A 44387-nucleotide genomic window follows, 5' to 3' on the forward strand; every position below is an offset into this window, starting at 1 on the left:
TTTATGAGTCTACGCTCTAGTGCTTGATCTCTACAAGCAGATCCCGCCCACGCGCATCACCGATCTCTTGTTGGAAACGGATGCAGCGACTGGCTTCACGGAAGCGTTCACGCATCTGCGCACCGGAGCGCCTTGCGCTGACCGGATCGGGCTGATGAACGTCATCCTTGCGGAGGGGGTCAATCTCGGCCTGCGCAAGATGGCCGACGCGACGAACACCCACACTTTCTGGGAGTTGATCCGCATAGGGCGATGGTATGTCGAAGGCGAAGCCTACGACCGGGCGCTGGCCAAGGTTGTCGAAGCGCAAGCGGCGTTACCCATGGCCCGGTTTTGGGGCATGGGTACGTCGGCTTCGAGCGATGGTCAGTTCTTTGTCACCACAGAGCAAGGTGAGGCCATGAATATGGTCAACGCTAAATATGGCAATACCCCGGGCCTGAAAGCCTACAGTCATGTCTCGGATCAGTATGCGCCGTTCGCAACCCAGGTGATTCCTGCAACGGCGAGCGAAGCTCCATACATCCTCGATGGTCTGCTTATGAACGATGCCGGTCGCAATATCCGCGAGCATTTCACCGACACGGGTGGCTTTACCGATCACGTATTTGCCGCATGTGCCATTCTCGGCTACCGCTTCGCCCCGCGGATCCGCGATCTTCCGTCCAAGCGGCTATATGCATTCAATCCTTCGTCCGCGCCGACGCATTTGAAGACCTTGATTGGCGGAAAGATCAATCAGGCCATAATCGAGCGGAATTGGCCTGATATCTTGCGCATCGCCGCTACGATTGCCGCTGGAAGCATCGCGCCCAGCCAAATCTTGCGTAAGCTCGCTTCCTATCCGCGGCAGAACGAACTGGCCACGGCCTTGCGCGAGGTCGGCCGCATCGAACGCACCCTGTTCATGATCGACTGGATTCTGGATGCCGATCTGCAACGCCGCGCCCAGATAGGGCTCAACAAGGGCGAGGCACATCACGCGCTGAAGCGGGCCATCAGCTTCCATCGCCGGGGCGAAATCCGCGATCGTTCCGCCGAAGGCCAGCACTACCGAATCGCTGGCATGAACCTGCTCGCGGCAATTATCATCTTCTGGAACACCATGAAGCTGGGTGAAGTCGTCGCTAACCAGAAACGCGATGGAAAACTGATATCGCCCGATGTTCTGGCTCACGTCTCACCTCTCGGATGGGAGCACATCAATCTCACCGGAGAATATCGCTGGCCAAAGTCTTAGCGTAGGATTCCGCCCCCTCCTGCAAACGACCCCTTGCGCCCTCTCTGCCATCTTCAGCCGTTTGACCGAGGCCTGTCGTCCATTTGCCATTTTCGTAATCCCTGTTTGTTTCCTTGACCGGACAATGACGGAACGCCTCGTGCTCCGCAATGAGGGAATACGCGCTTCAGATGTCACCTTCCACTCAGCTCAATCGCTCCTTTACTTCATCGAAGTTGAACAATATCGAAGCATTTGTATGGCTCTATTGCGCCAAATGGCGCAGAAACATAGAGAAAAATTTGTGTTTTCAGAAGGTTACGAGATGCTTGCGGTGCTCACCGTGTTCCGGTGCTGAGGTACTCCCCTGTTCTCCCGCTGCTCCTGGGATTATCAAGGGGTGTAATAGGAGAGCTTTCACGCGAGAAATTAAACTTTACGAGCCAACAATTCTGTTGCCGATCGGGAGTGTCCGGTCTTTTGTGTATTTGTGAAATGGTCCATGCTTCATTGAAAGCATCGAAGAGGCTCAGGAATTCGCTACACAATGGCTCTGGACGTATAACAACGAACGGCCCAATATGGGTATCGGCGGCATAACCCCTACACAGAAACTGAAAATGGCTGCGTAAATTCTACTGTCGCACCCCGCTAAAAATGGGGGGATTACCCTCCCATGGAACTTTAATACGTCAAGCTAAGAAACATGTGCAACGCAGCGAACGCTTACGGATCTCCTCCGCCCGTTCCCAACTCACATAACCTTCATGTGCATCCGGGATCAGTGCCAGCCATTCATCACGTGTTTTGCGACGAATTCCAGACTGACCATCGTATCGGGGCACCGATCGACTCTTACCATACGCGTACGCGCCACCGTAGATCGGATTCGCAATCATTCTATGGATCGTTGCATAATTTGGCCTGCGCCAAATGACATCGCCATCAGTGCGCCTGACCGGCAGTTCCAAGCTCTGCTCAAGAAACCATAGCAGGGCTTGTCGTGCACTGCCAAGTTCGGCAACTTTATTAAACACAAGCGTGATGGCGTCCTGAGTACGCCGGTCGGGATCCTTCTCAATCCTGTCCCCGGCCTTTATGAAACCGACCGGAACGTTGACGACGAGTTCACCGCGGCGAGCCTTCTCATAGCGGGCTGAAAGGGAACGCTGACGCAATAGGTCGAGCTCATACTCGTTGAGACGTAAGCGTACGCTGATCCCCACCTTCCAATTACGGTTCTGATTGTCGCATTAGACTTTTGAGATGATCAGGACGGAGTTTCTCCATGGACACTTGTGTGGTTGCCGTCCGTGATGCAAGAAGTTTCTTCTGGTGGGAGGTGTGATCGAGTGCGGTCTTGTGTCAGGCCTCAGTGTGCGGCATTCTTCAAGCCGCGCGGCCGGTATGGTGATCAGCGGATCAGCTCCCAATCTACATTCCGAGCTCGATGGCTCTACGTATCCAACTGGTTTCGCCGTTCCGGATCAATCGATCATGCGCCCATTCAGGTCGTCGTCTTCTCGCACCTCCTAACCGAACTTGACTTTGAAGGTCAGCGAATCTTACACTGCCTCGGCCAAGGCCGGATCTCTATAGTCTTCCATTTTTGTGAGCATGGCCCAAATCCCTCGCGCCATCTTGTTTGCCAGAGCGATAGCAACAAGCATTCGTGGCTTTCTCGTCAGCATCCTCGAAAGCCAGCTACCCGCCTTGGGCGGTTTGCGGCTTGCCCAATTCACCCGTGCCATTGCGCCTATGATTAACAGCCGGCGGATGTCAGCTTGACCTGCCTTGGAGATCCGCCCAAGCCGCTCTTTGCCACCAGATGAGAACTGTCTCGGGACTAGACCTAACCACGAAGCGAAGTCGCGGCCGCGCCGGAAGCTCTTGTTTGGTCGGCGCAAAGGCTTCGATGGCCACCGCAATCATCGGCCCGACGCCGGGCATCGTTTGAAGCCGTCGTGCTGACCTGCTGTGTTTAGCAAGCTCCGTGAGCTTGTTTGTTTTCTCGGCAATACGGACCGTCTTCTCACTGATCTGAGCAATCAAGTCACGGCACTCCTCCCGCACAATCAGGGCAAGTCAATCTCTGGATTATCGAGGATGATATCAATGCGCTTAATGTTTTCGATGCCAGGCGGAACGACTTGGCCGAATTCGTAGAGAGTAGCCCGCAATGCGTTGATTAACTCAGTGCGTTGACGAACGACACGGTTCCGTGCCCTGAACAGTACTGCGTGCGCCTGTTGCTCGGGTGCCTTTGGTTCCACAAAGCGCATCTCGGGTTGGCGCGCCGCAATGACGATGGCTTCCGCATCAGTTGCGTCGTTTTTCTGTCGCTTCACGAACGGGCGGACATACTGTGGTGCAATCAACTTTACGTCGTGACCGATTTTTGCCAGTTCGCGTGCCCAGTAATTGGCACTTCCGCAAGCTTCTAATACCACCAAGGCGGGTGGTTGAGTCGACATGAAGCGGAGAAACTGTCCCCGCGACAATTTCCTTCTAAATGCGACCTCGCCAATTACCGACGCGCCGTGAACCTGGAAAACATTCTTTGCTAAATCAACCCCGATAATCGTATTCATTTTTCCTTCCTCTTCACTCGGTTGTAGGCATAGAACTCGTACATGTTACTATGCCGCAGGAGGAGGACGGCAACCACCCCATCTACATTGGAGGTTCTACGAGTTGGTGGCGGAAGCTGCGGGAACCGAAAGTGGCCGGATGAGGTGAAGGCGCGGATTGTGGCAGAAACGCTGCTGCCTGGCGCTACGGTGAGTTCTGTTGCGCGTCGGCACGGTTTGCTTGCAAATCATGTATCGACGTGGCGGACTCTTGCGAAAAAGGGGCAGCTTGTGTTGCCTGCGCCAGAGGATCCGGTGGAGTTTGCAACCTTAATGGTTGGGTCGACCACTAGAGCGAATCCGTTTTATGTTGGGTCATAACCGCAAGCTGCAAAGTAGTTAGCGCACTCGGTTGGTTCGAACAATGTTATGACTTGGCCGACGGCATCCCACAGCGCTTCGACAGTGCGTTCGGCTTTTGCACGCAGATGTGCTTTGAGTTTCGAGAACGCCATCTCTATTGGGTTGAAATCGGGACTATAGGGCGGCAGATACCGTAGTTGCGCACCTGCCTCCTCAATCGCTTCTCGTATTCCGACAACCTTATGAGCAGGCAAATTGTCCATGATTACGATGTCACCGGGGGTCAGTGTCGGCACGAGCACTTGTTCGATATAAGCACGAAAGGCGTCGGCATTCATTGCACCATCCAGCACCATGGGTGCTGTCATGCCTGAGAGGCGGAGCGCACCGGTAAACGTCGTTGTTTTCCAGTGACCATGTGGGATGCCTGCGTGGCATCTTTCGCCTCGCGGGCTGCGCCCACGCAACCGCGCCATCTTCGTATTCAGGCCCGTTTCGTCGATAAAAACGAGCCTTTCAGGATCAAGCTCAAGCTGGCTTTCAAACCACGCCTCACGCCTCCTCATTAGGTCTGGCTGTTCCTGCTCCAATGCATGTGCGGTCTTTTTTTGTAAGTAAAGCCACGAGCCCGTAACCAGGTATTCAAAGCACTCCGCACAATCTGGAGGCTGCGCTCTTGAGCCAGACGGGCAACCATTTCGTTGAGCGTGACGTCTTTGCGCTCTTCAATCATACCCACGATAAAATCTTCATGGGCATCAAGTCTTGAACCGCGTCGTCGACCCGGACGCCGTGCTTCCAACTCACCATCGCGCGCACGAGAAACCCAGCGGATCGCTGTCGCTGCGGACACCCCGAACCGTACACCCGCATTGCGTGCCGACAATCCTTCGTTTGCAGCCTTCAAAACGCGTGATCGCAAATCACTGCTTAATGCTCGTCCCATCAAAAGCCTCCATAACTGGAAACCTTGAATCAGACAGATCGCCGATTGTCACTTCAAAATCGATTCAGTGTTCAAAGGATATGCTCTAGGTTTCATCGACGTTCCATTTTCGAGAAACTTGGCGTTTCTTGCGGTTGAAGCGATCAAGCAACTTTGGACTGAAATATTGCGTCCAACGGTGGACTGTCGAATGGTCGAGATCAATACCGCGTTCAGCCATCATTTCCTTCAAATCGCGCAAGCTCAGATTGTAGGAAAGGTACCACCCACCGCACACAAAGTAAGATTACTGACTTATCGAAATGACGGCCCTTGAACATCACATAATCCCGGCTTGCTTGAAAACCGGATCATACATCAGCGATCGTTGACGAAAAGTTTGCAACAGATGGGGTATTCGGCTTGAGCCCATCCCCGGAGGTTGGATGCAGGGGTGCTGCGCTTCGAGCTGATGATAAAACGTGGTCTGTTTGGAACAGCCACAAGCATCAGGAAAGGAAGCGCAGCATGAAACATTATGCCGGATTGGACGTCTCGTTAAAAGAGATCTCGATATGCGTCCTGGACGAAGCGGGTACGATCTGCCGCGAGATCAAAGTCCCCAGCCACCCGGATGACCTCGTTCAAACCTTGAAGAATCCCGCGTGGCAATTCGTTCGGATCGGACTTGAAGCCGGGCCGTTGTCGCAATGGCTATTCAGCGGATTGGCGGCGGCGGGCTTGCCGGCGACTTGCATTGAGACCCGACATGCGAAGGCATTCCTGAAAGCGCAGGTGAACAAAACCGATCGTAACGATGCGCGCGGCATCGCGCAGATGATGCGGGTCAGCCTGTTCCGGCCCGTGCATGTCAAGACGTTGGCGAGCCAGCATCGCCGGGCGCTGCTGACAGCCCGCAAATTGCTGCAGGAAAAAGCCATCGCCATCGAGAACGACATCCGTGGCTTGCTGCGCAACTTTGGGCTCAAGGTTGGCATCGTTGGAACGGTAGGGTTCGACGATCGTATCCATGAGCTTGTTGACGATACACCGGACCTCGGCGAGATCATGGAGCCTTTGCTGGCGGCACGGCAAAAGCTGCGAGAAACATTCACGGCTCTTCACCGCAAGCTGCTGTCGATCGTCCGGGAAGACGAGACCTGCCGACGTTTGATGACGATTCCCGGTATCGGTCCGGTTACCTCGCTTGCGTTCACCAGCACTATCGATGTCCCGGCGCGCTTCAGCAACTCCCGTGCCGTCGGCCCGGCACTGGGATTGACGCCGGTGCTCAACCAATCTGGCGAGAGCCATCGCGTTGGTCGCGTTTCCCTGTGCGGTGATGGCATGATGCGGGCCCTGCTCTACGAAGCGGCCCAGGTCATGTTGAGCCGGGTGAAGAAATGGTCATGGCTGAAAGCCTGGGCGATGAACGTCGCCAAACGGCGCGGACGGCAAAAGGCCATCGTTGCACTCGCACGCCGGCTGGCGGTGATCATGCATCGCATGTGGAGCGATGGCACCGAATTTCGCTGGACAAGGGAAAGCATGTCCGCAGCTGTCTGAACAGACTGACGGGAAGGAGATGATAAAGTTCCGCCTGCCGGTGGAAAGACGTCCTTCGCGGGACGATGGATGAGGTGAGTTCGCTTGGGTTCTTGTATCGATCGCATCATCGCGGTCAGGACGCGCAACAGATTGGGCCGCCTCATTCTACTGATCCCATAATGGGAGGGCCAAAGAGCCGATCCCGAAGAGAAGCAAGGGCCCGCGAAAGACGTTAATCACCAGCCGAGCGGAAAGCTCGAAAGCGCTTGACCTCAACACGCCGAATAGAGAAGTTCCCTCCATCCTGGCTCCTTTTGACCTACAAGGTCCCACCCGAGCCGGCCGCCAAGCGCATCGCGTTATGGCGCCGGCTCAAGGGCATGGGCGCGGTCTATCTGCAGAACGGCGTGTGCCTCCTGCCGAAGACCGACGATCATGTCCGACGGCTCAAGATGCTGGAGAACGACGTGGCGGAGATGGGCGGTGAAGCCGTGATCCTGGAAACAGTCGCCCTCGACCGCGCCCAGGAAGACAAGGTGATCAACCGCTTCAAGGCCGATCGCGACGAGCAGTATCGTGAGTTCCTTGGCCGCTGCGCCGATTTCGAGGCCGAGATCGCCAAGGAGATCGCGATCAACAAGTTCACCTATGCCGAACTGGAGGAAGAGGACACAGACCTCAAGAAGCTTCAGGGATGGCTCGAGAAGATTAGCAAGCTCGACTTTTACGGCGCGACATTGGCCGAAGAGGCCTCAGAGCGGCTGCGCGCCTGCGAGGCGCTGCTCGACAGCTATGCCCAGCGCGTCTTCGACGCCCACGACGAGAACCGCTGAAATGAGCGACCAGGCCGGGAAGCCAACAATCACCGTCGAAAAAACGTCTTCTGCCGAAACCCGTCGCGGTATTCCGGCAGGCATCTGGGCGCTAGGCTTCGTCTCCCTGCTGATGGACACCTCCTCGGAAATGATTCATGCGCTGCTACCCGTCTATATGGTGGCGGTGCTCGGTACGTCGGCGCTGGCCGTCGGCATCATCGAGGGGATTGCCGAAGCAACCGCCTCGATCACCAAAGTGTTTTCAGGCGCGCTTAGCGATTGGCTTGGCAAACGTAAGTTCCTTGCAGTTCTCGGTTATGGCCTTGCCGCCTTCACCAAGCCGATCTTTCCTCTGGCTTCTTCGCTCGACTGGCTGATCGCAGCCCGCTTTATCGATCGGGTCGGAAAGGGCATTCGCGGCGCACCGCGTGACGCGCTCGTCGCCGATATCGCGCCGCCGGAGCTGCGCGGCGCGAGCTTCGGCCTGCGCCAGTCGCTCGATACGATCGGAGCTTTTGTCGGGCCGCTCCTCGCTATCGGTCTGATGTGGCTCACCGCGGATCACTTCCAAACGGTTTTCTGGATCGCTGTCATTCCGGCGTGTGTGTCCTTGGTGCTCATCATCGTCGCCGTCAGGGAGCCGGAGCGCCCGAAGGCATTGCGCAAGGTTCGGATGCCCTTGCGACGTGAGGAACTGCGCCGTTTGGATGCTGTTTACTGGTGGGTCGTGGTGATTGCCGCGGTCTTCAAGCTGGCTCGATTCAGCGAAGCGTTTCTCGTCCTCCGCGCGCAATCGATAGGCCTGCCGCTCGCGCTGATTCCGGTTGTGATGGTCGTCATGAGCCTCACCTATTCGCTCTCGGCCTATCCGATTGGCATCCTGTCTGATCGCATGGACAAGGTGATGATCCTGATCGTCGGACTGGTTCTGCTGGTTCTGGCAGATGTCGTGCTGGCGTTTGCGTCCAGCATTGTCGCGGTCGCAATTGGCGTCGTACTCTGGGGCCTTCACATGGGCTTCACCCAGGGCCTGCTTTCGACGCTTGTCGCCGAGACCGCGCCGTCGGAACTGCGCGGTACCGCCTTCGGCATGTTCAACCTGATCTGCGGTTTGGCCCTACTCGCCGCCAGCATCATCGCGGGAATCTTGTGGGATGCTGCCGGACCCCAGGGGACATTTCTGGCGGGCGCGGGCTTCGCGACGCTGACCGTACTGGGGTCTCTATGCTTTCGAGGACGACTAAAGTCAAAATATTGAATTGAACCCGATGATTCAGCCAAATAAAGTAAAAATGCGGAATTCCCTATGCGGATACCGAATCACAACATCGGAAACAAAATGAAGACAATTTCCGAACTCGGGAAATTTCAACAGAAACGCCGCATAGCAATCGGCGTTGTTATGATTCTTTTGATCATCGCTTTGCTTTTTGTTCGCTCATCCTCCACGGGGCGATTTCATGAGTATCTGGAGGCCGTTGGCCTGAGTCTGATCGTCGCGGCTATTATTGGGCGAATGTGGTGTACTCTTTATATCGGTGGGCGCAAAGGCGCCGAGATTGTACAAAGTGGTCCATACTCGGTATCACGCAATCCACTCTACGTTTTCAGTGCTATCGGCGCCGTGGGAATTGGAGCGCAAACGGGAAGTATAATCATTGCGGTTGGTTTCGGTGTCATATGCTACCTGGCCTTTATGATTGTTATCCGAACAGAGGAGAATTTTTTACGGACTAGTTTCGGAGAGGTATATGATACTTACTTCGCACAAGTTCCAAAGTTTTTCCCGGATTTCTCGTTGTTTCACGATGAGAACGAACTCGTTGTCAAACCGGAGCGGATATATCGAACATTTACAGACGGGCTCGTCTTTTTCGTAGCCTATCCGTTCTTCGAATTTATCGAATATCTTCAGTATTCCGGGACTTTGCCAATACTGATGCATATATATTGAGGCGATTGCATCAGATTATTCCGTTGGCAGGACATTATGAGGATATGGCATTGCAACTCTACGATCTCGATGCCGCCGCGACCCGCGCCGTCAACAGCCTTGTCGGAGCTAGCGCCTCGGTCGATTTCCTGATGATCTGGGTGTCCGCCATCGGTGTGCCGCTGCTCGTGCCGGCGGTCGCCGCGCAATGGTGGCGAGGATCGGATAGGCCGCACAACAGACACGTTCTCGTCGCGACGGGGCTCTCTTTCCTGCTCGGCCTTGCTATCAATCAGCTTATCCTGCTGTTTGTTCATCGCATGCGACCCTATGACAGCGGCATCTCCCATCTGCTGATCAGCCCCAGCGCCGATCCGTCATTCCCTTCCGATCATGCGACCGCGACCTTCGCCATTGCGGCGGCTTTTCTGTTACACGGGATGCGGCGCACGGGACGGTGGTTCCTCGCGGCGGCTGTGCTGGTGGCGGTCTCCCGCGTCTATATCGGCACGCACTATGTGAGCGACGTCCTCGGCGGAGCCGCGACGGGTATCGTCGCCGCTATATTGGTCCGCGCGCTCTACCGGGAGGGGACACGCCTTGATCGGTTCGTCACCTCCGTCCTTTAGAGGAGCGCGGGATGGTGGCGTCCTTCTTTTCCGCCGTTACCGCGTTCATCGCGGCGCATCCGCATTTGGCCTATGCGGCGGTGCTTCTGTTGGCGCTGTCGGAATCCATACCCGTCATCGGAGTTTTTATTCCAGGCACCGCCGCAATCCTGGCAATCAGCGCACTGGTACCCAGCGGCATTGTAAAACTCTGGCCGCTGCTCGGCGCGGCCTCCGCCGGGGCAATCATCGGCGACGGCCTCTCGTTCTGGATCGGCCATCGCTATCACCGCGAGATCCTTGAACGATGGCCGCTCAACCGACATCCGGACCTCATCACGCGCAGCGAGGCATTTTTCGCGAAGCACGGCGACAAAAGCGTCTTTATCGCCCGATTCACACCGGGCGTGCGCGCCTTCGTCCCCCTGATCGCCGGCATGTTAGGGCTGTCGGTGCGGCGGTTCTACGTTGCCAACATCCTGTCCGCGCTGGTGTGGGCGCCGTCCCATGTTTTGCCCGCTGTGTTCGTCGGCGCTGCTTTCAGCATGTTCGGCGCGGCCGCCAAACCCCTCACTGTTCTGGTTGTTCTCATCGTTGTCTTCATCTGGGTGCTGCTCCGTCTCGCCCGGTTCGCCCTGCGCCAAGGTCCGACGCTTGCATCGGCTCTGTCGGGCTGGCTTCGGCACCGCACGGCCATGAGCCACTCCCGGTGGGGTCGCTTCGCGCTGGATCTTCTCGATCCGTCGCGTCCCGACGCCCGAGGACTGGCGCTCCTCGCCGTGTTGCTGATCGGCTCCGCCTGGCTGTTCTTCGGCATTCTCGAAGATGTCGTCAGTGGCGACCCTCTCGTACGCGCCGATAACGCGATCTACCAGGCACTCCAGGATCTGCGAACCGTTCCGGGCGATTCCGTAATGCTGATAACCACCGAGCTTGGCGATACGGTGGTCGTGATGACGGTAACGATCGCCGTGTTTCTATGGCTTGCCTGGAGACGGGCATGGCGTCCAGCGGCCTACTGGCTGGCGGCAGTTGGCGGTGCATCCGTGCTCAACACGGTCATAAAAGTCACGCTCCATCGCGCCCGGCCGACCGAGTTGTTCTACACGGGCTGGAGCGCATTTTCCTTTCCCAGCGGCCACAGCACAGTCAATCTCGCCGTCTACGGCTTTCTCGCTTTCCTGATCGGACGTGAACTTCGTCCGATGTGGCGCCTTCCGGTCGCTTTGACCGCTCTATCCTTTGCACTGCTGATAGCGTTCTCGCGCGTCTATCTGGGCGCTCACTGGTTCTCGGACGCGGTCGGGGGGCTTGCCTTCGGTACGGCCTGGCTGGCAGTGCTCGGATTCTTCTACATGCGAAAGCCGGCAAAATCAGTCGGCGCGACGTCATTGATGGTGATCGCCGGCGCGGCACTCGCGCTAGCCGGGGGGTTGAACGTCTATCGACATCACTCTCTCGATGTCGAACGCTATGCCGTAAACCGAGCGACCCCCACGATGATGGCCAACGACTGGTGGACGTCAGGTTGGCAACGGCTGCCGCCCAGGCGGATCGATCTGACCGGCGAGATCGAAGAGCCCTTCACGATCCAGTGGGCGGGAGACCTTTCTGCAATTCGACAGGATTTGCTGAGCAAGGGATGGCGTCTGCCCGCGCCATGGGCGTCATCCAGGATACTGGGTTGGCTCTCCGCGAAGACAACTCCTGTCGAATTGCCGGTTACCCCTCATCTCGCCAGCGGAAGGCTGCCGAGCTTGACGCTCGTCCTGCAAAACGGAGCTGCACCGAACAACACTCGGTTCGTGCTCCGGCTTTGGGATGCAGATATCAACCTCATGGGAGAAAAACTCGCACCGGTCTGGATCGGTTCGGTCGTGCAGGAACAGATCGAGCGGCCGCTGTCGCTATCCTCTGCTGTCTCAACCCAGGCCGATGCCAACACGCCGCGCGACATTCTGGCACAAATGCTTGGATCAGGGCGTATTGCGGTACGCCCCGACGCTGAAGCGAACACGGATTGGGACGGAGGGGTTCTGCTGCTGCGAACAGGATTTTAACGCCGAGGCGCTTAAGGGAGTGGCGGCCCCAAGCTAAGCCAAGAACCCACCATCGACCGCACATCCCTGTCCCCATGACCATGGTCTACACGGGAACTCAGAGGTCAAGGAAAGCGTGTCCTCAGATTGGCCTAAGCTTTCGCTGGCATGCCCAGGTCAGAGCTCCGAAGCCGAGACAGGCGTACAAGGACAACCATAGCCACCATTCAAGTACAGGCTGATAATCGGGCAAGGAACCTTCTTGCCATTCGATCAGTGCCAGATTGGGAGCCAAACCGCACACCGCCATAATCGTCACGGCAATCACCACACCGACGATTGTTGGTGCGCTCGCCCGCATGACGGCGCCATCGATGCTGCGAGCCTTCAAAGGTGTGCCGATCATTTTTGCAGCCAGGCGATGGCGGGGCGGGTCCATCGACGCCTCGCGCTCGCTCAAGGGAAAGCCAAATCGCGCAAAAACAATCTGGATAATCGGAACGACAACGACGGCGATCATTGAGGACGCCATCACGTCACTGATGTAGTGCGCAGTCGTGATGAAGCGCGTGCATGCCAGAATGGCTGCGCCAGCAAGCGCCAGGCTGCGGTAACGCGGAAAGATCAGGGCCAAAGCGACGCCCGCTGCCACCGCACAGGCGGTGTGTCCCGACGGGAATGAATTATATTCGTGCCCGAATCTGAAAAAAAAGAACTGAAAAATATCCTGATTGAACAACAATTCTGGCCGAGCGCGACCAAATACGACTTTGAGAACATCGACGATAATGCCGGTCGATGCAACGCTCGTTAAAACGAAAAGTGACCTGGAAGCATAAAGTGGATTCTTCCACATGAACCGGAACAGTATGAACAGAGCGGCAGCCGGGACGATGAACCAGTAGGCTTTGCCGAAGTCTGTCAAAAATCGCGCAATATGCACCAGTGTCGCGTCACGCTGACTTGCAAAGAACAACGCAACAGGACGATCAACCAGCTCCTCCAGCGCATGGAGCTGGACTACCGTTGCCAGAAGAGCTGATAAGGCTGCGCCGGCCAATACCCATTTTTCTAGAGTTCGGGAAAGTGCTTGTGCTGACGCCTGCATTCGGACTGTCCTCGGCGATATTGGTGTTGAAGCTGGCAGACGATCACATAAGGCCGGGCCGCTCCTCAAAGTCCCTCCTCGGCAATAGCAAGCTTCTCGCCTTCGCCGGGGGCTGCCATCTTTTTATCCTCATCAACGTCAGCGAGTTCCTCGCCCTCGTGCCGAACGCTCATGAAGATGACGATTGCAACAATTGCGGCGAGGAAGATCGCGCTGGTGATGATCGTGCCGAGGCCGAAACCGCCATACTGCGCGGGCTGGGACATCAGGTCGCCGAAGGAGGCGCCGAGAGGCCGGGTCAGGATATAGACCAGCCAGAAGCCGAGGATCGCGTCGAGGCCGAGGAAAAAATAGCCGATGCTGAGCGAGAGGATGATCATCCCGAACAGGACGCCGGTCGCCAGATAGCCCAGCGCGAATTGTTCCGCCACCAGATCGCCGGCGGCCGTCCCAAGCGCGAAGGTGAACAGGATGGCCAGCCAGTAAAAGGCCTCACGCCGCCCGGTGTAGATGGAGTGGATCGAAAGCGTCCCTTCGGCTCTGAACCAGAGCAGGAACGTCAGCGCCAGGGCGACCGAGAACGCAATCGTCGTATCCAGCAGCGGAACATGGAAATTGTCGACCAGGTTATCGGTGATCAACGTGCCAACGATGCTGATCAGCACCACGGACAGCCAGTAGGCGGCGGGAACATATTTCTTCTGCGCGAACTGCCAGACCAGGGCGAGCGCCAGAACTGCGGACATGATCAGTGATGTCGCCGTCAGGCCGAGGCCCATCTGCACGTTGAGATAATCGGCGGCCGTTTCACCCATGGTGACGGCCATCAGTTTTATGAGCCAGAAGTCGGTTGTGACGCGGGGAACGCGATTGTAAACAGCAGCTTTGGTGGCCGGTGCAGACATTGTGGGTATCCTTGAATGGGCGTCGGGCGGCGGTTTGCAGAGTGACGGTGTTTGTCGTCTACCTCACTGTGCAGGCTGGGCCGGATTGTTGAGACCCGCCGTCAAAACGGTGAGGGTTTTGTTGATCTTGTCCGCCGACGGGTTCGATTGACGAAGAGCCTTCAATGCAGCGTCAGAGGCCGCGTCGATGTTGTTCCAATCGTTCTGGTTCAGTGGACGGATCGCGGTCTCGGCCTGGTCCCATGCCGTTTCATAATCGGTGATGCGCTTGGCAGCGCCGGGGAGATCGCCCTTGGAAGCGAGGGTCTGGACGTCAGCAATGATGGCCTTAAACGACGACAAGTCGCCGAGGCCCGCAGTTTTGACTGGTGCAGTACTGGCGTAGAGCTCAAAGCCGGTGAAAGCGGCTACCGGAGCGGTAATGAGTGCGATGGCAAGAAAAATCTGTTTCATCAGTTAATTTCCCTGAATTGTGGCACTGCAAGGCATACTTGGCTTCCGTATCGCTCCTAGAAGGTTGAATGGCATTCCTGCAGCGATATCTCGATACGCCCACCGCTCTACTTGGCGCGCTCGGTCGGCCCACTGTGACTACGCAGGTTCAATTAGCTGAGAATTAGAGCGGGTGTCGGCCTGATGCCGAACACGCTCGACGGCTGTCAATCGCGCGCGAAATCAGCGGCCGGCAATGAAGCCGGCCGCTGCAATTTTCATTTCTGCGGAACCAGATGGGAGACAACCGCCTTACCGCCCTTGTCCGCATAGGTTAGCTGGACCTTTTCGCCGACACGGAGTTTGGTGTCTTCGATCCCTTCGGGCAGGGCGTAAGTCTTGCCGTCCGACAGCGTGATCGTATCGGCATTCTTGCTGATTGCGGTGATCGTGCCGGATGTTTGGGCAGCGAATGCGGCGCTGATCGGCGCCAGCACCAGCATCGCGGCCATGATCATTTGCGGTTTCATTTGCTTTATCCTTTCAAGGTCTCGGCCGCCGATCTCTATCCTTTCCCGCAATGGCGGCCTGGGTTGCGAGAAAACAGGTTCTCACTCGCCTCTGAGCTTCTCCGTGACGTGTTTCCGGCTGCGCATTGCTTCACCTGTCGCGGCTACCAGAGCGGCGCCCGCTGCCGTGACGATGAGAGCAACGAGGTAGAGCCACGGCACCGAAAGCACCGCAGGTGGCGGGTCGAACACTCCGGTCAGCAGCTTGACGAGCACATAGGCAATCAGCGTGCCTGCCCCGAGACCCAGGACCATGCCGCTGCCGGTAACCAATGCCGCTTCGCTCCAGACGAAGGCGCCGAGCTGTCGTGGTCGGGCTCCCAGAGCCACGAGAACCGCGAAGGAGCGCTCGCGGTCGGCAAAGCCAAGGCCAAGGACCAGTCCGCCCGACGCAGCAAGCATGACAAGCGCGAAGATGAGTTCCAGCCGCGTTAGACCGGCGAGATCAACTGCGGTGAGGCTCGACCCTATCAGGGCTACGGTATCGCCGATCTGGCTGACCTTGACTCCGGGGAGGCCCGCAGTCGCATTTCGGGCGGACAAAGCGACGCGGGCGGGATCACCGTTCGATCGAATGAGAACAATCTCGTTTGCCGCGGAACCGGTTTGCCGGGCGATGTAAGCCGCGTTGGCGACCAAGAACGAATCCTTGGGGGCGGTCGGGAATTCGCGCACCACACCCACGATGTGAAAGGGCACGACATGATATTGGTGATCGGCCGCGTTTTGCAGGCGAAGGTTGATGCTGTCGCCGCGGCGGAGCTGATAGTCGTTCACGGTTTCCTGAGAGACCAGTACACCATCGGGCGTTTGCGCGAGGTCGACGAGTGTCGCCCTCGCATCGCCATTGGCAAAATAAGCGTCGGACATGGCCGTGGCTGTCCCGATGCGTGTCGGATCGATGCCGTAGAGATCCTGAAGGTCTGTTCCGACATACGCGTATCGGTGTTGCATCGGCTGGGCCGCCGCGACGCCCGGTAGCCTGGAAAGTGTGTCGAGCGCCTGAGACGCAGGTGCGGCGGATGTGCCCGTGACGGTGACGTCGGCGCCGTTGGTGAGTTCAGCGTCGACCCGCGCCTGGGCCTCATAGGTTGCGTTGAAAATCGCGGTAGACGATGCAAAGGCGAAAGCAAGCGCAGCCAGGCCGATGCCAGCAGTCAGTCGGCGGCCTTGGCGCTCAAATGTTGCCGCCACAACATCCGCCAGACGCCCGGCGACAGGTCGCAAGCCCTTGGCAATCAGCGGTCGGCCTTGCCGCAGCCCGGCCCCGACGAGCCGCATGGCCAACAGTGCCAGACCGGTCCATAGCATCATAGGCGCAAGGAAGGCGGTGTAGTCGACCGCCGCGGCCGTCACACCCTCCGGCGCGAGAACGACCTGATATCCGCTCGCTGCCGAACGCCAGTAGAACGCCGCAGCGAGCGCAAGCAGCACAAGGTCCAGATAACCGCGAGCCCACAAGGGTGTCCGATGCTCGCCGATCGGTCGCCGGCCCGCCGCAATGGTAGAGCTGCGAGCGTCACGCCAGGCGGGAAGCAGGATCGCTGCGAGCGACAGCGCGAGCCCAGCCACAGTACTGAGCAAAGGAACCGCCGTGCTGCGCAAGAGTGCCGCCCCGAGGACGAAATGTACCGCGAGAGCACCGAGGAGAATACCAAGGATCGCACCGCCGACCCCCGCGACGATCGCTTCAGCCGCGGCCAGACGAAGGACGGCATCGACTGTTGCTCCCCGCAAACGCAGCAACGCCTGCTCGCGACGGCGTTTGTCCCGCCCAGCTCCTGCAACGGCAAGCGTCAGCAGAATGGCCAGGATCGTTCCTGGGGCGCCGAGGAACAGAAAAACCAGTCGGGCGTAGAGGGCATCCTCGCGCGCCGCTCCCAGTCGAGCCGCCAGATTGTTGGCGAGCAGCGCGGTTCCAGCGACGCGGGCCTCGAAATTGTGACCTTGCTCGGTCGCCCGGATGCTCGCAGCGACCGGATCGGTGGGTAGACCGCGGTGATCGAGCTTGACGTGGAACTCAGTCTTGACGGTATCGGGCCGGCTTGCGCCCTGCTGTGCGAATACTTGCTGCCACTGGGACATCGGAAACAGCAGGACGTTGTCAGGCGGGGCTTGTGGTGCAACGCCTGGGGCGACGCCGATCGCCTGAAACATCGCATCGGCGTTGGGCAAATCGATGATGCCGGCGATCGTCACTTTGAAGTCTGGCGCCTGGTAGCGATGGATGACGACCTGATCCCCAGCCGTGACATGCAGGTTGGCGGCAGTCTGCTGTGCTATCCGGACGCCATCGACCGACCCGACCAGCCGTCGAACTTGCCCCGGGAACTGGTCGAAATAGTCCGGTTCTATGCCAAGCACTGTGCCGCCGCCCGTGGTCTGCACGGTGCCTCCAATATTCGCCTCAAAGCCAGGAACATCGGCATAGTTGATGGGTTGCAGGCCGGTTACCGGCGCAGCGGAGCGGATCGCAGCCTCGACCGCACCATGATCTGCCCCCGGCAGCGACTGGACCTGCCAATCGACCGGCACCTGGGCGATCGACCGCGCCGTCATCTCAGCCGCGCTGGATTGCAAGAACGCACCCAGGCACGCAATAAAGGCGACGGTCAGCGCCACACCGCCGATGGTGCCGCCCAGGCGGCCGGAACGGGTTCGGATAAGTCCGATCAACCAGCGCCCGTACATGCGAACCTCTCAATCATGCTCTCGATTCTGCCGTGACGCATCCGCCAGACTTGGTTCATCTTTGCCGCCACACGCTCATCATGCGTGGCGATGACGATGGCGCTTCCGGTCTGCCGCCCCCAGGCGAGGAGCCGGTCTACCAGCACCGCAGCGCCGGCTTGATCGAGTTGGCCCGTCGGCTCATCGGCAACAATCAATTCCGGATCCGTCACTATGGCTCGAGCTACGGCGATCCGTTCAGCCTGGCCGCCGGAAAGCTGCTCGGGAAGCTTCTGAGCCAGGGAATCGACCCCGAAGGTGGCAAGCGCTGTCAGAGCACGAGCGTTGGCTTCGGAACCTTTACCGAGAAGGATCGGCAGCTCGACGTTTTCGAGCGCGGTGAGTGCAGGAATCAAATTCGCCGATTGGAAGACGACGCCGATCCGCTCGGGGCGCAACGTGTCGGGCGAACCAGACCCGGGCCGTTCCAGCTGCCCCGAGCTTGGCATGTCCAATCCCGCGATCAGATTCAGAAGCGTCGTCTTTCCGCACCCCGAAGGTCCCATGATGGCGATGGTTTCGCCGGCGCTAATCCTGAAAGAGCAGCCTTGAACGGCCGCCACGACGCCTCGCTCGCGCTGGAAGCTGCGCCAAAGGTCGGCGGCTACAAGCAAGGTTTTAGCCATGCACGATGCCTCCATCACGGATGTCGATAACGCGATCGGCCCGTGTTGCGAGCGCGGGGCTGTGCGTGACGATCAGGAGGGCGGCACCGCTGCGGCAGGTTTCGATGAGACGATCGATGACGAGTTGCTCCGTCGCTGCATCGACCTCGGCGGTCGGCTCATCGCAGAGCAGGATCGACGGTTTTGCCGCGAGCGCCACGGCCAGGCCGGCACGCGCCGCCTCGCCGCCTGAAAGGTGTGCGGGCAAGACACCTGCGAGGCCATCAAGGCCCAGGCTGTCGAGAAGGAGATCGATCTCATCCGATCGACGTTGACCGGAGATCTCCATCTGCAGACGGATGTTGTCTCGTACCGTCAGGTGATCGAAAAGATTTCCGGACTGCATGAGCATTCCGAAATGGCGAGCCCTAAGCCGAGCCCGCGCCGGCTCGGGGCGTCGGGTCATGCGCTCTCCCAGAACTGACACCACGCCGCCGTCCGGCTCATCAATCCCGGCAAGGCAGGCAAGCAGCGTCGACTTCCCGCTGCCCGATGGTCCCCTCAATGCGGTGAATTCCTCCGCATTGAGGGTGAGGGCAACGCCACGTAAGGCGACAATTTCGTCGTCGCCGGCATGAAAGAAGCGGTAAAGTTCGGTCGCCTCGAGTGCGGGCATAAACTCACCTCCAATGCAACGAATTGGAGATCAGCTGCCATTGGTCGACGTTGTCCGCGCCGGCCGGAGCGGCAAGATCAAGGGTGAGCGTCCTGCCATCCTTGAACAGTATGAAGCGCTCGTGTTCGAGGCGGATCTGCTTGTTCGTGACCGGATTTGGCGCGGAGTTCGACAGATAGCTGATGCGGACGGCCGGCCCGGCTGCGAGCTTTACTTCCTTGACCGCAGTGATTTTGACTGCATGTCCGGATGCCTTGAGGTCCGGGATTTCGTGGGCCTTAGCTGAGGAAGCCGTCGGAGCAGCGCTCGCAGTGCCAACGGTGGCATCCAGCTCATCGTATTTATCGAAGAACCGAACGCCATGATCGATCGGGGCCCGTGACCATCCCTCTGGGACCTTCAGGTCAAATCCGTTGGGAGAGTTGTAAGTAATGAAGACCTGATTGTCCGGAATGTCACCCGGCGGGTTCGTCTCGGGCGCAACCAGCTTTTCCTGTGCCAGAGCGGGAGGAAATGCGCCGAATGACATCAACAACAGGACGCCCAAGGCGGCAGATATTCGATAGCGGACAGGCATGATTAATGCTCCTCTGCGGGACGGGAGATGGTATGTGACGCCAGCAGAATTAGGAGGGTCTTAGATTACCCAATGGAGTGCAGTTGGCCCTGCACAAACATCTGTGCAGGTGTCCGCGTTTCAGATACTTTGAAGCATGCGTGTTCTTGTGATCGAAGATGATGTCATGCTCGGTCGGGCCCTCGTGCAAGCCCTGGACGATGCCGGCATGTCGGTAGACTGGGTACGTGACGGGCAGCTCGGGGACGAGGCCGTCGCCCTTGGCGGTCACGGTTTGGTGTTGCTCGATCTAGGCTTGCCCGGCCGTTCGGGCCTGGAAATCCTGCGCTCGCTTCGGACGGCCGGCGACAAGAGGCCGATCCTAGTGATCACCGCCCGTGACGAGCTCGACGATCGCGTCGTGGGGCTCGACCTCGGGGCCGACGACTATTTGGTGAAGCCGTTCGAGGTCAAAGAACTGCTCGCGCGTATGCGCGCGGTTCTGCGCCGGCACGGCGGCCAGGCGGTTTCGGTCCTTGTCACGAGCGAGATCGAGCTCGATCTATCAAGTCATGAGGTAAAATATCGCGGGTGCAGCGAAATGTTGCCGGCGCGAGAATTCGCGCTGCTCCAGGCGTTGCTGGAGCGCCCCGGCACAATCCTATCCCGCAGCCAGCTTGAGGAAAAACTCTATGGCTGGGGCGAAGAGGTGGAAAGCAACGCAATCGACGTCCTCATCCACTATGTCCGGCGCAAGTTCGACAAGGACATCATACGTAACATCCGGGGGGCCGGCTGGATGGTCCCCAAGTGAAAGGCGCGATTTCGATCCGACGTACGGCTTTCATATGGCTCGCCGGATTAATGGCGGCCATCGGCGTGTGCGCGGCCATAACATCATTCTTCCTCGTCAGGAACGAAGCATCCGACTTCCTCGACAATCAGCTGCGGCAGATCGCGCTCTATGTCGGGGACGCGCCTATCGTACCAGCCGGACGGGTTGGCGATGTGCCGCATGACCCCGAGGATGACTTCGTCATCCAGGTCTGGAATGTGGCCGGCAAGCCGTTGCGACTTTCGCACCCAGCCGTTGATATCCCCCGCCAATCAGCGACCGGGTTTGCCGACATTTCGACAGGCAATTACAATTGGCGTGTCTACACACTGGCAGTGCCGGACCGAACTGTTCAGATTTCCCAGGATACGAGGGTCCGACAGGAACTGGCGACCAATGCGGCGCTCCAGGCGGCGCTTCCGATCATCGTTCTGCTTCCATTGTCATTGCTGACACTGAGCTGGATCATCGATCGGATTATGGCGCGGCTCAATCGCCTGGCCGTTACAGTCGCTTCCCGAGACGCCGGGGCGGACGACCCCGTTCCGATCGACGACGTGCCCGCCGAAGTCATTCCCTTTGTGAGCTCAATCAACCTGATGCTCGCGCGGCTTCGCGCACTGCTGGAGCGCCAGCGGCGGTTTATCTCAGATGCAGCCCATGAACTGCGCACGCCGCTTTCCGCACTGCAAATTCAAATCGACAACCTTCGGCACCATGACCGGGACGGCCGGTTTTCGCAGCGTTTGACTGAGCTCGAAGCTGGAATCGGCAGGGCCACCAGCCTTGTGAACAAGCTCTTGCGCCTGGCGCGCTACGACGCCCAAGAGCCTGCGCCCGCTACGCAGTCGATCGACCTCGTCCAACTTGCATTTGACATCGTTGCGCGTCTGACCCCACTCGCGGAGAGCCGCCAGATTGACCTGGGCATCACACGCCAGGACAAGGCGACTGTGGTCGGTTCGCTTAACGATTTCGAGATCATCCTCGGCAATCTGATGGAAAACGCTGTACAGTACACACCATTGGGCGGAACCGTCGACGTCGCGGTGGCCGTCTGCGAGCAAGAGGCGCGCGTAGACGTCCGCGATACCGGCCCAGGCATTGATGAAGAAGAGATGCCACGAGTCTTTGAGCGGTTCTTCAGGGCGAGCCCTCAAGACAGCGAGGGAAGTGGCCTGGGGCTGGCGATCGCAAAGGCGGCAGCCGAAAGGCAAGGAGTGGAACTCACGCTCGCCATGCGAGAAGACGGGCCTGGCCTTGTCGCAAGTCTTGTTGTACGAACGGCCTTACTGAGAGCTTAGCTTTTGTTCCCGCTTAACAACGTCGAGGGGCGAAGCTCGGCCGAAAGGTGTAGCTGCCCGGCTGAGCGAGGGCGTTGCACGGGCTAACCTTGAGCGAGCTGACAATCCCTTCTGCCGGGCGGACTTCGCCCCAAAACGCTGCTCAGCGTGTCAATCGGCGTCTAAACGGGGCTCTGACGCAATCTCGATGACATCAGGGCGCTCCGACGATACGTGCTTGGAGCAGATCCAGTTTCCCGCGTCCATACATTTGCCGCTTGATGAGCTTGCGGCGCGACAATCAACGTGGGGCCAGCGTCAATCTAGCTGAAAGCGTCGCCGCGAGCGGCCCGTAGTGAGGGCGAAGCCCGAGCGAAGGGGCGTTCGTGGCGACGGCGCGAACCCGGTAGGGGTTCACGCCGTCTGGTGATTGCGATGTGTCGGGTGCATTTCTTCTTTCTGCAACAAAGGAAGAATGCATGCCCGGCAGACACATCAACGATCAACAGCACAGTTTCTACATGCAAAATCGCAAGAAACACAACATTCCTGTCGCCGCAGCCAAGGCGGGCTTCAGTCCTTCGACCGGGTACAGGATCGAAGCTGACCCTCGTCTACCGAGCGAGAAGAAGGTCAAACACGAACGCCGCCGCTCTGATCCTTTGGAAGGCATATTCGACGAAGAAGTCGTTCCCATGCTGCAAAGCGCGCCCGGCCTGCGGGCTGTCGGGATTCTCCGTGAACTTTGCAGGCGTCATCCGGAGCTTGGTTCCGGCATCCGTCGCACACTTGAACGCCGTATCCGTGCATGGCGCGCGATCCATGGCGAGGATCAGGATGTCATATTCCGGCAGGTTCAGGAGCCGGGACGTATGGGATTGTCGGATTTTACTCATGCGCCGGATCTCAAGGTCACGATTGCCGGGGTGCTGTTTGACTATATGCTCTATCACTTCCGGCTGGCCTATAGTGGTTTTGAGCATGCCGAAATCGTTGAAGGCGGTGAGAGCTTCGCTGCGCTGACCAGTGGCTTGCAGAACGCACTTTGGGCGCTCGGCGGAGCGCCGCACGATCACCGTACTGACAGCCTTTCGGCGGCGTTTCGCAACATTAATGCAGATACCGCACGGGACATGACGGATCGCTATGAGGGTCTTTGCTCTCATTACGGCATGAAGGCCAGCCGAAACAATCGCGGTGTCGCGCATGAGAACGGTGCGATCGAAGGCTCGCATGGCGATCTGAAACGGGAACTGGAGGATGCTCTTCTCCTGCGTGGCTCCCGGGACTTTCCCGATGTCGCCAGTTTTGCCGTCTTCATTGATGAAGTCATCGGCCAGCGCAATGCGCGCCGGATCAAGGAGATCGCCATTGAGCGCGAAAGCCTTCTGGCTCTGCCACGCGACCGTCAGCCTGAAGGGGTGGACGAAATCGTCCATGTCACCAGCAGTGGGGGCTTTACTCTGCGCAGGGTCTTCTACAGCGTTCCTTCACGACTGATCGGACACCGCCTGCGCGCGCGGCTCTTCAAGGAGCATATTGAACTCTTTCTGGGGGGAACCTGTGTCGCGACATTGCCGCGCGTCAGAGGTCAGCTCGGACCTGTCCAGCATGTTGTGAACTATCGTCACATCATTCATTCGTTGCGCCGAAAGCCGGGGGCCTTGCCTGGTCTTGTCTATCGCGACCAGCTCTTCCCCCGGGAGGCTTATCGCAACCTTTACCATGCCGCCATGGAGAAGCTGCCGGAGCGCGAGGCCTGTCGTCTGACGGTGGAAATGCTGAGCCTGGCACATGAGCGCAATATCGAAGCCGAACTGGCGGAGGCAATCCAGAGCGAGCTCGATGCCCGAAAGATACCGAAGCTCGCCAGAATGCGCATCCGGTTCGCGTCGAACCCGGACAGCGTGCCACAGATCAGTGTTCGTCTGGGCAAACTGGACGACTACGATCGTCTTATTAGTGCGGGGGCGGAGGTCACAGCATGAAACATAATGCTTCTGTCGATGCTGCGCGCCTATCCATGATGCTCACCAATTTGAGGCTGCCGGGAATATCAAAAGCCTGGCACAGCTTTACAGAACAGGCTGACACCGAAGGGTGGCCTGCCTCCCGCTTGCTGTCGGCACTGGCCGAATTTGAAATTGCCGAACGAGAGACACGACGTATGCAACGTCATCTCACTGAAGCGCATCTGCCCCCAGGCAAGACGCTTGACAACTTCGACTTCACAGCCATTCCCATGGTCTCAAAGGCCCGGGTCATGGCGTTGGTCGCTGGAGATGTCTGGCTGAAAACCGGCGCCAATCTGATGATGTTTGGCGGGCCGGGCGGTGGGAAATCGCATCTTGCAGCCGCCATCGGCGTGGGACTGATCGAGAATGGATGGCGGGTTCTGTTCACGCGGACCACCGATCTCGTTCAGAAGCTGCAAACCGCCCGACGCAATCTCGATCTCGAAGGAGCGATTGCCAAGCTCGACAAGTATCATCTGCTGGTACTGGACGACATGGCCTATGTGAGTAAGGATCAGGCGGAAACCAGTGTGCTCTTCGAACTGATCAGCGCACGCTATGAACGTCGCTCGCTGCTCATCACGGCAAATCAGCCCTTTGGGGAATGGGACAAGGTCTTTCCCGACTCAAACAGAGCAGAATACCCCTATTATTGATCAGTTGATGTCTGACATCACAGTGATCAATAATAGGGGTATTCTGCTCTGTTTGAGTCGCCGAAGACTATTGGATTTTCATTGGACGGAGAACTGAGATCTGTGCTTCAGCAGTTCGAAGAGCAAGACGCGGCGGGAGGACAGAACGAAGAATACCTACTTGTGACCACCGGCCGGGCGTCGAAGAAAGTTACAAACGAATTGCGGGCCGCCTGGGAGGCCTTTCGTAGTTCGCCCGAATCCGATTTTTTTCGTGATCAGCCGAAGGCCCTCAAGGAAATCATTGAGGTCATCCGTGCGACGCTATCCGAATTGCGGATGGAAGCCAAACGTGAGAAGGATCCGGCCGATGTCGATCGCATTATCCGGAAAAGTCGTGTGATCGTACTGGATGTGGAAGCAGGCGATCCCCACGAACAGGCTATCATTGTCGTCCTTCAAGCCAGAAACTATACCGCGCCGTCCGGTGTCTGGGGAAAAACTATTACCGATTGCATTACATATGCGAAAGGACGCCGCACTATCACGATTGGGGAGATCGCTGAGGGGCTCGAAAAGTTTCGCATTCCAGCTGTTGAGCTTCCAGAAAAGGCAGCTAACGACATACTTCAGGTTGAGCTAGGAGCTATGGACTTCCCGTGCGAGAGAGAAGTGATACTTGCGAGGTCACTTGACAACAAGGTCGTTCCAAAAGGTCACCTGATAATCATGATCTTGTCGCGCTTCGATGGCGATTGCGATGCAGCGTACGATCTTAGCGAAAAACCCTTCAAGCCAATTGTTGGAACGAAGTTCGACGTTCTTTTTCGTGCAGCAACGGTTGAGGGGCTGTTCCGCGTGATGTCTGAACGGCTTGATTTCACTAGTGCTGAGGGGCTCGGCATTTTGAATTTGGATGAACGCAACAACCACGACAACAAGCTCTGTGTCTCAGCGCATCGCCAAAGGCTTGATAATGCTCTTTCTAAGAATGATCGACCCCTCCTATGCCTCCATTGCGGGCAAGCTGTTTGGGAGCCGGTCGCTCAGGTAGTAGAACTTGGCGATCTGCGCGATCCACGCGTGGGGCTCGTTCACTCGATATGCCTTGGACCAACCGACAGGGTCATCGGTGGCGCGAACATGCCGATGGCCGAAAAACATCCGGAGCTTGTGAACTTCGATGTCAATGCATGGTTCCAAGCGTCGAACGGCGGCCAACGCACATTTGCCAATCTTGATGCCATACGCACCGGACCGATAGTTTATATGGGCTGGGGCGGATTTGCCGCTCATGGGCCAGTGGGACAGTTTTTGGTCGAAGTTGGCCTTGTGGACGGTGGCTCCGAGATCTTGACCCTGCGGAACAAGCTTCATCGCTTTACAAAAGCAGATGCCGAACGAATTGATTTCGACCCGGCGAAGCGCGCCATCCGCCTGCGCCGATGCTATCCAGTGATAACGCGTTATGATAAATAGCCGTTATGGTTACTCCCAAACGTCCTCGCGGCCGCCCCCGCAAGCCAAACGCGCTGACCCAAGCGGAAATTCAACGCGCTTACCGCGCCCGGCTCGCCGCTACCGGCAAAGCGGTTCGCGTCGTGCATGTCGGCGACGTCCCTGAATTCGATTCCGAAACCCATTTCGTCGCCGAACGTGCTTTTTTGAGGAGTTACGGCTGAATTATCATAACGCGATAGTGAAAATAGAGAATTTGGAAGAGCATCGGATGAGGCTGGATAAGCGCAACGCATATTTGGAGAGCGAGCTGAAACGCCTGGAGCGGATTCACACCAACGCGCTGAAGGAGATCATCAGCCTAAAGCAGGCTCTTGCAAAGAAGCTCGGAGACACCGCGTGAGCGAACATGTCCTTTGGTGGTGGCCGTCACCGTTTTAAACGCCCCTCCCCTGCCCCGGTGATGAAACCGTTAGGTCAAAAATGCCGGCGGGATTTTCAGCTTAGCGCTTCAATTGAAATCGGGAAGTAAAAGCCACAGCGACACCGGCGAAAGCCGGCCGCATCAGGGCTGTCATGCTGATTTTCAGCGATATCGTAAGCCATTTATTTTATGGTAAACGATTTGTTAAACGAAACCCATCTCGGAGTTTAGGTTCGCCACTAGTAATGATGCACTAGGCCACGCCTAGCCATCGATAAGTATAGGTTATCAAAGCTTATTGATTTGAAGCCGCAAATCAGTGAAAGTCAGGCAAAGCCGCGCCGCTGAAGGCCCGTTTTCAGGCCCATCAGGGAGTCTTGACCTTGCCATCAACGTCCGTCACCGCCGTCGAACGGCGTGCCGAAACACTCGATACGATTGCCGCCGTTTTGGCGTCACGACACGAAAGTGATGAATCTGTCCGACTTTTGAGAACGCATACAGAACTCACGTCGGCTTGAGCGTTGATGCCGTTGATTTCTGGGCTTTGAGCGCTTGGTAGAGAGCGGTCTTGCCGATCTTCACGCGGGCGGCAGCTTCACGGACATTCAGCCCAGCCGCGATATGCTGGCGGGCCTTTGCGAGCTTTTCTGGTGTCACGACCGCCTGGCGACCACCGCGCCGGCCCCGTTCCTCTGCGGCTTGCAGACCGGCGCGGGTTCTTTCCCGGATGAGATCACGCTCGAATTGAGCCAGCGCGCCAAACAGATGAAAGACCAAACGACCGCCGGGCGTAGTTGTGTCGATGTTTTCGGTGATGGATCGGAAGCCAACGCCCTTGGCTTCCAGCTCGGTGATGATGTCGATCAGGTGCTTCATTGATCGACCGAGACGATCGAGTTTCCAGACCGTCAGCGTGTCGCCCTCCCGAGCATAGCGAATAGCTTCCGTCAGTCCTGGTCGGTCGGTTTTCACACCCGATGCTTTGTCCTCGAATAGCTTTTCGCAGCCAGCCTTGCGCAATGCGTCGAGTTGCAGTGCGGTATCCTGGTCTTCGGTAGAGACTCTTGCATAGCCTATGGCAGTCATGAGACACGATTTGTCCGTTTTCTTGTTAAATGCGGACAATGTCCGATTTCCCGTCGAGTAACAAGCTTTGCGGACAAAATCTGTGGACACCGCAAAACGTCCGTTTGTCGGACACGCATTTTCCAGTTCGCTGCACTCTCTCCAACGAATCTGGAAGATCAGAGAATGGCGCGAAGAGTATTACTGAGCGAAGCATGGTGGCGACAGGCGACAACCATCCCGGTTGACGAAAGGGAAATCGCCAAACATTACACGCTGGATCGATCGGAACTCGACCTGATCATGCGGCAGAACAAAGCCTCGAATCGGCTGGGCCTCGCCTGTGTTCTGGCCACACTGCGTTATCCTGGCCGACCGCTAGCGGATGGCGAAATCCTGCCGTCTGGCGTCTTGCGGTTTCTGGCGCGGCAGATAGGCGTCGATCATCGTGAGATCGATCGTTATTTCGAACGGTCGCAGACCCGACGCGAGCATCTCGCGCTGCTTGTCGATCGAATGCAGATGCGCCCTTTTGTCCCTGCAGATGTGCGGATACTGACCGGTTGGCTGACGCCTGCCGCACAAACCATGCGCCAGGCCGATGTATTGGCAGATATGGTAGTGGAGGAACTGCGACGTCGGAGAACTCTCCTGCCGACGCGCGCGGCGCTCGAAGCTATCATTCATGTGGCGATCAGGCGCGGCATTCGGATTGCTCATCGGGCCTTGGCGGGCGGGATGTCAGAAGGCCAGAAGCTCGATCTGGACAAGCTTCTCGACCCGCGTGAGGGGACGAGCGTGACCGTCCTTGCCTGGGCAAGAACACCGGCATTATCGCCAGCCGCCGTCAATCTCGACAGGATTGCCGAGCGCATTCGCTTTCTGCGGTCTCTGAACCTGCCGATGACGTTGATGGAGCGCATTCCGGCCAAGGTCTTTGACGAATTCGCGGCAGAGGGGACACGAATGAGCGCGCAGCATCTGCGCGACCTCAATCCCGAACGCCGGCATGCCGTCCTGGCTGCGACGGTGCTCCACCTTTCCCACCATCTCACCGACTGCACCATTGACATGTTCAAGAAACTCATGGGAATCCTGACGCGGCGAGCCGATAACCAGGCCGCCGCTCGCGTCATCCGATCCGTCCGCGACGTGCAGAAGCCATTGAAGGACGTTTCGAAGGTTTGCCATGCGATCATCGAGGCGAGGGACAAAGGCGAGGATATCGCCAAAGCGCTCGAACGGGTCATCCAATGGCCGGCCTTTACGACCAGTGTCCAGGCGGTCGATATGCTGATCGCTCCGGATGTCATCGACGGCAAAATCGAAATGCTCCTGCGCTATCCGACGATCCGGAAACTGGCACCGCAATTCCTGTCGACACTCGTGTTCCGCGGTCACGCCGTGGCGAACCTCCTGCGGGCGCTATCCGTGATCGCGGATCTCTACCACAAGGGCAAACGGGCGATACCGGACAAGGCACCGATCTCCTTCGCGCCGAAAAGCTGGATGCCTCTCATACTACAGGATGGTAAGATCGATCGCAGGGCCTATGAACTCTGCCTGTTCAGCGAACTGAAACGCCGGCTCGATGCCGGCGATGTCTGGGTAGAAGGGGCCAAGCGCTTCCAATCCTTCGAAAGCTTCCTTATCCCCACGCCGACATTCGAACTGATGCGCGAGGAAGGGCCGCTCCCGGTCGCAGTCGATACCGACGTGGAAACTTACCTCAGCCAGCAGCGCCAGATCCTGAACGGCGGGCTGGCCGACCTTTCCCGTCTGGCCGTAGCCGGCGAACTCGACGATGTCGAACTGACCGGAGCGGGGTTCAGCGTCACGCCGCACAAGGCAATGTTTCCAGACATCGCCAAGTCGCTGAAGCGACAAGTGGAAAGCCGTCTGCCTGCGATCCGCATCACTGACCTTTTGCTAGAGGTTGATGCCCGCACGGGATTTTCGAACGCCTTCACCCATCTGCGCAGTGGTCGAACGGCCGACAACAAGCTTGCGCTCCTCACCGCCATCTTGGCGGACGGCATCAATCTCGGTCTCACCAGAATGGCGGACGTTTCTCCCGGGAACACGATGCGCCAACTCGCCTGGGCGCACGACTGGCATATTCGCGAAGAAGGCTACACCGCCGCACATGCCGTTCTTGTCAACGCCCAGAGGCAATTGCCTCTCGCAAGCTTGTGGGGTGACGGAACAACTTCTTCCTCAGATGGCCAGTATTTTCCGGCGGGCGGACACGCCGAGGCGATCGGCGATCTCAACGCCCGCTATGGCCCGAATCCCGGCGCCAAATTCTATCGCTTCACCTCAGACCAGTATGGCGCTTTCCATATCATCGCCATGAATGCCAACGCCAGCGAAGCAATCTACGTCCTTGACGGTCTGCTCTATCATGGCAGCGACCTCGCCATCGAAACCCACTATGTCGATACAGGCGGGGTCAGCGACATGAGCTTCGCTCTTTGCCATCTGGTGGGGTTCCAGCTTGTGCCCCGGCTACGTGGTCTCAAGGATCGCAGACTTTATCTCTTTCCTGGCGACACGCCTCCCGAAAATCTGGCGTCGCTCGTCGGCGAACCCATCAACGTCGAGCGGATCAAGGCAAACTGGAACGATATTCTGCGGCTGGTCACGACGATCCGTTCCGGTCAGGTTCGGCCTTCAACCCTGCTGGCCAAGCTTTCCGCATTCCCGCGTCAGAACGGACTGGCGCTGGCGCTACGGGATCTTGGGCGCATCAATCGGTCCATCTTTCTGCCCCAGTGGTGGCAGAACCCCGAAATGCGCAGGAACGCGACTGCCGGCCTCAACAAGAGCGAATCCCAGAACACCTTGGCCCGCGCGCTGTTCTTCAACCGTCTCGGAGAATTGCGGGACAGGACCTTCGAGAGCCAGTTCTATCGGGCGTCCGGGCTGAACCTGCTCATCAATGCCATCGTCTACTGGAATACGCTCTATCTCGAACCGGCTTTCGCCGAGCTCAATCGAGAAGGCATTCCCACGCCGCCCGACGTGATCAAACACGTCACCCCGCTCGGGTGGCAGCATATCAGTCTCACCGGCGATTACATCTGGACCCCGACGGATAGCGCCGATCTCAGGCCACTGCGGCGCGAAACATCCATTCTCGCTGCGTGACCACCCCATGTTCTCAAACGTCGGACAGATCCATCACTTCGTGGCGTGACACCTTCTCGGAAGCGTGTTGCCCACTATAATGATATAGTGTACTCCCCTATATCATTATGAAGGAGTTTTGGCGATGAGTTCATCCCACGGGCATGCGCATGACCACACCCACCCGCACGATCATGGCCGTTCGCTCGACGCCGCCCATGAGCATTTCTTCCTTGGCGACAACCACGACCGGAACGAGCGGCGCACGTGGCTGGTGATCGCGATCACCGCGACCATGATGGTGGTGGAGATCGTCGCGGGTAATATGTTCGGGTCGATGGCTCTGACGGCGGACGGCTGGCATATGTCCACCCATGCCGCTGCCCTCCTCATCGCTGCGCTGGCCTATCTCTACGCCCGCAAGCACGCCAGTAACCGCCGCTTTTCCTTTGGCACCGGCAAGCTCGGAGACCTCGCAGGCTTTGCGAGTGCCGTGGTGCTGGCGCTGATCGCGCTGCTGATCGGCTGGGAGAGTTTCCTGCGCTTCCAATCACCCGTCGCGATCAATTTCAAGGAAGCCATTATGGTGGCTGTCGTCGGCCTGATTGTGAACCTTGTGTGCGCGTGGCTTCTTAAGGACGACCACCAACACGGGCATGACCATGGCCACGGGCACGCGGCAGGGAAGGATCAAAACCTTCGCGCCGCCTATGTCCACGTGCTGGCTGATGCCCTGACCTCCGTTCTGGCGATTGCCGCGCTAGTCTTCGGCAGCCTCTACGGCTGGCTATGGCTTGATCCGGCAATCGGCATTGTCGGAGCCATCGTGATCGCCCGTTGGTCGTGGGGGCTGATCCGCGACGCAGGCGGTGTGCTTCTCGACTACATTCCGCAGGGCGAAGACCTGCCGGAGGAAATTCAGGAGATCATCGTCAAAGAAGGCGCTGAGATCGTTGATCTTCACATCTGGCAGCTCGGACCTGGCCACCATGGCGCGATCGTCTCGATTGTAGCCGATCACCCTCAAACGCCGTCATACTACCGCGCAAAACTTGCCGCCATCCATGATTTGTCACATGTGACGGTGGAGGTCGAAGCTCGCGCGGCCTAGCCATCAACCGTTGCATCCGAGGAGTATCCGCATGACCCACACCATCCGCGAGAAGCAAAAGCTAATCAACCGCGTACGCCGTATTCGCGGGCAGATGGAAGGCATCGAGCGGATGCTTGATGAGGAAAAGGGCTGCGTCGAGGTCATGCAGTCGATCGCCGGAGCACGGGGTGCGATGAACGGCCTCATGGGCGAGGTGATTGAAGACCACATCCGCATGCACCTTGTCGCAGAGGGGCTTACCCAGAAGGAACGAGATGAAGGCGCGGCCGAACTGATCGACGTCGTCCGCGCCTATCTCAAATAAGGTTCGTAATGAAGAATGACTCGCCCTGCACCGATGTCTGTCGCTTCGACCCACGCAACAAATGGTGCTTGGGCTGCGGCCGGACGGCCGATGAAATCAAGGCTTGGTGCAAACTGTCGCCCTACCACCGCACGACCCTATCGACCGAGTTGAAACGGCGCATGAAGCGCCGGGCTGAATGTCCGTGAAGCTGCCGCCCGCGTGAAGATCGGCAAGACCGCTCTCTACCAAGCGCTCAAAGCCCAGAAATCAACGGCATCAACGCTCAAGCCGACGTGAGGTTCTGTATGCGTTCTCAAAAGTCGGACAGATTCATCACTTTCGTGTCGTGACGCCGTTTTGCCGATGAACCGGCGCGACATGCTCGCGGAGATTTTGACGAATGAGGATGTCGAGACGCTGCGCCATCTGGTCAATGAAGGCATGGGCGAAAACACGCTGCGTGCGCTGACCTCGGATCTGGCCTATCTCGAAGCATGGTCAATGGCCGCAACCGGCAGCCCCCTCCCCTTTCCGGCGCCGGAAGCCCTGCTCCTGAAATTCGTTGCCCATCATCTCTGGCGGCCGCAGCAACGCGAGATTGAACCCGATCACGGCATGCCAGCCGACGTGGAAGAGGAATTGCGCCGACAAGGCTTTCTGCGCGTGTCGGGACCGCATGCACCGGCAACCGTGCGCCGCCGTCTTGCCAACTGGTCGACGCTGACCCGCTGGCGCGGCCTGGAGGGTGCGTTTTCATCGCCTTCCGTCAAATCGGCAATCCGGCTTGCGGTGCGCGCCCTGAACCGGCCGCGCAGCCGCAAGAGTGCCAATGCGATTACCGGCGATATTCTGGGCAAGCTGCTGGCAACCTGTTCCGGCGAGGATCTCACCGCCTTGCGTGATCGGGCCATCCTGATGGTGGCCTTTGCCTCCGGTGGCCGCCGACGCAGCGAAATAGCAGGCCTGCGCACAGAGCAACTCGTCAAACAGGCACCTGTCACCGATGAAGAAGGCTCTCCCCTCCCCTCGCTTGGCATCCATCTTGGCCGTACCAAAACCAGTGGCGTCGAACAGGATGAAATTGTTTATCTGACCGGACGTCCCGTCGATGCCCTCACCCGATGGCTGAAGGCAGCCAGGATCGACAAAGGCAACGTGTTTCGAAAAGTCGATCGATGGGGCAATGTTTCCACGCGGGCACTGGAACCCAGTGCCGTCAACGCCATCGTCAAGCGGCGCGCGCAAATGGCGGGTCTCGACCCTGCGGAATTTTCTGCCCATGGTCTGCGCTCCGGCTATCTCACCGAAGCCGCCAATCGTGGCATTCCCCTCCCCGAAGCCATGGAGCAATCCCGTCATCGCTCCGTGCAACAGGCATCAGACTATTACAACAATGCCAAACGGCGCAGTGGACGAGCGTCACGGCTGCTGTGAGGCATGTGCCGACCAAGGGCATTGGAACCCACACATCAATTAAGTTTGCCCATATCATTCAGGATCAGACATATTCTGCTTCAATTCAGAGAATTTTGCAGCCATTGTCGGATTCCCGCGTGTCAAGCGACGTGAAGAATTGACCGACAGGTCCTCGGCTTTATTATTTGCAAGCCGCAAATTGTTGGCTGATTTGTGAAGCGCTTCTTTCGTTTTTTCCAGATCCTTGATCGCTTCATCGATGCGTCTGACTGCTTCCTCAAAACCGTCCGAAGCCAGACGCCAGTTTCTCCCAAATGCTGTTTTAAAATCTTCAAGTTGGGCTTCAAAGTTGGTGATGTCTACGTTTGCGCTCTCACCAGCGCCAGCTCTGTCTTGTATTTAAGCGAATTTATCGCCGCATCACGCAGCAGCGTAATTATTGGGATAAAGAATTGTGGTCTGACAACATACATTTTCGGAAAACGATGGGATACGTCTACAATCCCTGTATTATAAAGTTTGCTCTCAGGCTCCAGCAGTGAAACCAACACCGCATACTCACAGCCCTTAGCGCTACGATCCTTGTCTAGCTCTTTGAAAAAGTCTTCATTCCTCTTCTTTGTGACCGTGTCCTCGTTCTCGTTCTTCATCTCGAACATGATCAAAACAATTTCAGAACCTGCATCGTCCACGTCACGGAAGATAAATCGCCCTTACTGCCGTTGCGCGCGTCGTTATTCTTCTCAAAATAAGCGCGGGGAAATGCAGTGGCGCGAATGCGGTCGAACTCAGTTGCGCAATGCTGTTCCAGCGTCTCACCGATCATTTTTGTCGATAGCTTCGCCTTCATATCACTCAGACGCTCAATAGCCTCGTCGCGATCCTTAAGCTGCGTTTCGTACTTGTCCTTGAGGGCAGTTTCAGCAAGTTGCTTTTCAAGTGCGACACGATCAAGACCGTTCTCAACTCGTCTCGCTCTTTCTCAACTACGAGGACACCTTCGGTCACGGCGATCTTCTGTGAAAGCTCACCCGCATCTAGCCTGGCCTTAAGACGCTCAATCTCAGCGTCCTTAATAGAAGCTGCTTTATGTAGTTCGGCATTAAGCTTCGCCTCGGCGAGTTTTGACGCAGCCTCCTGCTCTCGTCTGGCAGTTTCCAGGTCGTGCAGAAGGGTATCACGTTCTTTTTCCACGACACTTAAGGCCTCGGCTACCGCGAGTTTGTGCGACTTCGCTAGATTCGAGCCTCGCCTTCAGTTTCTGAATTTCAGTATCCCTGGCTGCAGCAGCTTTCTGCAGTTCACTGCTAACCTTGGCCTGTGCAAGCTCGACCGCGTTCCGCTTGTTCTGTTCAGCCAATTCCAGACGCTCATGCAGTTGCTTGTCGAAATCACTATCGCGAACCTGTTTCAGGATATCTGCATAACCTGCTTCATCAATCTTGAATGCCTTGTTGCAATGCGGGCAGATGATTTCATGCATATTTATTTCGTTTGGCCTTAGCGCCAACCTGTCAGAGGATCTCGTTGCCCATGATCCAGAGCCACCTTTGACCTTCCCTTGCGGTCGTAGAATAAAAGTCATCGATCCTTGCACCATTCACGGCAGGTTGGGAGTAACCAGCACGACGGTTGGAAAGTATGTCCGGTAACGTCCGACATCTCGTGTCAAAAGTGGAATTTTTTGTACTGCAGCATGTGCACCAATGAAAAAATCGGGCAGCACACCAGTTCGCGAGCCGCCTGCCCTTCGATATCGGGTAAAGACTTTGCCTGCCAGAAAAAGTGCCTCTCTGGGAAAAGATGTAATTTGAAGACCGGCCGTTTCAATAAATTGGTCCAGTTCCTCTATTCGCTCGTAACGAACTGAAAGTTCTGCGTAGATCACATCATTAATAAGCAATGGCCCCGTCAAACTTGCGGTTTCGAGTTGTCCAATCGACCATTCCGCCCACTGTGGATCATCTGTCACAAGATCCAGAAGAACATTTGTGTCAACGAGCGTCACTTTTCACCGCGTGTCAGCGCCATAATTGCATCTGTATCGAGCCCCTTGCCAGCGTGACCACGCAGCTTCTGGAAGCGATTTAATGTTTTTGGCGCATCAGCCTTAACAAGAAATACGTTTCCATCAGAAGTTCGATGAAAATCCACTCTGGTCCCAGGCCTGATCCCAAGCAATTCACGAACTGCTTTTGGGATCGTGACCTGGCCCTTCGATGTCACTGTCGTTGTCATTGCCGCACCTATGTAATACCAGATTTTGATAAGGTAATACCATCGTGGTGCGATTTCAAGCGCCATGTAAACCACGCAACTTCTTGCATAGTCTCTGAATCCGCACACAATCCGTGAAAATCGTAATGCGTGGAAGCGCAGGGCCGCTCCACATTCCAGGTCGAAAGGTAACGACCCTGATCTATTCAAGCAGATAGCCAAGGGACCGATATCCTGTGCGACGTTTTGCTGCCATAGGCTCGCAGACGTTCTGACCGACCAAGATGTCGAGACGCTTCGCCATCTGGTCAATGAAGGCAGGGGAAAAACACCCTGCGTGCCCTGACTTCGGACCTGGCCTATCTCGAGGCATGGGCTTTTGCCGCAACCTGTGGTCCCCTCCCCTTGGGGGGTCCGTGTTACCGGCGTGCAAACGCCAGGGTGCGTCTGCAAAAGCCAGTAAGCTCCTGATCGTTGATGACGGCTGTTTGCCAAGCCGCGTTGCTATCGTGGTGGAAACGATTACCGTAGTCTTTAAGCGCTTCCAGTTCTGTGATGTCGGCCTGTGATAAAATCTCATCTGCAGTTCCAACGCGCTGCCGGCAAAGTCCCAGGAAGGGACCGAGCAAAGTCTCCGGGGGATAGTGCGCTGGGAAGGCGACACGCATGAAAGCCTCCAGGATCGGGCGTAGTGCTTGCGCCGCCTCGCGTTCGGTCTGCGGGCTGCCGTTTGCAATATAGTCGCTGACGAGGGCATGCCTACGGTCATGTTCGGTGACCGCGTCCTGCGTCACGTCCCAGGCGGACAGGGTTGATCCGGCACCCTGCCGGGCGATCCGGATGGCAGTACGGCTTGCAGCCCGGTCGGCGCCATTCCAGACACCAAGAAGGAACGGCTTGGAGTGCGAAAGCACGATCATCTGGCTGACGCGATCGTGGAGCGCCCGCATTTCGTGGACGGTGGTCAAGGAGCGGTGCTCATCGAGGCTCGTCATGGGGTCGTCGATCACGACGATCTTGTCGGCGAGCGACGGGTCGCGATCGAGCGAAGCAAAGAAGAACGCGAGCGCCAGCGTGTTACGATCGCCGGCACTCAGGGTGTTGCGGAAAGACGGGCCGGTTCCCGTCAGTGCGACCGAGGCGTTGTTTATCACAACGTTATAATTGGCCGACGAACCACTACGGCTGTTGACCGAAGCAACAGCGCCGATGCGGAACCCCGCATTGAATCGTTGGAGGTAGACGTTGATGGCCGTCTGGTAGGCCGGAAAGACTCTCTGGCGATACTGGTCGAGCGCATCACGGGCATTGTCGCGCAGCGTCTCTGTTGCGGTTTTAGCCTGCTTTTCGGCCAGATAGGCCGTGCAGAGATCCGTCGCAGGTTGTGTATGGCGTGTTCGCACTAGAACAAGCCGCTGCAAGTCGGCCGTGAGGGCTGCAAGGTTGGCGCCCGCCGCACGCTCCTTGACGATGGCGATATTTGCGTTGGCGGCCTGCAGGCCTCCGGAGAGCGCCTCGATATCGCGACGCGCGGCTTCATAGGCATCGATCGCAGCCTGCGCCTCAGCCGAAAGCGCCGACGGCTCAAGCGGGGAAGCCTGCTTGCTCCGCAGCGCAGCCACAACAGCGGTGCGCGCCGCGTTCCAGACGCGGGCAATTGCCGCTGTATCAACCCCGATCGCAGGGACGTCCTGTGTAAAGCGCGTCCAGAACTCGCTGGTCTGCGCGGCGGTGCGGATACCGCGCTCGAATGCGGCCGGGATGTCGCCGGCATGGGCGGTGTTGACGCCCGATATCGCGGTAGCGATGTCCGTCTTTAGCGTCTGATATTCGGCGCTGAAATACGCCTGGTAATGAGCAATGAGCGGCGAACCTCTTAGATCTTGGGCACAAAACGGACAGACCTCGTGATCTTCACCGGCCGAAGCCGGTCCGATGCGGCTCATCCCCTGGTTGACCCAAGCTTCGCCGCCCTGGCCGAGCACGCCGAAATGCGCCTGAACCTGGGCGGCGGCAGCGGCTTCCAGAGCGGGCAGATTCCGCGCGAGCAGGCTGTTGATCGCAACCGCGTCGAATGCCGGCAGGCTCACGAGCTGGAACGCGTCCTGGCGCTGGACCGCGTCGGCAGCCCGCGCAGCAGCCAATTGACGTTCCGCCTCTTCAATCTTGCCGTCCACCCGCGCATCGGCCTGGAGTGCACAGAACGCATCGGCCGTCAGCGCCCCGCGCATGGCTGCAGGAATGGCGTCGGTCCGTTCCTTCAGCGTCCGGTTATGCTGTTCTATCGCGGCGATATGCTGAAGCACCGTCGCATTGAGCTGTACCCCCTGCCCGCCGAGGATTAGTTCATGCAGGTTCTGGCGATGGGCCGTTTCGATCTCGATGCCGGAGCAGACATTTTGCGCCACAAAGGCATCGTCGAAGACCGCAATATGCGGAAGCGGCTGGCTCCAGGCACCGTTTTGAAACATGTGAGGTGCCATGCCCTGCCGGGCCACGATGATATGTGGCGGATGTTGCGCTCCGAGGCGCTGTCGCTCGCTGACTAGATCCGCATCACCCGAGCTGAGCGACCGAAGGATGGTTGCCAGCGTCGTCTTGCCTCGGCCATTCTCCGCGTATATGAGCGTCAGCTTGCCGAACGGCAGCTGCGTTCCCGTGGCGACATTGTCAAACTGCCCGACATTGCGCAAAAGTTGAATTCGATCGACCGTCATATCCCCCCCCGAAGTTGCATGCAATGTGCGCCACTCACGTAGTTTATTTCAAGCAAAATCGCTTGCTTAGTCTGCATTACATTGAAGCTCGCAGTGTCGCTATCAAGCAGCACGCTATTTGCAAGCGCGTTGTGGCCGAGTTCTTGAGCTTTTTTTCGCTGAGCGGATGTCAAGGCTTTCCAGATCCGATGCACATTGCGCGATGGCATCGCGCCGAGATCCGTGACGTTGCTTGCTTTGCCGAAGCGCACCTTAAAAAACGACGGATCATGATCCATGGCGTTAGCTGTTGCTGTTCTTGACTATTCGTCTGCATTTAACTTTGTGACGTTTCGCTCCCAGACAAAACCAATCTCAGTAATTTTTGTCCGCCGACAAAAGTAGGAAAATATTACTTTAAATCAATATGATAACGGACCGGAGCGTGAGCTATAGACCCCGCGAAGGCGTTAACTTATTATTAACTTTAAATTTGTTGCAGATCCCTAAGAATCGGACATAATAACGGTTAGTTTGGCCATTCTGTCCAAAAATCGTTTTTATGGAAATCAATGGGTAATGAACGAGATCTCGCTCAAAAAGCCGAAAGCCACGCTTAAATTCGAAAAACACATCCTCGATCAAGGGGATCAAATTTCGAAGAAGTTGCATTTGCTCAGCGTTCAGAACTTCCCAGATTCTGGAAAAAAGACACTTCGTTCATTCTCTCTTGCAGAAGCATCACAATATATAGGTGTAAGCCAGAGTCACCTTAAGAAACTTCATTTGGAAGGCAAAGGCCCCGCTCCTGAAACTTCGCCGTCGGGTCGGCGATCGTACACCGCTGAGCAGATGCATGACATTCGCCAGTATCTTGATCAAAACGGTCGATCGGAAACACGTAATTACGTCCCGCACAGAAAGCCAGGCGAACATCTTCAGGTCATAGCGGTCGTTAACTTCAAAGGCGGCTCTGGGAAAACTACAACTACCGCCCATCTGGCCCAACATCTGGCTCTTACTGGTCATCGCGTCTTGGCAATCGACCTCGATCCTCAAGCCTCGCTTTCGTCACTGCACGGGTTTCAACCGGAGTTGGATCAGGTCCCTTCAATCTATGACGCGATCCGATATGATGAGGAGCAAAAGCCGCTCTCTGAAATTATTCAGAACACCAACTTTCCTGGACTGGACATCGTTCCTGCAAATTTGGAATTGCAGGAATTCGAATATGATACCCCCCTCGCAATGAGTGACCGCAATTCGAATGCTGGTAAATCATTCTTTACCCGCATCTCGAAAGCCCTCGAAGAAGTTGACGATCAATACGACATCGTCGTCATTGATTGCCCTCCACAGCTTGGCTACCTGACTATAACGGCGCTCACGTCAGCCACGGCAGTTCTTATCACGATACATCCCCAGATGCTGGATGTGATGTCGATGGGCCAGTTCCTCCTGATGCTTGGCAATATTCTCGAGCCTATCCGCGCTGCCGGCGCAGAGGTAAATCTGGAATGGTATCGCTACCTTGTAACAAGATACGAGCCAACAGATCAGCCACAGGCTCAGATGGTGGCTTTTTTGCAGACATTGTTTGGCGAGTTTATCCTCAAGAACCAGATGGTCAAATCAACCGCTGTCTCAGATGCAGGGATCACAAAGCAAACGCTCTATGAGGTCGAAAAAAGCACGATGACACGTTCCACCTATGAACGTGCAATTGAATCATTAGATGCCGTCAATGGCGAAATTGAAGGCCTTATCCACGAATCTTGGGGCAGATGAGTTTGTCTGCTGACAAATTCAGCATTTATGATTGCAAATTCAGTGAGATAAGCGATTACGGAGATTGAAATGGCTAGGAAAAATCTTCTGGCGGGACTTACGGAGTCAACCGAAGAGCCAGCGACGTCCAATTATCGGATCGGTGGCGCATCCAAATCCATGATCCGTTCTGTTAATGAGCTTGCACGTCAAGCTGACGCTTTCCTTGAAGGCGAGCAAGTCGTCGACCTCGATCCAAATGTTATAGACAGTTCTTTTGTATCTGATCGTCTTGGTACTGATGGTGAAGAATATCAGCAGCTTCTTCAAGCTATCCAGGAACGGGGACAGGACAGCCCTATACTCGTTCGTCCTCATCCAAGCATAGATGGTCGTTTTATGATCGTCTTTGGTCATCGTCGTGTAAAGGTAGCCCGCGAGCTCGGACGCAATGTTCGAGCAGTTGTAAAGGCACTTGACGACAAAACACATATTATCGCGCAAGGACAAGAGAATTCGGCTCGAGCAAATCTCAGTTTCATTGAGAAAGCTCTTTTCGCAAAAAATCTTGAGACACTCGGATATGACCGTGAAACAATCTCCTCCGCACTAGCAGCTAATGCGGCAGCGGTTTCCAAGATGATTTCCGTAACGTCCCGTATTTCGCCGCAACTCGTCAACATTATAGGATCAGCTCCTGGGGTAGGGCGCGAACGCTGGCTTGAACTAAGCCTTCTAGTCGAACGTAAGGCCGCTGCAATTTCCGAAATCGTAACTTCAGACGATTTTGGTTCAATAGATAGCGACGAGCGTTTCAATCGGGTCTTCACTGCGGCGAATGCCAAAGGCAAGCCGGTCAAAAAGGAACGAACCACACCAACGGCAAAGTCGTGGGGATCTAGCGAATTTGCCATTACGATGAGTCAAAAGCCGAAACAGGTCGATTTCTCTTTCAAAAGCGAGAAAGCTAGACCGTTCGGCGATTGGTTATCCGAGCGACTTGAAATCCTCTTTGAGGAATTCAAGCAATCAGAAACCAAGAATGGAGATTGAGCCGCAAAAGAAAAAGGCCCCCAAACGTTGCCGTCGTGGAAGCCCTTCTCGATGTTTTAGCAGACTGAGAATCGCATTTCCCCGAATCGGTGTCAAGAGTCATAAGCGTCATTTTGGCGGGTGGATTTCTTTTGCCTTTTGAAAGGTGAGAGGGAATGCAAATTCTGGGAACTGTCACGTCCGTGTTTCGCGGGCGAAGGAATAGTTTCGCCCAAAATCCTGAACTGCAGAATAAGCAGGGCAGGGGGGTAAACAGATGGGTGATTTACAAACAGCTCTGTGTGGCCAAGTCAGCACTCGATCTCAATGATCGCTGCCTTGCTGTGCTCAGTTCGCTTTTGTCATTTCTCCCTGACGACGACATGAATGAGAAAACCGGCCTCGTCGTTTTTCCATCCAATCGCCAACTATCGCTGCGTGCCCACGGCATGCCTGAATCAACGCTACGCCGTCACCTGGCTTCATTGGTTGAGGCCGGGATCATTGCGCGCAAAGATAGCCCAACCCGCAAGCGTTATGCGCATAAGGACAGGGAAGGGGGCGTTGAACTTGCCTTCGGCTTTTCCTTTGCGCCCTTGCTTGATCGCGCATCTGAGATTGCCGGTATCGCAGATAAAATCCTTGCGGAGCAAAAAGCCTTGAAACGGCTTCGCGATGAAGTGTCCGTCATGCGCAGAGAGATCGCTTCGGCTTTTTCAGAAAACGCGGATGGGTCCGGTGACTTTATTGAGGGTCTTGAAGGGCTATTTGTTCGCTTCCGTGACGTTGTAGACGCTATTCCTCGCCGAGCATCCCTCGATGAGCTGATGATTATCAAAGCCAATCTGACAGCCATATACGATGAATTGGTTATCGCTTTGAAAAACATGGCAATTGTTCCAGAAATGAGCGGCAGCGTCGCTCAATTTGAGCGGCAGCATAATGAATCCCTGCCAGAATCCCTTTTTAAATCTCAAAATAACAAAAAGATTGATTTGAAGGCGTCTTCTTCGGAAACGACGGTTCCTGAGAGCCTCGAAGACGAGAACCGCATTCGGGTTTCACCTTCCATTTCGCTCGATCAAGTGCTGCGAACATGTCCGGATATTCGCGAATATGGAGCGCACGGCATCAGCACATGGCGAGAGCTTCAAGATGCTTCACAGATCGTTTCCGGCTTCCTTGGCATTAGCAAGTCTGCCTATCGCGAAGCACTAAGCTTCATGGGAGTAGAAGCGGCATCGACGGCCATTGCCTGTATCCTGCAGAAGCTGGCGACCATCAGTTCACCAGGCGGTTATTTGCGATCTCTTGCCCAAAAGGCGAGGGCAGGGGGCTTCTCCATCAGCCAGCTTTTGTTTTCTGGGATGAAAGGTAATGGAAGTCTGGCATCGGCAGGATCGCAATGAATTCCGACACACAGGGACAGTCATTGAACAACAACAATCCTTGAAGTGTCACGCTTGGTGTTATATATATAGTCAGGCTAGATGACGGTGCAGATTCTGAAGAACGCCTGGTTCGAGCGGTTTGCTCGAAAGCAGAGGATTACGGACGTCGCCTTGATAGAAGCGGTGCGTCGTGCCGAGCGCGGTCAGATAGACGCCGATCTTGGTGGCGGTGTCATTAAGCAACGAGTCGCCCGGGCAGGACAGGGAAAGTCGGGTGGGTTTCGCACGATCATTCTATATAGGTAGGAGCGGCGGGCATTTTTCGTGTTCGGCTTTGCAAAGAATGAGCAGGCCAACATTGATGACGATGAAGAAGTTCAATTCAAGAAGATGGCAAAGGAACTTCTTGCGTTATCAAAAGAGCAAATGGAGCTGCTGATCGAGAGAGGACGTTTTTCGGAGGTTGACGATGGTGAAGAAATATAAGAGCGAAGCAATGGCGGCCATCCACGAAACTATGGAGGGCCTGTTTGAAGTCGGCGCGATCGACAAGCAGACTATGCGAGAATTTGATGATGTCTGCCTGACCGCGATTGAGCCGCTTACCCCGGAAGAGATCCGCTCCATCCGGGAGCGTGAACATATATCGCAGCCCGTCTTTGCTCGTTATCTCAATGTGAGCAAGGGTCTGGTGTCAGATTGGGAGCGTGGAGTGAAGAAGCCCGGAGGGCCGGCACTACGGTTATTGACGGTTGTTCAGAAAAAAGGGCTAGAAGCGATTGCCTGATTGCGAAAAAGCAATCAGACGGGCGGGCCAATTTATGATCGTTTATTCCGTGAACACCACCAGGACGCCGGATTTGACGATTCTTGCGAGTTCTTCTGCATCCCAGTTTGTAAGACGCACGCAGCCATGGCTCGATGTTTTGCCGATGCGTGAAGGGTCAGGCGTGCCATGAATACCGTAAGTGGGTTTGGAAAGCGCAATCCATACCGTACCGACGGGACCGTTTGGCCCAGGCGGAATGGTCAGAACGCCTTCATTGGCTCCCTGTTTGAAGTTGATCCTGGGATTGTATGTATAATTGGGATTGATCGCTATTCGTTTGACCTGAACCGTGCCCGAAGGAGAAGGAGTGTCCGAAGAGCCGATCGTTGACGGGTAGGCTACCTTCAGCTTTCCATCTGAACCATAGCCCCGAACCTGTTTGCGACCTTTATCTGCTATGATATGGGCAATCGGCGTGCGTTTGGCTTTGCCGAGATTGGGAACTTTGATGATCGAGCCTGGTTGATTGAAATTCACCCCTGGATTGATCTCTTTGAGGAAACCCTCATCGATTTGAAACCGCTCGGCAAGCATTTCCGTGACTGAGGTATAAGCTATTGCTGGCAATTGGGCTTTCAAAGCGTAGTCAGCGGGGATTTCTGCAACAAACTGCCTGCCAACATCTTCATTTGTGATGAGGTAATCCTTGAAAGCTGGTCCGCCGGTATTCTCCAGTTCGGTCTGAACCGCTGCGGGATCGGCTGGATTGATAAATCTACCCGTGATTTCGCCAAAAGCCGCAGCAGCCTTGTCGACATTGCTGCCGGAACGCCCATCGATTGCGCCGGGCGACGCGCCAGCCCTGTTCAACATGATCTGATAGGCTGCAATCTGTTCTTTGGAATCAACGCCTCTTGGCATTTCTATCGCGGGTGCCATGTCGTCGGCGGTTGGAACATAAGTCGATGAAGTTTCCTGACGAGTTGGTTGTGTGCGATTGATGCTGCCAGTGGTCATCTGGTCCAGTTCGGCTTTGATCGGTGCAGTTGACCCCACTAATGCGGGCGGTCGGATATCTTTTACCTGCAAAAGCAGTCCATTGATCGAGCGGTCAATTGAGGAAGACGGCATAAAATGGCGTCGGTGCTGGTCGAAAGATTGCCGCACTATCCCATGTGGTGTTGTCACGTTAACTGGGCTACAGTTGCCTGCCTGACGGTTTGGGCGTAATTTTTGGCGATGCAGACATCA

General features: G+C 56.6%; 38 protein-coding genes and 9 pseudogenes. 26 read left to right on the top strand and 21 right to left on the bottom strand.

Translation table 11 applies throughout. The features are described from left to right. Positions 1-16: 16 nt before the first annotated feature. Both CEV32_RS04175 and CEV32_RS04180 read left to right on the top strand, forming a co-directional pair. Positions 17-1240, top strand: a pseudogene (locus CEV32_RS04175) (Tn3 family transposase); the annotation flags it as partial. Between the two features lie 491 nt (positions 1241-1731). After that, positions 1732-1851 (top strand): annotated as a pseudogene (locus CEV32_RS04180) (IS3 family transposase); the annotation flags it as partial. Positions 1852-1911: 60 nt separating this feature from the next. On the opposite strand, the gene CEV32_RS04185 reads toward CEV32_RS04180, so the two are convergent. Continuing rightward, complete coding sequence (locus CEV32_RS04185) at positions 1912-2397, bottom strand: recombinase family protein (RefSeq protein ID WP_235818711.1); 486 nt, start codon at positions 2395-2397, stop codon at positions 1912-1914. Positions 2398-2784: 387 nt separating this feature from the next. Then, positions 2785-3810, bottom strand: a pseudogene (locus CEV32_RS04190) (IS110 family RNA-guided transposase). Positions 3811-3852: 42 nt separating this feature from the next. On the opposite strand from CEV32_RS04190, the gene CEV32_RS23960 reads away from it, so the two are divergent. Further along, entirely contained in the window at positions 3853-4170 is a 318-nt protein-coding gene (locus CEV32_RS23960; protein WP_094574512.1) for a transposase, read from the top strand. Here the strand turns inward: CEV32_RS23960 and CEV32_RS04200 are convergent. Beyond that, positions 4155-5098 (bottom strand): IS630 family transposase gene (locus CEV32_RS04200; RefSeq protein ID WP_374710411.1). Its coding sequence is split into 2 segments (ribosomal slippage): positions 4155-4772 and positions 4775-5098, totalling 942 coding nucleotides; the frame shifts between segments, so codons are not numbered across the junction. The genes CEV32_RS23960 and CEV32_RS04200 overlap by 16 nt on opposite strands. 88 nt (positions 5099-5186) lie before the next feature. Then, a pseudogene (locus CEV32_RS04205) lies at positions 5187-5418 on the bottom strand (IS6 family transposase); the annotation flags it as partial. A gap of 187 nt (positions 5419-5605) precedes the next feature. Between CEV32_RS04205 and CEV32_RS04210 the strand changes: the two are divergent. The 6 genes from CEV32_RS04210 (at position 5606) to CEV32_RS04235 (ending at position 12041) form a co-directional block, all read left to right on the top strand. Beyond that, positions 5606-6643, top strand: a complete 1038-nt coding sequence (locus CEV32_RS04210; protein ID WP_094574516.1) for an IS110 family RNA-guided transposase — start codon at positions 5606-5608, stop codon at positions 6641-6643. Positions 6644-6939: 296 nt separating this feature from the next. Further along, complete coding sequence (locus CEV32_RS04215) at positions 6940-7458, top strand: Chromate resistance protein ChrB (RefSeq protein ID WP_094574518.1); 519 nt, start codon at positions 6940-6942, stop codon at positions 7456-7458. Between the two features lies 1 nt (position 7459). Beyond that, positions 7460-8698 carry an MFS transporter gene (locus CEV32_RS04220; RefSeq protein WP_094574520.1) on the top strand — a complete coding sequence of 413 codons (1239 nt, stop codon included), beginning with the start codon at positions 7460-7462 and terminating at the stop codon, positions 8696-8698. A gap of 81 nt (positions 8699-8779) precedes the next feature. Further along, the gene (locus CEV32_RS04225; RefSeq protein WP_094574573.1) at positions 8780-9394 is read left to right on the top strand and encodes a methyltransferase family protein; all 615 of its coding nucleotides are present in this window, start codon (positions 8780-8782) and stop codon (positions 9392-9394) included. A 44-nt stretch (positions 9395-9438) separates the two neighbouring features. Then, positions 9439-10002: a phosphatase PAP2 family protein gene (locus CEV32_RS04230; protein ID WP_094574522.1), complete on the top strand. Its 564-nt coding sequence runs from the start codon at positions 9439-9441 to the stop codon at positions 10000-10002. Positions 10003-10013: 11 nt separating this feature from the next. Then, positions 10014-12041, top strand: a complete 2028-nt coding sequence (locus CEV32_RS04235) for a bifunctional DedA family/phosphatase PAP2 family protein (protein ID WP_094574524.1) — start codon at positions 10014-10016, stop codon at positions 12039-12041. Positions 12042-12162: 121 nt separating this feature from the next. Here the strand turns inward: CEV32_RS04235 and CEV32_RS04240 are convergent, their stop codons facing one another. The 8 genes from CEV32_RS04240 to CEV32_RS04275 all read right to left on the bottom strand — a co-directional run bounded on the left by CEV32_RS04240 (position 12163) and on the right by CEV32_RS04275 (position 19622). Beyond that, positions 12163-13128, bottom strand: a complete 966-nt coding sequence (locus tag CEV32_RS04240) for a phosphatase PAP2 family protein (protein WP_094574526.1) — start codon at positions 13126-13128, stop codon at positions 12163-12165. 65 nt (positions 13129-13193) lie between these two features. Next, positions 13194-14033 carry a COG4705 family protein gene (locus CEV32_RS04245; RefSeq protein ID WP_094574528.1) on the bottom strand — a complete coding sequence of 280 codons (840 nt, stop codon included), beginning with the start codon at positions 14031-14033 and terminating at the stop codon, positions 13194-13196. Positions 14034-14096: 63 nt separating this feature from the next. Then, complete coding sequence (locus tag CEV32_RS04250; RefSeq protein WP_094574530.1) at positions 14097-14486, bottom strand: hypothetical protein; 390 nt, start codon at positions 14484-14486, stop codon at positions 14097-14099. A 257-nt stretch (positions 14487-14743) separates the two neighbouring features. Next, a complete protein-coding gene (locus tag CEV32_RS04255; protein ID WP_094574532.1) occupies positions 14744-14995 on the bottom strand; it encodes a DUF1344 domain-containing protein in 252 nt (83 codons plus the stop codon). Positions 14996-15076: 81 nt separating this feature from the next. After that, positions 15077-17725 carry an ABC transporter permease gene (locus CEV32_RS04260; RefSeq protein ID WP_094574534.1) on the bottom strand — a complete coding sequence of 883 codons (2649 nt, stop codon included), beginning with the start codon at positions 17723-17725 and terminating at the stop codon, positions 15077-15079. Continuing rightward, entirely contained in the window at positions 17707-18390 is a 684-nt protein-coding gene (locus CEV32_RS04265) for an ABC transporter ATP-binding protein (RefSeq protein ID WP_235818712.1), read from the bottom strand. Before CEV32_RS04265 ends, CEV32_RS04260 begins: the two co-directional genes overlap by 19 nt. After that, positions 18383-19045, bottom strand: coding sequence for an ABC transporter ATP-binding protein (locus CEV32_RS04270; protein ID WP_094574538.1), 663 nt, complete (start codon positions 19043-19045; stop codon positions 18383-18385). The genes CEV32_RS04265 and CEV32_RS04270 overlap by 8 nt, the downstream gene beginning before the upstream one ends. A gap of 4 nt (positions 19046-19049) precedes the next feature. Next, positions 19050-19622: a hypothetical protein gene (locus tag CEV32_RS04275; RefSeq protein ID WP_094574540.1), complete on the bottom strand. Its 573-nt coding sequence runs from the start codon at positions 19620-19622 to the stop codon at positions 19050-19052. A gap of 136 nt (positions 19623-19758) precedes the next feature. Here CEV32_RS04275 and CEV32_RS04280 point away from each other — a divergent pair, with 136 nt between their 5' ends. From CEV32_RS04280 to CEV32_RS23965, 6 genes and pseudogenes are all read left to right on the top strand, one after another. Next, positions 19759-20415 (top strand): response regulator transcription factor, encoded by a 657-nt coding sequence (locus tag CEV32_RS04280; protein WP_094574542.1) that lies wholly within the window; start codon positions 19759-19761, stop codon positions 20413-20415. Continuing rightward, positions 20412-21740, top strand: coding sequence for a sensor histidine kinase (locus tag CEV32_RS04285; RefSeq protein WP_094574544.1), 1329 nt, complete (start codon positions 20412-20414; stop codon positions 21738-21740). Before CEV32_RS04280 ends, CEV32_RS04285 begins: the two co-directional genes overlap by 4 nt. A gap of 458 nt (positions 21741-22198) precedes the next feature. Continuing rightward, entirely contained in the window at positions 22199-23707 is a 1509-nt protein-coding gene (gene istA, locus CEV32_RS04290; protein WP_094574546.1) for an IS21 family transposase, read from the top strand. Next, positions 23704-24360: pseudogene (istB, locus tag CEV32_RS04295) on the top strand (IS21-like element helper ATPase IstB); the annotation flags it as partial. The gene istA and the pseudogene istB, both read left to right, overlap by 4 nt. Before the next feature lie 132 nt (positions 24361-24492). Beyond that, a complete protein-coding gene (locus CEV32_RS04300) occupies positions 24493-25848 on the top strand; it encodes a hypothetical protein (protein WP_094574548.1) in 1356 nt (451 codons plus the stop codon). A gap of 250 nt (positions 25849-26098) precedes the next feature. After that, a complete protein-coding gene (locus CEV32_RS23965) occupies positions 26099-26230 on the top strand; it encodes a hypothetical protein (RefSeq protein WP_268876665.1) in 132 nt (43 codons plus the stop codon). A gap of 528 nt (positions 26231-26758) precedes the next feature. On the opposite strand, the gene CEV32_RS04310 is transcribed toward CEV32_RS23965, so the two are convergent. Continuing rightward, positions 26759-27340 (bottom strand): recombinase family protein, encoded by a 582-nt coding sequence (locus CEV32_RS04310; protein WP_094574575.1) that lies wholly within the window; start codon positions 27338-27340, stop codon positions 26759-26761. A gap of 165 nt (positions 27341-27505) precedes the next feature. Between CEV32_RS04310 and CEV32_RS04315 the strand changes: the two genes are divergently transcribed. From CEV32_RS04315 to CEV32_RS04340, 5 genes are all read left to right on the top strand, one after another. Next, entirely contained in the window at positions 27506-30469 is a 2964-nt protein-coding gene (locus tag CEV32_RS04315) for a Tn3 family transposase (protein WP_094574553.1), read from the top strand. 124 nt (positions 30470-30593) lie between these two features. Next, positions 30594-31559, top strand: coding sequence for a CDF family Co(II)/Ni(II) efflux transporter DmeF (dmeF, locus tag CEV32_RS04320; RefSeq protein ID WP_094574555.1), 966 nt, complete (start codon positions 30594-30596; stop codon positions 31557-31559). A 31-nt stretch (positions 31560-31590) separates the two neighbouring features. Then, positions 31591-31866, top strand: a complete 276-nt coding sequence (locus CEV32_RS04325; RefSeq protein ID WP_094574557.1) for a metal/formaldehyde-sensitive transcriptional repressor — start codon at positions 31591-31593, stop codon at positions 31864-31866. A gap of 8 nt (positions 31867-31874) precedes the next feature. Then, positions 31875-32054 (top strand): DUF1289 domain-containing protein, encoded by a 180-nt coding sequence (locus CEV32_RS04330; RefSeq protein ID WP_094574559.1) that lies wholly within the window; start codon positions 31875-31877, stop codon positions 32052-32054. A gap of 157 nt (positions 32055-32211) precedes the next feature. Continuing rightward, entirely contained in the window at positions 32212-33282 is a 1071-nt protein-coding gene (locus tag CEV32_RS04340; protein ID WP_094574561.1) for a site-specific integrase, read from the top strand. A gap of 54 nt (positions 33283-33336) precedes the next feature. On the opposite strand, the pseudogene CEV32_RS24075 reads toward CEV32_RS04340, so the two are convergent. The 5 genes and pseudogenes from CEV32_RS24075 to CEV32_RS04355 all read right to left on the bottom strand — a co-directional run bounded on the left by CEV32_RS24075 (position 33337) and on the right by CEV32_RS04355 (position 35502). Beyond that, positions 33337-34132, bottom strand: a pseudogene (locus tag CEV32_RS24075) (DUF2130 domain-containing protein). Continuing rightward, on the bottom strand, positions 34120-34458 hold the full coding sequence (locus CEV32_RS24015; RefSeq protein WP_235819123.1) for a hypothetical protein: 339 nt from the start codon (positions 34456-34458) through the stop codon (positions 34120-34122). Before CEV32_RS24015 ends, CEV32_RS24075 begins: the two are co-directional and overlap by 13 nt. Next, positions 34442-34747: a hypothetical protein gene (locus CEV32_RS24020; protein ID WP_235819122.1), complete on the bottom strand. Its 306-nt coding sequence runs from the start codon at positions 34745-34747 to the stop codon at positions 34442-34444. The genes CEV32_RS24015 and CEV32_RS24020 overlap by 17 nt, the downstream gene beginning before the upstream one ends. Before the next feature lie 117 nt (positions 34748-34864). After that, complete coding sequence (locus CEV32_RS04350; RefSeq protein WP_094515334.1) at positions 34865-35272, bottom strand: type II toxin-antitoxin system VapC family toxin; 408 nt, start codon at positions 35270-35272, stop codon at positions 34865-34867. After that, positions 35269-35502, bottom strand: a complete 234-nt coding sequence (locus tag CEV32_RS04355) for an AbrB/MazE/SpoVT family DNA-binding domain-containing protein (RefSeq protein ID WP_094515408.1) — start codon at positions 35500-35502, stop codon at positions 35269-35271. Before CEV32_RS04355 ends, CEV32_RS04350 begins: the two co-directional genes overlap by 4 nt. A gap of 235 nt (positions 35503-35737) precedes the next feature. On the opposite strand from CEV32_RS04355, the pseudogene CEV32_RS23865 reads away from it, so the two are divergent. Continuing rightward, positions 35738-35898, top strand: a pseudogene (locus tag CEV32_RS23865) (integrase); the annotation flags it as partial. A gap of 2 nt (positions 35899-35900) precedes the next feature. On the opposite strand, the gene CEV32_RS04365 reads toward CEV32_RS23865, so the two are convergent. Together CEV32_RS04365 and CEV32_RS04370 are read right to left on the bottom strand one after the other, a co-directional pair. Next, positions 35901-38198, bottom strand: coding sequence for an AAA family ATPase (locus tag CEV32_RS04365; RefSeq protein ID WP_094574563.1), 2298 nt, complete (start codon positions 38196-38198; stop codon positions 35901-35903). Further along, on the bottom strand, positions 38195-38476 hold the full coding sequence (locus CEV32_RS04370; RefSeq protein ID WP_094574565.1) for a hypothetical protein: 282 nt from the start codon (positions 38474-38476) through the stop codon (positions 38195-38197). Before CEV32_RS04370 ends, CEV32_RS04365 begins: the two co-directional genes overlap by 4 nt. 280 nt (positions 38477-38756) lie before the next feature. Between CEV32_RS04370 and repA the strand changes: the two genes are divergently transcribed. The 5 genes and pseudogenes from repA (at position 38757) to CEV32_RS04395 (ending at position 43154) form a co-directional block, all read left to right on the top strand. Continuing rightward, entirely contained in the window at positions 38757-39965 is a 1209-nt protein-coding gene (gene repA, locus CEV32_RS04375) for a plasmid partitioning protein RepA (RefSeq protein WP_094515336.1), read from the top strand. Positions 39966-40034: 69 nt separating this feature from the next. Further along, complete coding sequence (repB, locus tag CEV32_RS04380) at positions 40035-40997, top strand: plasmid partitioning protein RepB (protein WP_094574567.1); 963 nt, start codon at positions 40035-40037, stop codon at positions 40995-40997. A 155-nt stretch (positions 40998-41152) separates the two neighbouring features. Beyond that, positions 41153-42385: a plasmid replication protein RepC gene (repC, locus tag CEV32_RS04385; RefSeq protein ID WP_094574569.1), complete on the top strand. Its 1233-nt coding sequence runs from the start codon at positions 41153-41155 to the stop codon at positions 42383-42385. 81 nt (positions 42386-42466) lie between these two features. Beyond that, positions 42467-42853: pseudogene (locus tag CEV32_RS04390) on the top strand (type II toxin-antitoxin system RelE/ParE family toxin). Beyond that, positions 42837-43154 (top strand): helix-turn-helix domain-containing protein, encoded by a 318-nt coding sequence (locus CEV32_RS04395; protein WP_094515339.1) that lies wholly within the window; start codon positions 42837-42839, stop codon positions 43152-43154. The pseudogene CEV32_RS04390 and the gene CEV32_RS04395 overlap by 17 nt, the downstream one beginning before the upstream one ends. A 42-nt stretch (positions 43155-43196) precedes the next feature. Here CEV32_RS04395 and CEV32_RS04400 read toward each other — a convergent pair. After that, a pseudogene (locus CEV32_RS04400) lies at positions 43197-44093 on the bottom strand (L,D-transpeptidase); the annotation flags it as partial. Positions 44094-44387 lie beyond the last annotated feature (294 nt).

Source organism: Brucella rhizosphaerae, assembly GCF_002252475.1.
In the GTDB taxonomy this organism is placed as follows: domain Bacteria; phylum Pseudomonadota; class Alphaproteobacteria; order Rhizobiales; family Rhizobiaceae; genus Brucella; species Brucella rhizosphaerae.

Coding starts and splice junctions, on each gene's coding strand:
- CEV32_RS23960 (WP_094574512.1), top strand. CDS start 3,853: ATGTTACTATGCCGCAGGAGGAGGACGGCAACCACCCCATCTACATTG.
- CEV32_RS04210 (WP_094574516.1), top strand. CDS start 5,606: ATGAAACATTATGCCGGATTGGACGTCTCGTTAAAAGAGATCTCGATA.
- CEV32_RS04220 (WP_094574520.1), top strand. CDS start 7,460: ATGAGCGACCAGGCCGGGAAGCCAACAATCACCGTCGAAAAAACGTCT.
- CEV32_RS04225 (WP_094574573.1), top strand. CDS start 8,780: ATGAAGACAATTTCCGAACTCGGGAAATTTCAACAGAAACGCCGCATA.
- CEV32_RS04230 (WP_094574522.1), top strand. CDS start 9,439: ATGGCATTGCAACTCTACGATCTCGATGCCGCCGCGACCCGCGCCGTC.
- CEV32_RS04235 (WP_094574524.1), top strand. CDS start 10,014: ATGGTGGCGTCCTTCTTTTCCGCCGTTACCGCGTTCATCGCGGCGCAT.
- CEV32_RS04240 (WP_094574526.1), bottom strand. CDS start 13,128: ATGCAGGCGTCAGCACAAGCACTTTCCCGAACTCTAGAAAAATGGGTA.
- CEV32_RS04245 (WP_094574528.1), bottom strand. CDS start 14,033: ATGTCTGCACCGGCCACCAAAGCTGCTGTTTACAATCGCGTTCCCCGC.
- CEV32_RS04250 (WP_094574530.1), bottom strand. CDS start 14,486: ATGAAACAGATTTTTCTTGCCATCGCACTCATTACCGCTCCGGTAGCC.
- CEV32_RS04255 (WP_094574532.1), bottom strand. CDS start 14,995: ATGAAACCGCAAATGATCATGGCCGCGATGCTGGTGCTGGCGCCGATC.
- CEV32_RS04260 (WP_094574534.1), bottom strand. CDS start 17,725: ATGTACGGGCGCTGGTTGATCGGACTTATCCGAACCCGTTCCGGCCGC.
- CEV32_RS04265 (WP_235818712.1), bottom strand. CDS start 18,390: ATGGCTAAAACCTTGCTTGTAGCCGCCGACCTTTGGCGCAGCTTCCAG.
- CEV32_RS04270 (WP_094574538.1), bottom strand. CDS start 19,045: ATGCCCGCACTCGAGGCGACCGAACTTTACCGCTTCTTTCATGCCGGC.
- CEV32_RS04275 (WP_094574540.1), bottom strand. CDS start 19,622: ATGCCTGTCCGCTATCGAATATCTGCCGCCTTGGGCGTCCTGTTGTTG.
- CEV32_RS04280 (WP_094574542.1), top strand. CDS start 19,759: ATGCGTGTTCTTGTGATCGAAGATGATGTCATGCTCGGTCGGGCCCTC.
- istA (WP_094574546.1), top strand. CDS start 22,199: ATGCCCGGCAGACACATCAACGATCAACAGCACAGTTTCTACATGCAA.
- CEV32_RS23965 (WP_268876665.1), top strand. CDS start 26,099: ATGAGGCTGGATAAGCGCAACGCATATTTGGAGAGCGAGCTGAAACGC.
- CEV32_RS04310 (WP_094574575.1), bottom strand. CDS start 27,340: ATGACTGCCATAGGCTATGCAAGAGTCTCTACCGAAGACCAGGATACC.
- CEV32_RS04315 (WP_094574553.1), top strand. CDS start 27,506: ATGGCGCGAAGAGTATTACTGAGCGAAGCATGGTGGCGACAGGCGACA.
- dmeF (WP_094574555.1), top strand. CDS start 30,594: ATGAGTTCATCCCACGGGCATGCGCATGACCACACCCACCCGCACGAT.
- CEV32_RS04325 (WP_094574557.1), top strand. CDS start 31,591: ATGACCCACACCATCCGCGAGAAGCAAAAGCTAATCAACCGCGTACGC.
- CEV32_RS04330 (WP_094574559.1), top strand. CDS start 31,875: ATGAAGAATGACTCGCCCTGCACCGATGTCTGTCGCTTCGACCCACGC.
- CEV32_RS04340 (WP_094574561.1), top strand. CDS start 32,212: ATGAACCGGCGCGACATGCTCGCGGAGATTTTGACGAATGAGGATGTC.
- CEV32_RS24020 (WP_235819122.1), bottom strand. CDS start 34,747: ATGCATGAAATCATCTGCCCGCATTGCAACAAGGCATTCAAGATTGAT.
- CEV32_RS04355 (WP_094515408.1), bottom strand. CDS start 35,502: ATGACAACGACAGTGACATCGAAGGGCCAGGTCACGATCCCAAAAGCA.
- CEV32_RS04365 (WP_094574563.1), bottom strand. CDS start 38,198: ATGACGGTCGATCGAATTCAACTTTTGCGCAATGTCGGGCAGTTTGAC.
- CEV32_RS04370 (WP_094574565.1), bottom strand. CDS start 38,476: ATGGATCATGATCCGTCGTTTTTTAAGGTGCGCTTCGGCAAAGCAAGC.
- repA (WP_094515336.1), top strand. CDS start 38,757: ATGAACGAGATCTCGCTCAAAAAGCCGAAAGCCACGCTTAAATTCGAA.
- repB (WP_094574567.1), top strand. CDS start 40,035: ATGGCTAGGAAAAATCTTCTGGCGGGACTTACGGAGTCAACCGAAGAG.
- repC (WP_094574569.1), top strand. CDS start 41,153: ATGCAAATTCTGGGAACTGTCACGTCCGTGTTTCGCGGGCGAAGGAAT.
- CEV32_RS04395 (WP_094515339.1), top strand. CDS start 42,837: ATGGTGAAGAAATATAAGAGCGAAGCAATGGCGGCCATCCACGAAACT.